The following is a 56,013-nucleotide window of genomic DNA, read 5'->3' on the forward strand; positions in this document are numbered from 1 at the left end:
GCCGGCCCGTCTCCCCCCAGGGGCCACGCCGCCCCGCGGTGCTGCCCGGACGCCGCGCCGGCGCCCGCGCGCGGCTCCGGTGGACCGCCGAAAGGGCAGCTCAGAATGTCTGCAGCGTGACCAGGGTGATCCGCAGGCCCACGCCCTCGCCGTCCGTCTCGATGCGGACCCGCTGACCGGGCCGCAGCAGCCGCAGGCCGCCCGCGTCGAACGCGGGGGCCTCGAAGGGCACCGGGGTGCCGTCGTCCAGCAGCACGCTGCCGCTGCGGGTCCGGGAGTCGTACGTGTACGCGGTCGCCTGCATACCGGCACTGTATCGGGCGGTGTGCGGCCCGACGCCGAGCGTGAGGGCGGTCCGCAGATCGGCCGCCGTGTCCACGTCCCGGCGCACGCTGTCCACCCCCGCCAGCGCGATTTCCACCGCCCCCGAGGCCGAATGGCGGGCCCGCGACGGACCGCCGAAGGAAGGCGACAATTCCACGTCCGGCCCAGCGGAAAGCAAGGTCGTCCCGATTCCGGCGGCATCGGCCAGAAATGCCCGGGGAAATACCGAAGCGTTATCGAGCACGCGTAGCAATTCGGACGGCCGCAGCGCGGGGAGATCGGCGTTGAGCGCGGCCACCGGCATCCCGGGCCGCACCGACCGGACCGCCCGCGCCCCGTGCGCCAGGGCCGCGTTGAGCCCGGCGCCCGGCGCGTCCGGGACGATCCGGGCCCCCAGCCTGGCCAGTTCCGCCCCGGCGGCGCGGTCGTCCGTGACGACCACCACATCGGCGACCGCGGCGCAGGCCAGGGCCCCTGCCACGGTGTCCTGGGCGAAGGCCAGCGCCAGCCCGGGGCGGGATGCCCCCACAGCCGCCGCGAGACGGCTCTTCGCCACCGCCAGGGGCTTCAGCGGGACGACCAGGCTCCAGACGGCGTTCGTGGCCGGCCCCTTCCCCCCGGTGCCCTCCGGCACGGTCGTAGGCCATGGTCAGGTCATGGCCGGGTCATGTGTCGGCCCATTGTCGCCTTCGCCCGGGCGGCCCGGGGGACCGGTGGCGTGAGCGGGGCGTACGGTGTTCTCGACAGAGACCGGGGCAAGGGCGAAACTCTCCCTTCGACGACGAGGCGCCCGAGCCGCGCGCCGGTCCTAGAGGAAGGTGTCCGAGTGCCCCCCCGCAGAATCGGCTTCTGGTACCGCCTGGCGGCGGTCATCGCGAAACCGCCGCTGGTAGTGCTCTTCAAGCGGGACTGGCGGGGAATGGAGCACATTCCGGCTGAGGGCGGTTTTATCACCGCCGTCAATCACAACTCGTATCTGGACCCGCTGTCCTACGCGCACTTCCAGTACAACACCGGGCGCGTCCCCCGATTGCTCGCGAAGGCCGCTCTCTTCAAGGTCCCCATTGTCGGCGCGATCCTGCACGGCTCCGGTCAGATCCCGGTCTACCGGGAGAGCACCAACGCCCTGGACGCATTCCGGGCCGCGGTGGAAGCGATCGAGCGCGGCGAATGCGTGGCCTTTTACCCCGAGGGCACCCTCACCCGCGACCCCGACATGTGGCCCATGGCCGGCAAGACCGGCGCCGCCCGCGTGGCCCTGGTCACCCGGGCCCCCGTCATCCCGGTGGCCCAGTGGGGCGCCAACCTCGCGATGCCGCCGTACGCGAAGGAGAACAGGCTCCGGCTGTTCCCGCGCAAGACCCTCCAGGTGCTCGCAGGGCCGCCCGTGGACCTCTCCGCGTTCTACGACAGGGAACAGGGCCCGGAAGTCCTCAAGGAGGCCACCGAGACCATCATGGCGGCCATCACGGAGCTCCTGGAGGAGGTGCGGGGCGAGACCGCGCCCGCGCAGCCGTACGACCACCGCAAGGCAAGGGCACAGCAGCGGCGCAACGCCGCAGGGGAGGGCAAGAAGTGACACGTCCCGTGAAGGCCGCCGTCTACGGAACCGGCTCCTGGGGCACCGCCTTCGGCATGGTGCTCGCCGACGCCGGCTGCGAGGTGACCCTGTGGGGCCGCCGCCGGGAGCCCGTCGACGCCATCAACACCGGGCGGACCAACCCGGACTACCTGTCCGGCGTCGAACTCCCGGAGAACCTCCGCGCCACCACCGACCCGGCCGAGGCCGCGGCCGGCGCCGACTTCACCGTCCTCGCCGTCCCCTCCCAGACCCTGCGCGGCAACCTCGCCGCCTGGGCGCCGCTGCTCGCACCCGACACCGTGCTCGTCTCCCTGATGAAGGGCGTCGAACTCGGCACCGCCAAGCGGATGAGCGAGGTCATCGAGGAGGTCGCCAAGGTCCCCGCCGACCGGATCGCCGTCGTCACCGGCCCCAACCTGGCCCGCGAGATCGCCGCCCGGCAGCCCGCCGCGTCGGTCGTCGCCTGCGTGGACGAGGCCGTCGCCCAGCGGCTCCAGGCCGCCTGCCACACCCCGTACTTCCGCCCGTACACCAGCACCGACATCATCGGCTGCGAGCTCGGCGGCGCCGTGAAGAACGTCATCGGCCTCGCCGTCGGCATCGCGGACGGCATGGGCCTGGGCGACAACACCAAGGGGTCCCTCATCACCCGGGGGCTCGCCGAAGCCACCCGGCTGGGCGTGGCGATGGGCGCCGACCCGCTGACCTTCTCCGGCCTCGCCGGCCTGGGCGACCTGGTCGCCACCTGCTCCTCGCCGCTCTCCCGGAACCACACCTTCGGCACCAACCTCGGTCGCGGGATGACCCTGGAGGAGACCATCGCGGTCACCCGGCAGACCGCCGAAGGCGTCAAGTCCTGCCAGTCGGTGGCCGATCTGGCCCGCCGCCACGGGGTGGACATGCCGATCACCGACACGGTCGTCGACATCGTCCACCACGGCAAGCCGACCCTGGTCGCGCTCAAGGAGCTGATGGGACGCAGCGCCAAACCGGAACGGCACTGACTCCTTTCCGGACGCCCGAGCGGGTACCCTCGTGGCGATATGAGCAGCGAGAACCTCCCCCAGACCCCTGAGCAGCAGGGCCGCAAGCCCCGTGTGGCCGTCGTGTTCGGCGGCCGCAGCTCGGAACACGCCATCTCGGTCGTCACGGCGGGCGCGGTACTGCGCTCCATCGACCGCTCCAAGTACGAGGTGCTGCCCATCGGCATCACCACGGACGGCCGGTGGGCGCTGACCGCCGACGAGCCCGAGCGGATGGCCATCGCCGACCGCACGCTTCCGAACGTCGCGGACCTGGCCGACTCCGAGGACGGCGCCGTCGTGCTCTCGGTCGACCCCGCCAATCGCGAGGTCGTCTACACCGAGCCGGGCGCCGTCCCCAAGGCACTGGGCGAGGTCGACGTCGTCTTCCCCGTACTCCACGGCCCCTACGGCGAGGACGGCACCCTGCAGGGCCTCCTCGAACTGTCGGGCATCCCGTACGTCGGCTCGGGCGTGCTCGCCTCGGCCGTCGGCCAGGACAAGGACTACATGAAGCGGGTGTTCACGTCCTTCGGGCTGAGCGTCGGCCCGTACGTGACCGTCCGGCCCCGCGAGTGGGCGGACGACCGGGACGCGGCGCGCGCCCGCATCCTGGACTTCGCCGGCGAGCACGGCTGGCCGCTCTTCGTGAAGCCCGCCCGCGCCGGCTCCTCCATCGGCATCACCAAGGTCGACGACGCCGCGGGCCTGGACGCCGCGATCACCGAGGCCCGCCGCCACGACCCGAAGATCATCGTGGAGGCGCTGCTGCGCGGCCGCGAGATCGAGTGCGGCGTCCTGGAGTTCGAGGACGGCCCGCGCGCCAGCGTGCCCGCCGAGATCCCGCCGGTCTCCAGCCACGACTTCTACGACTTCGAGGCGAAGTACATCGACTCCGCCTCGGGGATCGTGCCCGCCCCGCTGACCCCGGAGCAGACCGCCGAGGTGCAGCAACTCGCGGTCGAGGCCTTCGACGCCGCGTCCTGCGAGGGTCTCGTGCGCGCCGACTTCTTCCTGACGGAGGACGGCGAGTTCGTCATCAACGAGATCAACACCATGCCGGGATTCACCCCGATCTCCATGTACCCGCGGATGTGGCAGGAGTCGGGCATCGAGTACCCGGAGCTGGTGGACCGCCTGATCCAGGCGGCCCTGCGCCGCTCCACCGGACTGCGCTAGCGACAGCCGTACGGCGACCGCCCGCCGGCCCGCCCCTCGGGGCCGGGCCGGCGGGCGGCGGTGTGACCGGGCGCGGGCGCGCGGGCGGCGCGACCGGCGCGATCAGTACGAGGAGATGCCCTCCGGCACCGTCCTGGAGACGGCGGTGGACAGCCCGACCAGCATCCCGGCGTCCGTGGCGTGCTCCTTGTCGACCAGCACCTCCGTGTAGGCCAGGCGCATGCCGGTGACGAACCGGAAGCCGGCGCCGTCGGGAAGCTCCTCCAGCAGCCAGGCCACCCCGTTCACGTGGACGCCCTCCTGCGCCGGATCCGCCATCTCGGGGGGCTTGGGGATCCCGCACCGCAGTACGATCGCCGAGCCGCCCCACGAGGCGGTCAGATCCGACACCGGTTCGGTGCCGGTCCGGGCCAGGCCGGCCACCTCTTCGGGGAGTTCCTCGTGCAGTGCTGCACAGAAACCCGCGACGTCGGCGGGCGGCGTGGCCGGCGGCTCCACCCTGGCCTCGGAACCGCCCGGGGAACAGGCCGCGAGGAGCAGTGCGGACAGTGCGGCGGGCAGGGCCAGGACGCGGAGGGGCCGGCGGTGGAGGGACATCACCGGCCCAGAGTAGACGGGGGCTACAGATGGACCACCGGGCAGGTCAAGGTGCGGGTGATCCCCTCCACCTGCTGGACCTTGGCGACGACCATGCGACCGAGGTCGTCCACGGTGTCGGCCTGGGCGCGCACGATGACGTCGTACGGACCCGTCACGTCCTCGGCCTGGATCACCCCCGGGATCTGGCCGATGGACTCGGCGACGTACGACGCCTTGCCCACTTCGGTCTGGATGAGGATGTACGCCTGTACCACGGAACCTCCAGGGCGGCCACGAGGATCATTTCCCCTAACCTTCGGGTGGGCCCCACACGATCGAAGGGGCCGGGGGAAGAAGGGACGCCACGGTACCGCGTCGCCGAGCGCCGCGGGGAGACCTGCGGACCCGGCGCCGCGCACGGCGGGGCGTACGGAGAGCAGAAGTTGACGTATCTGTTGACGGTACCCAGAGCTGTGACGGCTCGCGACCGCAAGCGGACTGGGCAAGAAGGGGCACAGCGATGAAGGGCACTGTGGGCGAGCTGGGGGAGTTCGGGCTCATCAGGGAACTCACCTCACGGCTCACCACCACCCCGGCGGTCCGGCTCGGGCCGGGCGACGACGCCGCGGTCGTGTCGGCCCCCGACCGGCGGGTCGTGGCGAGCACCGACATCCTGCTGGAGGGCAGGCACTTCCGGCGCGACTGGTCCACGGCCTACGACGTCGGCCGCAAGGCGGCCGCGCAGAACCTCGCGGACATCGCCGCAATGGGCGCGGTGCCGACCGCCCTGCTGCTCGGCCTCGTCGTCCCGGCGGAGCTGCCGGTCACCTGGCCCACCGAGCTGATGGACGGCATCCGCGACGAGTGCCAGGTCGCCGGCGCCGCCGTGGTCGGCGGGGACGTGGTCCGGGGCGACACCATCACCGTCGCGATCACCGCCCTCGGCGACCTGCGCAACCACGAGCCCGTACTGCGCTCCGGCGCCCAGCCCGGCGACGTCGTGGCCGTCACCGGCTGGCTGGGCTGGTCCGCGGCCGGATTCGCGGTCCTCTCCCGCGGCTTCCGCTCCCCGCGGGCCTTCGTCGAGGCCCACCGGCGCCCCGAGCCGCCCTACCACGCGGGCCCCGCCGCCGCCGGACTCGGCGCCACCGCCATGACCGACGTCAGCGACGGGCTGATCGCCGACCTCGGGCACATCGCCGAGGCCAGCAAGGTACGGATCGACCTGCGCTCCTCCGCCGTCGACATCCCGAGCCAGATGCACGACATCGGCCAGGCGGTCGGCGTGGACCCGCTCCAGTGGGTGCTCACCGGCGGGGAGGACCACGCCATCGTGGCGACCTTCCCGCCCGACGTGAAGCTGCCGGCCCGCTGGAAGGTCATCGGCGGGGTGTTGAACCGCTCCGCGCTGCCCCAGGTGACCGTCGACGGCGCACCCTGGACCAGCACCGGGGGCTGGGACCACTTCGGCGCCGACCCGGCCCCCGAGGACGGGCCGCAGTGAGCACCGCCGCCGAACCGGCGGGCACCGCCCCGCCGCTGTGCCTGACCGTCGCCGGATCCGATTCCGGCGGCGGCGCGGGCATCCAGGCCGACCTCAAGACCATGCTCGCGCTCGGCGTCCACGGCATGAGCGTGGTGACCGCCGTCACGGCGCAGAACTCGCTCGGGGTGCGCGGAGTCTGGGAGCTCCCCGCCGAAGCCGTCACGGCCCAGTACCGCGCCGTCGTGGACGACATCGGCGTACAGGCGGTAAAGACCGGCATGCTCTCCTCGGCCGCGCTGGTGGAGGCCGTGGCCGAGCTGCTGGCCGGCACCCGGGCCCCGGCCGTCGTCGACCCCGTCGGCGTCTCCAAGCACGGGGACGCGCTGCTCGCGGCCTCCGCGCTGGACGCCGTACGCGGAGAGCTGCTGCCGCGGGCCACCGTGGCCACGCCGAACCTGGACGAGGTGGCCCAGCTGACGGGCGTGGTGGTGGAGAGCGAGGACGACATGCGCCGGGCCGCCGGAGCGGTCCTCGGCCACGGGCCGCGCTGGGCGCTGATCAAGGGCGGCCACCTCGCGGCGCGGGGACACGAGGCGGTGGACCTGCTCACCGACGGCGCGGAGGAGCACTGGCTGCGGGCGCCCCGCCACGACAACCGGCACACCCACGGCACGGGGTGCACCCTCGCCAGCGCGATCGCGGCGGGCCTCGCCAAGGGCCTGGCCGTCCCCGAGGCGGTCACCGCGGCCAAGGAGTACGTGACCGGGGCCATCGCCGCGGGCTTCGCGCTCGGCGCGGGCATCGGCCCGGTGGACCACGCCTGGCGCTGGCGCTGAAGCCCGGCGGGAGCACCGGACTCACCCGGCGGGGCGGCCCGCGCCGCCGGGCCCGGGAAAGGCAAAAGGCCGGTCCACCAGAGGTGGACCGGCCTTCTTGGCAACCGGAAAGGGCTGCGCTACGACGGGAGGCGTCAGCGCGAGACCTTGCCGGCCTTGATGCACGAGGTGCAGGCGTTGAGGCGCTTCGGCGTCCCATTGACCACGGCACGCACGCGCTGGATGTTCGGGTTCCAGCGACGCGAGGTACGGCGGTGCGAGTGGGAGATGCTGTTGCCGAAGCTCGGCCCCTTGGCGCAAACGTCGCAGTTGGCAGCCACAGGTCACTCCAAAACTTCAGGTGCAATTACAGTGAAACCGGCGCACCGGATTCAGGAATCTGAAGTGGCTTGCCGGGGGAATGGCCCGACTCTCATCGGGCAACCGGAGCAGCATACAACGACTGCGTCGGTCCAAGAAAACTACCATGGCGCCCGCCGCCCCCGCCCCGCGGTCGGGACGCCCCGGCAGTGCTTGGCTACCCTGCGGTGAACCCTGGCCCGCACAAGGAGGAACGCCCGGTGCCGCACGAGCCTCAGCCGCACGCCCTCGACGCCGAAGCGGTGCGCACCTGGAGCTCGCTGGCCGTGGCCGCACTGGGCCGGGCCCGCGAGGACATCGACGCGATCAACGTCTACCCCGTCGCCGACGCGGACACCGGGACCAACCTCTACCTCACCGCCGAATCGGCCGACCGCGCCCTCGGCGGGGCCTTCGGCGAGGTGACCGAAGGCACACCGCGGACCTCGCTCGCCCACGCCGTGCGCACCTACGCGCACGGCGCGCTCACCGGGGCCCGGGGGAACTCCGGGACGATCCTGGCGCAGCTGCTGCGCGGGGTCGCCGACGTACTCGCCGACGAGCCCGGGGGGCGTCCGCCCGCCCGGCTGCTGGCCCAGGCGCTGACCCGGGCCGCGGACTCCGCGTACGAGGCCGTCGCGCACCCCGTCGAGGGCACCATGCTCACCGTGGCCCGCGCCGCCGCCCGGGCCGGGGAGGCCGCGGAGTCCGCCGCCGGGACGGCCGCGGACGTGGCCCGCGCCGCCTACGACGGAGCCCGTACCGCCCTGGCCGAGACCCCCGGGCAGCTGGCCGTGCTGGGCCGGGCCGGCGTCGTCGACGCGGGGGGCTGCGGGGTGGTCGCCGTACTGGGGGCCCTGTGGCAGGCGCTGTCGGGCCGGGAGCCGGCGGCCGAGCCGGCCCGGGGCCGGGCCGTGCCCGTACCGCAGCCCCCGGAGCCCTGCGCGAACGGGCAGGAGGGGCCGGCGTACGAGGTGGTCTACCTGCTGGAGGCCTCCGACGCGGCGGTCGGGGAGCTGCGCGCCCGGCTCGACGGGCTCGGCGAGTCCCTGGTGGTGGTCGGCGGGGACGGGCTGTGGAACGTCCACGTGCACGTCGACGACCCCGGCGCGGCCGTCGAGGCCGGGGTCGTCGCCGGGCGGCCGTACCGGATACGGATCACGCACTTCGGCGACGAGCAGCGCCGGGGCCGGGCGGAGCGCACCCAGCGGGCCGTGGTCGCCGTGGTCCCGGGCGAAGGGCTCGCGGCACTGTGCGGGGAGGCCGGCGCCACCGCCGTGCACGCCCGGCCCGGCGAGGTGCCGGAGGCGGCCGAGCTGATCGCCGCCATCCGCCGCGCACACGCCCGTGAAGTGGTCCTCCTGCCGGGCGGCGCCGAACTGCGCGCGGTCGCGGCCGCCGCCGCCGAACAGGCCCGCGCCGACGGGGTGCGCGTGGCCGTGGTCCCCACCCGGTCCGCCGTCCAGGTCCTGGCCGCGCTCGCCGTGCACGACCCGGACGGCAGCTTCGACGAGGACGTGGTCGCCATGACCGCGGCGGCCGGCGCCACCCGCTACGGCGAACTGGCCGTCGCCGAACGGCAGTCCTTCACCTCCGCGGGCATCTGCCAGGCCGGCGACGTGCTCGGGCTCATCGACGGCGACGTCGCCGTCATCGGCGCGAGCCTGCCCGAGACCGCCGAGGCGGTACTGGAGCGGATGCTCGGCTCGGGCGGCGAGCTGGTCACCCTCGTCCTGGGCCCGGACGTGCCGGACGCGCTCGCGGAGCGCCTGGAGGCGTACGTCCAGCACGGCCACCTCGCGGTGGACACCGTCACCTACCGGGGCGGGCGGTACTCCGCGCCGCTCCTCATCGGGGTCGAATAACCGGCTTGTCGGCGCCATGGTGTGCAATGGAACACGTGCCCGCGCTCGACGAAGACCTCAAGAAGACCCTCGGCCCCGCCACCGCCAAGGTGCTGGCCGAGCAGCTCGGCCTGCACACGGCCCTGGACCTGCTCCACCACTATCCGCGGCGGTACGCGGAGCGCGGCGAGCTGACCCCGCTGGCCGAGCTCGCCGACCAGATCGACGAGCACGTGACGGTCGTCGCCCAGGTGGCCGACGCCCGGATCCTGACCTTCAACGGCGGTCGCGGCAGACGCCTGGAGGTCACCATCACGGACGGGAGCGGGCGGCTCCAGCTCGTCTTCTTCGGCGCCGGCGTCCACAAGCCCCACAAGGACCTGCTGCCCGGCACCCGCGCGATGTTCGCGGGCAAGGTCGGCTCGTTCAACCGCAAGCTCCAGCTCTCCCACCCCGCCTACGAGCTGCTGAGCGCCGACGCCTCGGACCAGGACGCGGCCACCGCGTTCGCCGGCCGGCTCATCCCGATCTACCCGGCCTGCGCCAAGCTGGAGTCCTGGAAGGTCGCCAAGTGCGTGGACGCGGTGCTGCCCGGCGTGCGGGAGGCCGTGGACCCGCTGCCGCCCGCGCTGCGCGACGGCCGCGGCCTGGTCCCGCTCACCGAGGCCCTGCTCAAGGTCCACCGGCCCGCGACCAAGGCCGACATCGAGGATGCCCGCCGGCGCCTGAAGTGGGACGAGGCCTTCGTCCTCCAGGTCGCGCTCGCCCGCCGCCGCCACGCCGACTCCCAACTCCCGGCCGTCCCGCGCCGCCCAGCCCCCGGCGGCCTGCTCGACTCCTTCGACGCCAAGCTGCCCTTCACCCTCACCGAAGGCCAGGAGACCGTCTCCAGGGAGATCTTCGACGACCTGGCCACCAGCCACCCCATGCACCGCCTCCTCCAGGGCGAAGTGGGCTCCGGCAAGACGATGGTGGCGCTGCGCGCGATGCTCGCCGTCGTCGACTCCGGCGGGCAGGCCGCGATGCTCGCGCCCACCGAGGTGCTGGCGCAGCAGCACCACCGGTCCATCACCGAGATGATGGGCGAGCTCGCCGAGGGCGGCATGCTCGGCGGCTCCGACCGGGGCACGAAGGTGGCGCTGCTCACCGGCTCGATGGGGACGCCCGCGCGCCGGCAGGCCCTGCTCGACCTGGTCACCGGCGAGGCCGGGATCGTCATCGGCACCCACGCGCTGATCGAGGACAAGGTGCAGTTCCACGACCTGGGGCTGGTCGTGGTGGACGAGCAGCACCGCTTCGGTGTGGAGCAGCGCGACGCGCTGCGCTCCAAGGGCAGGCAGCCCCCGCACCTGCTGGTGATGACCGCGACCCCGATCCCGCGGACCGTCGCCATGACCGTCTTCGGCGACCTGGAGACCTCCGTACTGGACCAGCTGCCCGCCGGGCGCTCGCCGATCGCCACCCACGTGGTCCCCGCCAAGGACAAGCCGCACTTCCTGTCGCGCGCCTGGGAGCGCGTCCGCGAGGAGGTGGAGAACGGCCACCAGGCGTACGTGGTCTGTCCTCGGATCGGAGACGGCGAGGACGAGCCCAAGAAGAAGAAGGCCGCGGAGGAGGACGGGGACAAGCGGCCGCCGCTGGCGGTCCTGGAGATCGCCGAACAGCTGGTGGGGGGACCGCTGTCCGGGCTGGCGGTCGAGGTGCTGCACGGGCGGATGGACCCGGCCGACAAGGACGACGTCATGCGGCGTTTCGCCGCGGGCGAGGTCAAGGTGCTCGTCGCCACCACCGTCATCGAGGTCGGGGTGGACGTCCCCAACTCGACCGTCATGGTGATCATGGACGCGGACCGGTTCGGGGTCTCGCAGCTCCACCAGCTGCGCGGCCGCGTCGGCCGGGGCTCCGCCCCGGGCCTGTGCCTGCTGGTGAGCGAGATGCACGAGGCGAGTCCCGCCCGGGCCCGGCTCGCCGCCGTCGCCGCCACCCTCGACGGGTTCGAGCTCTCCCGGATCGACCTGGAGCAGCGCCGCGAGGGCGACGTCCTCGGCCAGGCCCAGTCGGGCGTGCGCTCCTCGCTGCGGATGCTGGCCGTCATCGAGGACGAGGAGGTCATCGCCGAGGCACGGGAGGAGGCCGCCCGCGTCGTCGCCGCCGATCCCGAACTGGAGCGGCTGCCCGGCCTGCGGACCGCCCTGGACGCCCTGCTGGACACCGAGCGCGAGCAGTACCTGGAGAAGGGCTGACCGGCGCGGACCGGCCGGTACGACCTATCGTGGGGGCCGTGCACCCCCTGACCGCCGTACGGAGGAACCCCAGATGACCCGCGTGATCGCCGGCAGCGCCGGCGGGCGACGGCTGGCCGTGCCCCCCGGCACGGGCACCCGGCCGACCTCGGACCGGATGCGCGAAGGGCTCTTCTCCACCTGGGAGTCGCTGCACGGCGTCGAGGGGGCCCGGGTGCTCGACCTGTACGCGGGCTCGGGCGCCGTGGGACTGGAGGCGCTCTCCCGCGGAGCGGACCACGCGCTGCTCGTCGAGCCCGACGCCAAGGCCGCCAGGGCGATCCGGGACAACATCGCGTCGGTGGGCCTGCCCGGAGCGGAGTTCCGCGCGGGCAGGGCCGAACAGATCGCCGCGGCCCGGGCCGGCGGGGACCCGTACGACATCGTCTTCCTGGACCCCCCGTACGCCGTCGGCCACGACGATCTCCGGGAGATCCTCCTCACACTCCGGTCCAATGGCTGGCTCACCGGCGACGCGCTCGTCACCGTGGAGCGCAGCACCAGGAGCGGCGCCTTCCCGTGGCCCGACGGCTTCGAGCCGCTCCGGTCGCGGAAATACGGCGAGGGCACCCTTTGGTACGGTCGCGCCGCCTTCACCAGCGAAGATTCATGATGCCCGCCCCGGAGAGCGAGGGACTTCAGTTGCGCCGCGCCGTCTGTCCCGGGTCATTCGACCCCATCACCAACGGACACCTCGACATCATCGGACGGGCCTCCCGGCTCTACGACGTGGTCCACGTCGCCGTGATGATCAACCAGTCGAAGCAGGGTCTGTTCACCGTCGAGGAGCGGATCGAGCTGATCCGCGAGGCGACCGCCGACTACGGGAACATCGAGGTCGAGTCCTTCCACGGACTGCTGGTTGACTTCTGCAAGCAGCGGGACATCCCGGCGATCGTCAAGGGCCTGCGCGCCGTCAGCGACTTCGACTACGAGCTGCAGATGGCCCAGATGAACATGGGGCTGTCGGGCGTCGAGACCCTCTTCGTGCCGACCAACCCCACCTACAGCTTCCTGTCGTCCTCCCTGGTCAAGGAGGTCGCGGCCTGGGGCGGCGACGTGGCCCACCTGCTGCCCGCGCACGTGCACGCGGCGCTGCTGGAGCGGCTGCGCGGGAAGTAGGGATCTGACGGCCCGTCAGTCAGTGTCGGGGCCCGCCCCGGTGGCCCTACAGTCGACCCGTCCGACTCGGGAACCGCCCGAGGCCGAGAGAGTGCGAGCCCCCATGGACGTGCAGAAGAAGCTCGACGAGATCGTCGCGGCCGTCGGCGGCGCCCGGTCCATGCCCATGTCGGCCTCCTGCGTGATCAACCGCGCCGAGCTGCTCGCCCGGCTCGAAGAGGTCCGCCAGGCGCTCCCCGGCTTGCTCGCACAGGCGCAGGAGCTCATCGGCGACCGGGCCCAGATGGTCGAGGAGGCCCGCCGCGAGGCGGAGCGGATCATCGCGTCCGCGCACAGCCAGCGCGGTTCGCTGATCTCCGACACCGAGGTCGCCCGGCGCTCCCAGGGCGAGGCGGACCGAATCCTGGAGGAAGCCCGCCGCGAGGCCGAGGAGATCAGGGCCGAGGCCGACGACTACGTCGACAGCAAGCTGGCGAACTTCGAGGTGGTCCTCAGCAAGACCATCGGCTCGGTGGACCGCGGCCGGGAGAAGCTGCTCGGCCGCGGTCCGGGCCTCGACGAGCACGGCCGCCCCGACGCGGACGCCCCGGAGCGCAGCCACGACCCCGGGACGCAGCGCCTCCAGGCGGACGCGTACGTGGACGCCAAGCTCGCCACCTTCGAGGCGGTGCTCTCCAAGACCCTGGAGGCCGTCGGCAAGGGCCGCCAGAAGCTCCTGGGCCGGGTGCCCACGGACGACCTCGGCGCGCACATGGCCGCCCAGGACGCGGCGGGCTCCCTGCAGTCCCGCTCGGCGAGCGACGCGGACTTCCTCGCGGGCCTCGCGGAGCCGGAGGCGCCGCCGGTTCCGGCGCAGGCCCGGCCCGAGCCCGCCTATGACGCGTACGCCTACCAGCAGCCCGCCGCCCGGCAGCAGGACGCGTACTCCGGCACCGACGGGGCCGGCTACGCGGCGCCCCACGCCGAGGCCTACGGCGCCTACGCCGACCCCTACGCCGGCGCGGAGGCCGCAGCCGCGGGACCGGGCTACGCCCTGCCCTACGACACCCGGCAGCCCGACCCCTACGCCGGATACGGGCAGCCCGACCCGTACGCGGCCTACCAGCAGCCCCAGGCGCAGCAGCAGCCCGCGCTCGACGAGACCAGCCTCTTCGACACGAGCATGATCAATCTCGACCAGCTGCGCCAGTACGAGCAGGGGCGTTAGGTACCCTCCGGGCCGGATTGGGCTCAGAGCGAAGCGCCGGGTATCCTGGCACTTCGGTCGCGCGTATGCACCGCGATCCATGCTGCCCTACAGCAGCGGAACTTTCGATCTTGAGCAATCCGTGAAAGCAGGAACAGCCCTGAATACCCGCCTCGACCACCGCAACCCCCTCGTGTTCGACACGCACGAGCTGGGTCGGCGTCCTGGTGCCATGCAGAAGCTGTTCCGTGAGATCGCGGCACCGGCGGACCTCGGCCTCGCCGGGGTCATCGGAGTGCCGGAAGGCACCCCGCTCAAGCTCAAGCTCCGCCTGGAGGCGGTCATGGAAGGGGTGCTTGTCACAGGCACCGCCCGTGCATCGGCCGTAGGGGAGTGCGTAAGGTGTCTGGAGGCCGTCGAGCGCGAGCTCAAGGCGGACTTCCAGGAGATGTTCTCGTACCCTGACGCCGACGACCGGACCCGCTCCAAGGCGGAGCCGGCCGACGACGCCGAGGACGACGAGGACACGCTCTTCCTCGAGGACGGCTTGTTCGACCTCGAACCCGTGCTGCGCGACGTGGTGGTGCTCGCACTGCCGCTGCAGCCGGTGTGCCGGGAGGACTGTCTGGGACTGTGCCCCGATTGCGGGCTCAGCCTGAACGACGACCCGGACCACCACCATGATGCCGTCGACATTCGCTGGGCGGCATTGCAGGAACTCGTCGTGACCGATCAGGGCGACGAGAAGGACAACATGAGCGGCACTGCATCTGACGGAGTTCAGAGCGCCGCCGAGAAGCAGGAGAAGTAGCCGTGGCTGTTCCGAAGCGGAAGATGTCGCGCAGCAACACGCGCCACCGCCGGTCGCAGTGGAAGGCTGCGGTCCCCACCCTGGTTTCGTGCGAGCGTTGCCAGGAGCCGAAGCTTCAGCACATTGCGTGCCCGAGCTGCGGCACCTACAACAAGCGCCAGGTCCTCGAGGTCTGAGCGGCTGGTGAGAGGCGCAATGTCTGAGCTGTCCAACGCTGAGAAGCAGGCAGACAGTAAGAACGCGGCCTCGTCCCACACGCTTCTGGAAGGGCGGCTCGGGTATCAACTCGAGACCGCCCTTCTGGTGCGTGCGCTGACCCACCGCTCGTACGCGTACGAGAACGGCGGTCTGCCCACCAACGAACGGCTGGAGTTCCTCGGGGACTCCGTGCTGGGCCTGGTGGTCACGGACACGCTGTACACGACCCACCCGGATCTCCCCGAAGGCCAGCTGGCCAAGCTTCGGGCCGCGGTGGTCAACTCGCGCGCACTGGCGGAGGTCGGGCGCGGCCTCGAACTCGGCTCCTTCATCCGGCTCGGCCGGGGCGAAGAGGGCACGGGTGGCCGGGACAAGGCGTCCATCCTCGCCGACACCCTTGAAGCGGTGATCGGCGCGGTCTACCTCGACCAGGGCCTCGACGCGGCCTCGGAGCTGGTTCACCGGCTCTTCGACCCGCTCATCGAGAAGTCCTCGAACCTCGGGGCCGGCCTGGACTGGAAGACCAGCCTCCAGGAGCTCACGGCCGCGGAAGGTCTTGGTGTTCCGGAGTACCTGGTCACCGAGACCGGTCCGGACCACGAGAAGACCTTCACTGCTGCCGCTCGCGTCGGTGGTGTCTCGTACGGCACCGGCACCGGCCGCAGCAAGAAGGAAGCGGAACAGCAGGCGGCGGAGTCCGCCTGGCGCGGTATCCGCGCCAAGGCGGACGAGCGGATCGCGGCACAAGCCGCGGCCGCCCAGGCCGCCGTGGTGGTGGTGAAGGCTCCGGCCGACGCCGCGGCCGAGGAGGGCGGGGCGCCGACGCCCGCCGACCCCGCGCCGACCGCCTGACCCCTTCCTTCGGCTCTGCCCCGCCCCGCCACCTGTCCGCAGGTGGCGGGGCGGACCCGTTTCCGGGGCCCGGGGCGGGGGCCGGTAGGCTCGGCGGCACCGCCCAGACCGCGTTGACCCGGAGGAGGATCCGTGCCCGAGCTGCCCGAGGTCGAAGTGGTGCGGCGGGGGCTGGAGCGCTGGGTCGCCGGGCGGACCGTGGGGTCCGTCGAGGTCCTGCACCCGCGCGCGGTGCGCCGGCATCCCGGCGGCGGGGCCGACTTCGCGGCGCGGCTCCGGGGACGGACGATCGAGGTGCCGCAGCGGCGCGGCAAGTACCTCTGGCTGCCCCTCGACGGGCGGGACCTGTCCGTGCTCGGGCACCTCGGCATGAGCGGGCAGCTGCTCGTGCAGCCGCAGGGGTCCCCCGACGAGAAGCACCTGCGCGTCCGCGTCCGGTTCGAGGACGACCGGGGCACCGAGCTGCGCTTCGTCGACCAGCGGACCTTCGGCGGACTCTCCCTGCACGAGAACACGCCCGACGGGCTGCCCGACGTCATCGCGCACATCGCCCGGGACCCGCTGGACCCGCTGTTCGACGAGGCCGCCTACCACCTCGCGCTGCGCGCGAGGCGGACCACCCTCAAGCGGGCGCTGCTGGACCAGTCCCTGATCAGCGGCGTCGGCAACATCTACGCGGACGAGGCGCTGTGGCGCGCCCGGCTGCACTACGAGCGCCCCACCGCCACCCTCACGCGCCCCCGCAGCGCGGAGCTCCTCGGCCATGTCCGGGACGTCATGAACGCGGCGCTCGCCGTCGGCGGCACCAGCTTCGACAGCCTGTACGTCAACGTCAACGGGGAGTCGGGCTACTTCGACCGTTCGCTCGACGCCTACGGCCGCGAGGACGAGCCGTGCCGCCGCTGCGGCACCCCGATGCGGCGCAGGCCCTGGATGAACCGGTCGAGCTACTTCTGCCCGCGCTGTCAGCGGCCGGCGCGCGCCGCGTCGTAGGTCCCCCGGGCGGCCAGCACCTCTGGCATGCTCCCCTCCAGGAAGTGGATGAGGCCGAGCAGCCGGTCCGCGACCCCGATGCCGAGCGGAGTCAGCTCGTAATCGACGCGAGGCGGGTTCGTCGGCTGCGCCTCGCGGTGGACGAGGCCGTCGCGCTCCAGCGCGTGCAGGGTCTGCGAGAGCATCTTCTCGCTCACGCCCTCCACCCGCCGGCGCAGCTCGTTGAAGCGGCACGGGCCTTCGCGCAGCGCGCCCACGGTCAGGCTGCCCCAGCGTCCGGTGACGTGCTCCAGGGTCTCCCGGGACGGGCACGCGCGCGCGAAGACATCGAACGGGCATTCGGATGTGGATGCGGATTCGGCGGCTTCGGTGCAGGCGGCTGGTGTGTCCATGAGGTAAGCGTACCTCCGCGCAGCGCTAACTGATGGGTTGCGCTTTCGAAAAGTAAGTGCTTCTCTTTTCCTTGTCGCAGCACACCCGTGAGGCGGCGCAACGCCTTCCCCGAGGGAGATCCACGTGTCCGCCATCGCCCCCACCCCCGTCGTCGCCATCGCCTACCACTCCGGCTACGGCCACACCGCCGTCGTCGCGGAGGCCGTTCGCGACGGCGCCGCCCGGGCCGGAGCCACCGTCCACCTGATCACGGTGGACGGGATCGACGACGCGCAGTGGGAGCTGCTCGACGCCTCTGACGCGATCGTCTTCGGCTCCCCGACCTACATGGGAACCGCCTCCGGCGCCTTCCACGTCTTCGCCGAGGCCACCTCGAAGCGCTGGTTCGGCGACGCCTGGCAGGACAAGGTGGCGGCCGGCTTCACCAACTCCGGGTCCAAGAGCGGCGACAAGCTGCACACCCTGCAGTACTTCCAGACGCTGGCCGCGCAGCACGGCATGAGCTGGGTGAACCTGGGCCTGAAGCCCGGCTGGAACTCCACCGCGGGCTCCGAGCACGACCTCAACCGCCTGGGCTTCTTCTCCGGCGCGGCCGCCCAGACCAACTCCGACGAAGGCCCGGAAGGCGTCCACGCGGCCGACATCGCCACCGCGGAGCACCTGGGCCGTCGCGTCGCCGAGCAGACCCGGATCATCCTCGCGGGCCGTGCGGCCCTGGTCGACGCGGAGCTCGTCTCGGTCTGACGGGCGGGTCCGGGCCGGCCCCGGGGCCGGCCGGGCCGGGGGCGGTCAGAAGCCGAAGTCCTGGGTCCACCAGGGGCCGCCGGCGGCGACGTGGGCGCCGACGCCGAGCGTGCGGAACTCGCAGTTGAGGATGTTCGCCTTGTGGCCCGGGCTGTTCATCCAGGACTTCATCACGGAAGCGGCGTCACCCTGGCCGCGGGCTATGTTCTCGCCGCCGAGGCCCGACAGGCCGGCCTGGGCGGCGCGGTCCCACGGGGTGTTCCCGTCCGGGTCGGTGTGGTCGAAGAAGCCGCGGACGGCCATGTCCTTGCTGAAGGCTCCGGCGAGCGCGGCCAGCGGCGGATTGGAGCGGACCGGACCGCACCCGGCCCGGGCGCGCTCCTGGTTCACCAGCGCCAGCACGGCCGCCTCCTCGGCGGAGTGGCCGTCGCCGGGCTCGGGGGCCGGCGGTGCGGGGGCGGTCGGCTTCGCCGGAACCGGAACCGGAGCCGGGACCGGAGTGGGAGCGCTGCTCTTGCGCGGTGCCTTCGCGGAGGGGGCCGGGGCGGCGGGGGTGCCCGGGGCCACGGGGGCGGGCGGCCGGGGCGGCACGGAGGCGGGCGCCGGGGCCGACGGGGGCGCCGGGGCCGAGGGGGGTGCCGGGGCCGAGGGGGAGGCGGAGGCCGACGGGCTCGGCGGGGCGGAAGGCGAGGGGGAGGTCGACGGGCTGGCTGAGGCCGACGGGGTGGGGGAGGCCGACGGGGTGGGGGAGGGGCTGGCGGAAACACCCCCGGAGGGGGTCCGGCCGGACAGGTTGGCGAGCCCTCCCTGCCGCTGCGGGGAGCCGTCCGGAGTCGGCGGCGACGCGGCGCCGGCCTCGGCCCTGTCCTCGGAGGGCGCGGCGTCGACGCCCACGTAGGGGAAGGAGCTGCCGACCGGGACCATGCCCGTGGTGACGGCCGCGGCGCCGAGGGCCACGGCCACCGAGGCGCCCAGCAGGCCGGTGCGCAGGGCGGTTCCGCGCTTGCCCGCGCGGCGCGGGGCGGCGTCCAGTCGGTGGCGTCCCATCGGCGTCGTGCCCTTTCCTGAAAAGACCAAGATCATCCTTTACTCACCCAAATGGGTGAGTTCATTGCTGCGCGACTGTACGCCATGGGGTCAGGGGGCGATGTGCTCCGAAAGTCTTTGCCCGGTTAGCGTTCACGCATGAATGAAGACGTCCGCCTGACCGCCTGGGTGCGCGGTCGAGTGCAGGGAGTGGGCTTCCGCTGGTTCACCAGGGCCAATGCCCTCGAGATCGGCGGGGTGATCGGCTTCGCGCTGAACCTGGACGACGGCCGGGTGCAGGTGGTGGCCGAGGGTCAACGTGAGAATTGCCACCGGCTGCTCGACTGGCTGCGCTCGGCCGACACGCCCGGCCGGGTGGACGGCGTGACGGAGATCTGGAGCACACCGCGGGGCGGCTACGACGGCTTCGCGATCCGCTGAGCGATCGACTGATCATGTACTGATCACATCCGTCCGGCGTCCGTACCCGGTCGGAACTGCGCATTCTTCGTCGGCGCGTTGCCGAAGCGCACGATCCGTGGAAGGCTCGTAAGTGAGGATGATCTCCACTCTCCTTGCGAGAGCCGGGCTGCCCGCCGATACAGGGCGTGATCGTGTTGACCGTCAAACTTTTTGGTGAGACGCTGGAAGCCCCGCGCACCTGAGCTGTTTGGCAGTGTTGGCAGTAGTAAGCGCAGTGACTGTCAGTTGCTGCCGGACACCGCGGGTGCGATTCCCTCACGACCCACACCGCTCCGGTCGGTCACTCAGTGTGGAGGACCATCCATCATGGCAAAGGCGCTTCTCGGTTACGTCGGCGGTTCCGATCCGCGACTCCTCGCCGAGATGCGACGGCTTCAGCAGCGCGTCCAGGACCTCGAGTCCGAGCTCGTTCGGATTCAGTCCGAAAATGACGCGCTGAACGCGGCCGCCGCTCAGCACGACGGAGACTCGCTGCTTGACGGCATCGACATCGGCGTACCCCAGGCCGAGCCTGCGCTCACCTGATCCGAGCTCACCCGGTAGTACCGAGCTCGTTCGTCGTTGACTCCAGCCCCGTCTGATCTGCAAGGGACGCTTCGGCGTCCCTTCTTTCTTGGCACCCCGTCCGGACCGAGCCGTTCCCGGCGGTCGAACCCCGTACCTTCACGGGCGAAACCGACCGGAAAAGGTAGAGTCCGGCGGCGTGCACCTCAAGTCCCTGACCCTGCGCGGCTTCAAATCCTTTGCTTCCGCCACCACCCTGCGCTTCGAACCCGGCATCACCTGTGTCGTGGGTCCGAACGGCTCGGGCAAGTCCAACGTGGTGGACGCGCTCTCCTGGGTCATGGGTGAGCAGGGCGCCAAAACGCTGCGCGGCGGGAAGATGGAAGACGTCATCTTCGCCGGGACCACCGGACGCCCGCCGCTCGGCCGCGCCGAGGTGTCGCTGACGATCGACAACTGCGACGGCGCGCTGCCCATCGAGTACGCCGAGGTCACCATCACGCGGATCATGTTCCGCGGCGGCAGCAGCGAGTACCAGATCAACGGCGACACCTGCCGCCTCCTCGACATCCAGGAGCTGCTCTCCGACTCCGGCATCGGCCGGGAGATGCACGTCATCGTCGGCCAGGGCCAGCTGGACTCCGTCCTGCACGCCGATCCCATGGGCCGCCGCGCCTTCATCGAGGAGGCGGCGGGCGTACTGAAGCACCGCAAGCGCAAGGAGAAGGCGCTGCGGAAGCTGGACGCGATGCAGGCCAACCTCGCGCGCGTGCAGGACCTGGGCGACGAGCTGCGCCGCCAGCTGAAGCCCCTGGGGCGGCAGGCGGCGGTGGCCCGGCGGGCGGCCGTCATCCAGGCGGACCTGCGGGACGCGCGGCTGCGGCTGCTCGCCGACGACCTGGTGGCCCTGCGGCGGGCCCTCGACGCGGAGGTCGCGGACGAGGCGGCGCTGAAGGACCGCAAGGAGGCCGCCGAGGCGCGGCTCGCGGCCGCGCTGCGGCGCGAGGCGGAGCTGGAGGAGGACGTACGGGAGCTGGCTCCGCGCCTCATCCGGGCGCAGCAGACCTGGTACGAGCTGTCGCAGCTCGCCGAACGGGTGCGGGGGACAGCCTCCCTGGCGGACGCGCGGGTCAGGAGCGCGACGGCCCCGGCGGAGGAGGAGCGCCGGGGCCGCGATCCCGAGGAGATGGAGCAGGAGGCCGCGCGCATCCGCGAGCAGGAGGCCGAACTGACGGCCGCCCTCGAGGCCTCCTCGCGCGCGCTGGAGGACACCGTCGAGCACCGGGCGGGGCTGGAGCGGGCGCTGGCGGAGGAGGAGCGGCGGCTGCGGGACGCGGCGCGGGCCGTCGCCGACCGGCGCGAGGGACTGGCCCGGCTGACCGGGCGGCTCGGTGCGGCCCGCTCGCGGGCGGGCGCCGCACAGGCCGAGATCGACCGGTTGGTCGCCGCGCGGGACGACGCGCAGAGCCGGGCACAGACGGCGCAGGAGGAGTACGAGGCGCTGGCGGAGGAGGTAGGCGCCCTCGACGACCCGTCCGGGGAGGGGGAGTACGAGGCCGCGCGGGCCGAGCTGGCGGCGGCGGAGGCGGGGCTGGCCGCGGCCCGGGACGCGGTGACGGCAGCGGAGCGCTCGCGCGCGGCGGTCTCGGCGCGCCGGGACGCGCTGGCGCTCGGGCTGCGGCGCAAGGACGGTACGGGTGCGCTGCTGGCGGCGCGGGAACGGCTGGCCGGGCTGCTGGGGCCGGCGGCGGAGCGGCTGTCGGTGGCGCCGGGCTACGAGGTCGCGGTGGCGGCGGCACTGGGCGCGGCGGCTGACGCGGTGGCCGTGGCCACCCCCGCGGCGGCCGCCGCGGCCATCCGTCACCTCCGGCACACGGACGCGGGCCGGGCCGCCCTGCTGATCGCCCCGGAGCCCACGGGTACCCCGCCGACTGCGCGAACCGCGGCGGTCCCGGGGGCGCCGGAACACACGGGTGCCCCGGCGGTTCCGGGTGCCCCGGCGGTACCGGCGCAGACCATGGCGGCACCGGCGGTCACGGCAGTCCCGGGGACCCCGGCGGGCACGGCTGCTCCGGGGGTTCCGGGGACCCCGGCAGGCACGGCAGGCACGGCTGTCCCCCTGGGTGCCCCGGGTGCCCCGGGGGCCCCGGAGGTCACGGCGATTCCGGGGACCCCGGCGGGCACGGCTGCCCCGGGAATTCCGGCGACCCCGGGTGCCCCGGTGCAGACCGCGGAGGTTCTCGCGGGTACGGCGGTTCCGGGGGTTCCGGCGCTCCCCGAGGTTGCCGGTGCCCCGGCGGTCCCGGTGCAGGCCGCGCCGGTACCGGGGGTCACGGCGGTTGCGGGTGCCCCGGGGGTCACGGCGGTTCCAGGCCCCCCGGCGGTCCCGTTCCAGGCTGTGGAGGCTCCGGGGACGTCGGAGGTCCCCGGGCAGGCCGTGGGGGCGGTCGGCGGCGGGCGGAGGGTCGAGGGCGCGCAGGCCGCGGGGGCGGCCGGGCACGGGCAGGGGTCGGAGGGTGTGCTTCCCGGCGCGGCCGGCGGCGGTGGGGTCGGCTCCGGGGGCGCACTCCCGGTCGGCCGGGCCGCGGGTGCGGGCGCCCTCGGGGTCGCCCATCCGGGGCGGCCCGCGGAGGTCGCCGACGCGGCCGGGCGCGTGCTCCCGCGTCCCGCAACGGGCCCCGCCGCAGCAGTCGGGTTCGTGCACGGGGACGGCGCGGCGCTGCGGGCCGTGGCCTGGGTCCTGCGGGACCACTTCGTGGTCGCGAGCCTCGCCGAGGCCGAGGCGCTCGTCGCGGAGCGGCCCGACGCCGTGGCCGTGACCGTCGAGGGTGACGTACTCGGGTCGCACCTGGCACACGGCGGATCCGCCGGGGCTCCCAGCCTCATCGAGGTCCAGGCCGCCGTCGACGAGGCGGTGGCGGAGCTGGCCCGCCTGGACGGACGGTGCCGGGAGCTCGCCGGAGCGCAGGAGGCCGCCCGCACCCGGCACCGCGAGGCCGCCGCGCTCGCCGAGGAGCTGGCCGAGCGGCGCCGCGCCGGCGAGCGGGCCCGGGCCGGGGTCGCCCAGCAGCTGGGAAGGCTCGCCGGGCAGGCGAAGGGGGCCGCGGGCGAGGCCGAGCGCAGCGCGGCCGCGGCGACCAAGGCCCAGGACGCCCTGGAGCAGGCGCTGTTCGAGGTGGAGGAGTGCGCGGAGCGGCTGGCGACGGCCGAGGAGATGCCGGCGGAGGAGGAGCCGGACAGCTCCCGCCGGGACCGGCTGGCCGCCGACGGCGCCCGTGCGCGGCAGACGGAGATGGAGGCGAGGCTCCAGCTCAGGACGCACGAGGAGCGGGTCAAGGGGCTGGCCGGCCGGGCGGACTCGCTCGACCGGGGAGCCCGCGCGGAACGGGAGGCCCGCGCCCGGGCCGAGCTCCGCCGGGACCGGCGGCGCCGCGAGGCCGAGGTGGCCGGGGCGGTGGCGGACGGAGCCCGGCAGCTCCTCGCCCACGTGGACGTGTCGCTGCGCCGCGCCGAGGAGGAGCGGGCCGCCGCGGAGTACGCCAAGGGACTGCGCGAGCGGGAGCTCGCCGAGGCCAGGAGCGCCGGCCGGGAGGTGAAGGGCGAACTCGACAAGCTCACCGACTCCGTCCACCGGGGCGAGGTGCTCGGAGCCGAGAAGCGGCTGCGCATCGAGCAGGTGGAGGCCCGGGCGCTGGAGGAGTTCGGCGTGGACGCCGCGGGCCTCGTGGCCGAGTACGGGCCCGACCAGCCGGTCCCGCCGTCCCCGGCCGCGGACGGCGAGGAGCTCCCCGACGACCCGGAACACCCCCGCAACCGGCCGGGCCCCTTCGTCCGCGACCGGCAGGAGAAGCGGCTCAAGGCGGCAGAGCGCGCCTACCAGCAGCTCGGCAAGGTCAACCCGCTGGCACTGGAGGAGTTCGCGGCGCTGGAGGAGCGCCACCGGTTCCTCAGCGAGCAGCTGGAGGACCTCCGCAAGACGCGCGCCGACCTGCTCCAGGTGGTGAAGGAGGTCGACCAGCGCGTCGAGCAGGTCTTCACCGAGGCCTACCGGGACACGGCGCGCCAGTTCGAGGGGGTCTTCGCGCGGCTGTTCCCCGGCGGCGAGGGCAGGCTCGTCCTGACCGATCCCGACAACATGCTCACCACCGGCGTCGACGTCGAGGCCCGTCCGCCGGGCAAGAAGGTCAAGCGGCTGTCGCTGCTGTCCGGCGGCGAGCGCTCGCTGACCGCCGTGGCGCTGCTGGTCGCCATCTTCAAGGCGCGGCCCAGCCCGTTCTACGTGATGGACGAGGTGGAGGCCGCGCTCGACGACACCAACCTGCAGCGGCTGATCCGGATCATGGAGGAGCTCCAGGAGAGCTCACAGCTGATCGTGATCACGCATCAGAAGCGCACGATGGAGGTCGCCGATGCCCTGTACGGCGTCTCCATGCAGGGCGATGGAGTGTCCAAGGTGATCAGTCAGCGGCTCCGCTAGACCCCCCGCTTGTTCAAGCTTTGAATGATCCACACTTCCACGATGCGGGTCGACCCCATCCGAATCGGACGGATGGGTTTCTCGCGGGCTCTTGACTTCAAGAAGTGAACTCATAAGCTCTCCTCTGTCGCCCGGACGTTCAGGTGGTGGTGTGCCGTTTGTTGTGCCCCACTGGTGGAACACGATCAGGCGACGACCCGCACACCAGTACCAACCCCCACGCTGCCCGCCGTCGGCGCCGGGCCCAGGAGCGCACCTTGACCAGCACAGCGAACGCACCCGCGGCAGGCGGTGGAAGCGCGTCCCAGCCCGAGCACCTCGGGCACGTCATCTTCATCACCGCCGCCGCGGCCATGGGCGGATTCCTCTTCGGCTACGACAGCTCCGTCATCAACGGCGCCGTCGAGGCCGTCCGCGACCGCTTCGACGTCGGCTCGGCCGCCCTCGCCCAGGTGATCGCCGCCGCACTCATCGGCTGCGCCTTCGGCGCGGCCACCGCGGGACGCATCGCCGACCGGATCGGCCGCATCCGCTGCATGCAGATCGCGGCCGTCCTGTTCACCGCGAGCGCGATCGGCTCCGCCCTGCCGTTCGCCCTGTGGGACCTCGCGATGTGGCGCATCATCGGCGGCTTCGGCATCGGCATGGCCTCCGTCATCGGCCCCGCCTACATCGCCGAGGTCTCCCCGCCCGCCTACCGCGGCCGGCTCGCCTCCTTCCAGCAGGCCGCCATCGTCATCGGCATCGCCGTGTCGCAGCTGGTCAACTGGGGCATCCTCAACCTCGCCGACGGCGACCAGCGCGGCGAGCTCGGCGGCCTCGAGGCCTGGCAGTGGATGCTCGGCGTCATGGTCGTCCCGGCCGTGCTCTACGGGCTGCTGTCCTTCGCCATCCCCGAGTCCCCGCGCTTCCTCGTCTCGGTCGGCCGCATGGACAAGGCCAAGACGGTCCTGCGCGAGGTCGAGGGCGAGCACATCGACGCCGACGCCCGGGTCCGCGAGATCGACGCCGCCATCCACTCGGAGCAGAAGTCGACCTTCAAGGACCTGCTCGGCGGCCGCATGGGCTTCCTGCCGATCGTCTGGATCGGCATCGGCCTCTCGGTCTTCCAGCAGCTCGTCGGCATCAACGTGATCTTCTACTACAGCTCCTCGCTGTGGCAGTCGGTCGGCGTCGACCCGAGCTCCTCGTTCCTGTACTCCTTCGAGACCTCCGTCGTGAACATCATCGGTACGGTGATCGCGATGCTCCTCGTGGACCGGATCGGCCGCAAGCCCCTCGCCCTCATCGGCTCCGTCGGCATGACGATCTCCCTCGCGCTGGCCGCCTGGGCCTTCTCCTACCGGTCCGGCACCGGCGCGGACGTCACCCTCCCGGAGACCCAGGGGCTCGTGGCCATCATCGCGGCCAACTGCTTCGTCCTCTTCTTCGCCCTGTCCTGGGGCGTGGTGGTCTGGGTGCTGCTCGGCGAGATGTTCCCGGGCCGCATCCGCGCCGCCGCCCTCGGCGTGGCGGCCGCCGCCCAGTGGATCGCCAACTGGGTCATCACCGTCAGCTTCCCGACGCTGTCGGACTGGAACCTGTCCGGCGCGTACGTCATCTACGCGGTCTTCGCCCTGCTCTCGATCCCCTTCATCCTCAAATGGGTGCCGGAGACCAAGGGCAAGGCGCTGGAGGAGATGGGGTAGCCATCCCCGCCACCACCCCTCTCCTCGATACTGCCCCGGCTCAGTCCTTGAGCCGGGGCAGTACCTGTTCGCACAGCAGGTGCAGGCTCCGCCAGCCCTCGTCCAGCGGCATCCCGCCGCACAGCGGGTGCAGGACCAGGTTCCCCGCCTCGCCCGCGCCCTCGGCGTACGCGACCGCCTCGTCCGGGGTGAGGATCCGGTACACGCCCTCCTCGCGCAGCTCCGCCACCGAGCGCGCGCCGGACCGTACGGCGCTGCGGATGTCCTCGGACTGCCAGGACGCGTACGCGCGCGCCTCGTGCAGGAAGCGCTCGCCGTGCTCCGCCCAGGTGCGGTCCGGGTCCTCGGCGATGTGCAGCAGCGGAGTCCGGGCGGCCGGCATCATGCAGAAGCCCTCCGTGCCGTACTCGGCGAGCCTCGCCCGGTAGTACGCCTCCAGCTCCGGCAGGTGCGCGCTCGGGAAGAACGGCAGCCCCAGTCGGGCCGCGCGCCGGGCCGCCGCCTCGGAGCTCCCGCCGACCAGCAGGAGCGGATGCGGCCGGGTGAAGGGCCGCGGGGTGACCCGTACGGTCCGGCCGCGGAACTCGAAGGGCTCGCCCGTCCACGCCGCGAGAAGGGTCTCCAGCAGTTCGTCCTGCAGCCTCCCGCGCCGGCGCCACTCCACGCCCTGCTGCTCGTACTCCTCGGGCCGGTAGCCGATACCCGCGACGGTCACCAGGCGGCCGCCGCTCAGCAGGTCGAGCACCGCGATGTCCTCGGCCGCCCTCAGGGGGTCGTACAGCGGGCCGATGATCGCCGAGACGGTGACCGCGATCCGGCGGGTGGCGCCGAAGACCGCGCCCGCGAAGGCGAAGGGGGAGGGCAGCCAGTTGTTGCCGGTGCCGTGGTGCTCCTCGGTCTGGATGGTGTCGATCCCGCGGTCGTCCGCGTAGCGGGCCATCTCCAGCGCCGCCCGGTAGCGGGCGGAGAGGGACTCGGGGGTGCCGTCGGGGTCGACGAGATTGAACCGGGCCACGGTGACGGGCATGGAGGGGTCCCCCTTCGCCGGATGCGGGTGGGCGCGCGAAGGGGGACGTTAGCTGACGCAGCGTCAGTTGGACAGGCTTCCGGTGAGTTCCCGCTCCCCGGCCGGGCCCTCGGCGCGCTCCGCCCCGGCCGTGCGCGGCAGGACCGCGTAGAGCACGGCGGAGGTGGCGATGCCCGCCACCCAGCCGAGGCCGTTCCGCCCGATCCACGTGGAGGCGAGCGGTCCGCTGAACCAGTCCACCGAGGTGAACAGCACTCCCACGACCAGGGCGACGGCCCACGCGGTCATCGCCTGCCAGGCGAACCCGCCCTTGTACCAGTAGGCACTCGTCCGGGTGGTGTCCAGCAGCGCCCGGCCGTCGTAGGCCTCCCGGCGCAGCATGTCCACGCCGAAGACCCCGATCCAGGCGGAGAAGGCCACCGCCAGCAGGGTCAGGAAGGAGATGAACGAGCCGAAGAAGCTGGTCGCGACGACCATCAGCAGGAAGCCGAAGACCAGGCTGATGCCGGCGTTGACGCTGACCGCGGCGGCGCGCGGGACCTTGATGCCGAGGGTCTGCGCGGTGAAGCCCGCCGAGTACATGGACATCGAGTTGATCAGCAGCATGCCGACGAGCGCGACGAGCAGGTACGGGACCGCGATCCACGTCGGCAGCAGCTCGCCGATGAAGGAGACCGGGTCCTGGGCGGTGGCCAGGTCCGGGGTGCCGACGGCCATGACCGCCCCCATCAGCACCATGGGCAGGACGACCACGCCTGCGCCGCCGATCGTCGCGCCGACCATGCCCCGGGACGAGGCGGTGCGCGGCAGGTAGCGGGTGAAGTCCGGGCCGGAGGGCACCCAGCTGATGCCGCCCGCGGCGATGGTGCCGATGCCCGCGATCATCATCGCGGTGGAGCCGGCCGGCTTGCCGAAGACGGCGGACCAGTCGGTGGTGAAGGCCAGGTAGCCGAGGACCAGGACGCTGAAGGCGCCGAAGAGGTACGTGGACCACGTGGAGCAGGTGCGCAGCGCCTTGATGCCGAGTCCGGAGACCGCGAAGGTGCAGCCCACGAAGAAGAGCAGGGTGACCACGATCAGGGCGGTGTTGCTCCGCACCCCGAAGAGCAGGTCCAGCACGGTCAGCACGGCGTAGGCGCCGCTGACCGCGTTGATGGTCTCCCAGCCCCAGCGGGCCACCCAGATCAGCGCACCCGGGAAGAGGTTGCCGCGCTGCCCGAACACCGCGCGCGACAGCGCCATGCCCGGGGCTCCGCCGCGCTTGCCGGCGATGGAGATGAGCCCGACGATCCCGTACGAGACGACCGGCGCGGCCACCGCGACGACGAGCACCTGCCAGATGTTGAGCTTGTTGGAGATCACCAGGCCGGCGCCCATGGTGAGCAGCAGCACGCTGATGTTGGCGGCGACCCAGGTGGGCACGAGATCGCGGACCCGGCCGGTGCGCTCGCCGTCCGGGACGGGCTCCAGGCCGCGGGTCTCGATCCCGGTCTCTACGGCGCCGTCGGCGGGCTCGGCAGGCATGGGTGCTCCGTGGGGGAGGGGAAACGGGGGAGTCGCTCATCATCGTAGATGTGCCGGTAAAACGACAAATAGAGCCTTCGGTCCCGAGGGGAAGCCCCGACGTCCCCGGTCCCGGGCCCCCGTGGCCGATACTGGGGTGGTTATGGAAATCCTCATCCTTGCCGTAGTCATCGCCCTGGTCGCGGTCGGCGCGATCAGCGGGCTCGTGGTCAGCAGCCGCCAGAAGAAGCAGCTGCCGCCCTCGGCACCGTCGAGCACGCCGACCATCACTGCCCCGCCCGCCGAACCGCGGGTGGGGGAGGACGCCGCACCGACGGCGGAAGAGCCGCGCCGCACGATCGAGGAGGTCACCCTCCCCGACACGACGGCCGCCGCCGAATCACCCGTCGCCGTCGAGGACCCGGTCGTCGAGGCCCCGGCCGCACCCGAGATCGAGGTGCCCGAGCCCACCGCGGGCCGCCTGGTCCGGCTGCGCGCCCGCCTCGCCCGGTCGCAGAACTCGCTGGGCAAGGGGCTGCTCACGCTGCTCTCCCGCGAGCACCTCGACGAGGACACCTGGGAGGAGATCGAGGAGACGCTCCTCATCGCCGACGTGGGTGTCGTACCGACCCAGGAGCTGGTCGAGCGGCTCCGCGAGCGGGTCAAGGTGCTCGGCACCCGCACCCCCGCGGACCTGCGCACCCTGCTGAAGGAGGAGCTGCTGACCCTGGTCGGCACCGGTTTCGACCGTGCCGTGAAGACCGAGAGCGGCGTCGACACCCCCGCCGTGGTGATGGTCGTCGGAGTGAACGGCACCGGCAAGACCACCACCACCGGCAAGCTCGCCCGCGTCCTGGTGGCCGACGGCCGCAGCGTGGTGCTCGGCGCCGCCGACACCTTCCGCGCCGCGGCCGCCGACCAGCTCCAGACCTGGGGCGACCGGGTCGGAGCCCGCACCGTGCGCGGTCCCGAAGGCGGCGACCCGGCCTCGATCGCCTTCGACGCGGTCAAGGAGGGCATCGCCGAGGGCGCCGACGTGGTGCTCATCGACACCGCCGGCCGCCTGCACACCAAGACCGGCCTGATGGACGAGCTCGGCAAGGTCAAGCGCGTCGTGGAGAAGCACGGCCCGCTGGACGAGGTCCTGCTGGTCCTGGACGCCACCACCGGCCAGAACGGCCTGACCCAGGCCCGCGTCTTCGCCGAGGTCGTGGACATCACCGGCATCGTGCTGACGAAGCTCGACGGCACTGCCAAGGGCGGCATCGTCGTGGCCGTCCAGCGCGAGCTGGGGGTCCCCGTCAAGCTCATCGGCCTGGGTGAGGGCCCGGACGACCTGGCCCCCTTCGAGCCGGAGGCGTTCGTGGACGCGCTGATCGGCGACTGAACCGGGCCCGTACGGACACCCGTGCCCCCGCGCTCCGACCGGAACGCGGGGGCACGGGTGCGTGCGGGGGCGGGCCGGGGCTACCTGCGGAAGCGGTGGCAGATGTAGGCCAGCGTCCCCAGCAGCAGCCGCGCCTGCGGCGGGTTCCCGGCGGAGTCGAGCGCCGGGGGCCGCAGCCACCCGACCGGGCCCAGCCCGCCCCGGTCGGAGGGCGGGGCGGTCACGAACGCCCCCTGGCCCAGCGCCCGCAGGTCGAGGTCCGCGTCGTCCCAGCCCATCCGGTACAGCAGCTGCGGCAGCTCGGCCGCCGCGCCCGGGGCCACGAAGAACTGGGCCCGGCCGTCCGGGGTCGCGGTCACCGGGCCGAGGGGCAGGCCCATCCGCTCCAGCCGGACCAGGGCGCGCCGCCCGGCCTCCTCCGAGACCTCGATGACGTCGAAGGAGCGGCCCACGGGGAGCATCAGCGCCGCTCCCGGGTACTGGCCCCAGGACCGGGTGACCTCGTCGAGGGTGGCCCCGGCCGGCACGGTGGGGGCGAAGGCCAGGGGGTGCGCTCCGGGCGCCGCGCAGCGGGCGTCCCCGCAGGAGCAGTCCCGGGCGGGTGCCGCGGCACGTGCCCCGGGGACCGCGTCCCAGCCCCACAGCCCGGTGTACTCCGCCACCGCGGTGCACTCCGAGGTCCGGCCGCGGCGCCGGACGCCGGAGCGGAATTCCCTGGTGCTTCGGCTGCCGCCGATCGTGAAGCCCATGCCCATGCCCCCTCCAACGGGTCGGACGCGCCGGTGGTTACGACGTCGGCGGGACCTGCTGCCGGCGGTGCGCCGCGGGGTGGCCGTCCGGTGCCGCCCGGCGCACTCCACGCCGCGCGCGCCCCTGGCGCACTCCAGTCCAACCGATCCGTTTCGCCTCGGTGTCAAGTGAATCGCGCCTGGCCGATGGCGAGTTCATTCGAAGGGGTGGCGAATGGTGGCGTTTCCGGAATCGACCTCGCGGAGGGGGTGATCGTAGGATTACTTTCGGTGCACGAACCCCGACGGCGGGCCCATCCGTGGGTATGCCGGAGGCAACGTGTGAAGGACCCGTGAAGGTCCGTGGGCGCGACCGCCGTCCCGGCCAGGGTTTCGTGTGGAAGAGGCGTGAGCGGATGGGAGCGTTCCAGTGAGCGGCAACAGCGCAAGCGGAACGATCGAGGAGTCTGCTGCGCGCAACGAACAGCTGACCTCCTGGTTCGTCCGCAGCGGTTGGTCCAAGGGCGAGCTCGCCCGCCAGGTCAACCGCCGGGCCCGCCAGATGGGCGCCCACCACATCAGCACGGACACCTCGCGGGTGCGCCGCTGGCTCGACGGCGAACAGCCCCGCGAGCCCGTCCCGCGCATCCTGTCCGAGCTGTTCTCCGAGCGCTTCGGCACCGTCGTCGCCATCGAGCAGCTCGGGCTGCGCACCGCCCACCAGACCCCCTCCGTCTCCGGCGTCGACCTGCCCTGGGCCGGAGCGCAGACCGTCGAGCTCCTCGGCGAGTTCTCCCGGAGCGACCTGATGCTGGCCCGCCGCGGCTTCCTCGGGACCTCGCTCGCCCTCTCCGCCGGACCGGCCCTCATCGAGCCCATGCAGCGCTGGCTCGTCCCGGTGCCGGCGGCCGATCCGGGAACCCGCGAGGGGGGGCCCGCGGCCGCTCCCGGCGGTCGCCGGCCCCGGCTGTCCGAGCCCGAGCTCGACCTGCTCGACGCGACCACCGTGATGTTCCGCCAGTGGGACGCCCAGTGCGGGGGCGGGTTGCGGCGCAAGGCCGTCGTCGGCCAGCTCCACGAGGTCACCGACCTGCTCCAGGAGAACCACCCGGCCCCGATCATGAAACGGCTCTTCAAGGTGGCCGCGGAGCTCGCCGAGCTGGCCGGCTGGATGAGCTACGACATCGGCCTGCACCCCACGGCGCAGAAGTACTTCGTCCTCGCGCTCCACGCCTCCAAGGAGGCCGGCGACAAGGCGCTGGGCTCCTACATCCTCTCCGGCATGAGCCGCCAGATGATCCACCTGGGCCGCCCCGAGGACGCCCTGGAGCTCATCCACCTCGCCCAGTACGGCAGCCGCGACTGCGCCGGCCCCCGGACCCAGGCCATGCTGTATGCGATGGAGGCCCGCGCCTACGCCAACATGGGACAGCCCAGCCGCTGCAAGCGCGCCGTTCGGATGGCCGAGGACACCTTCTCCGACGTCGCCTTCGGCGGGGAGCCCGAGCCCGACTGGATCCGCTTCTTCTCCGAGGCCGAGCTGAACGGCGAGAACTCCCACTCCTACCGGGATCTGGCCTACGTCGCCGGGCGCAGCCCCACCTACGCCTCCCTCGCCGAGCCCGTCATGGCCCGCGCCGTCGAGCTCTTCGCGAAGGACGACGAGCACCAGCGCTCCTACGCCCTCAACCTGGTCGGCATGGCCACCGTCCACCTGCTCCGGCGCGAGCCGGAGCAGGCCGCCGTCCTCGTCGGCCAGGCCCTGGACGTGGCGGGAAAGGTGCGGTCCGAACGCGTGAACACCCGCCTGCGCAAGACCGTCGACACCGCCGCCCGTGAGTACGGCGACGTCGCGGACGTGGTCCGGCTGACCGACCACCTCGCCTCCCGGCTCCCCGAGGCCGCAGAGGCCGTCTGACGGCCCCGCGGCCGCTCCCCGAGGCCCCGGCCGCGGCAGTCACCCCGTGAAGCCCGATCAGGCTCCCCCAGCCAGGACGTCCGGGTACCGCCGCGGCCGGTTTCCACGAACCGCCCGTTCATGGGCGCGTAACACGCACGACCTCTTCGTCACGGGCCCGAAACACCCAGCGGCGCCGCCGGAAACCGGCCTGCGTGAATCTCAGGGCAATAACCGGCCAGCCCCTCACCGGGCCGGCCCATCAACGCCGCTCAGGTTCTGGTTTTCCACGATCGCCCGCACGCGAACGTACCGACGACGAGGAGACGCCGATGGCATCAGCCATCACGACCCTCGCGGCAGACGCCCCGACGCTGTCTGCCGCGAACACCGGGTTCATGCTCATCTGCTCCGCCCTGGTCATGCTGATGACCCCGGGACTCGCCTTCTTCTACGGAGGCATGGTCCGCGTCAAGAGCAGCCTCAACATGCTGATGATGAGCTTCATCAGCCTCGGGATCGTCACGATCCTGTGGGTCCTCTACGGCTTCAGCCTCGCTTTCGGCACCGACTCCGGCTCCCTCATCGGCTGGAACTCCGACTACGTCGGCCTCAGCGGCATCGGCATCACCGAGCTGTGGGACGGCTACACCATCCCGGTCTACGTCTTCGCCGTCTTCCAGCTGATGTTCGCCGTGATCACCCCGGCCCTGATCAGCGGCGCCCTCGCGGACCGCGTCAAGTTCAGCGCCTGGGCCCTGTTCACCGCGCTGTGGGTCACCGTCGTCTACTTCCCCGTCGCCCACTGGGTGTGGGGCGCCGGCGGCTGGCTCTTCGAGCTCGGCGTCATCGACTTCGCCGGCGGCACCGCCGTCCACATCAACGCGGGCGCCGCGGCGCTCGGCGTGATCCTGGTCATCGGCAAGCGCGTCGGCTTCAAGAAGGACCCGATGCGCCCGCACAGCCTCCCGCTCGTGATGCTCGGCGCCGGCCTCCTGTGGTTCGGCTGGTTCGGCTTCAACGCGGGCTCCTGGCTCGGCAACGACGACGGCGTCGGCGCGGTCATGTTCGTCAACACCCAGGTCGCCACCGCCGCCGCCATGCTCGCCTGGCTCGCCTACGAGAAGCTGCGCCACGGCTCCTTCACCACCCTGGGCGCCGCCTCCGGCGCGGTCGCCGGCCTCGTCGCCATCACCCCCTCCGGCGGTGCGGTCAGCCCGCTCGGCGCGATCGCCGTCGGCGCGATCTCCGGCGTGCTGTGCGCCATGGCGGTCGGCCTCAAGTACAAGTTCGGCTACGACGACTCCCTCGACGTGATCGGCGTCCACCTCGTCGGCGGTGTCGCCGGCTCCCTGCTGGTGGGCCTCTTCGCCACCGGCGGCGTCCAGTCCGACGTGGCCGGCCTCTTCTACGGCGGCGGTCTGGAGCAGCTCGGCAAGCAGGCCATCGGGGTCTTCGCCGTGCTCGCCTACTCCCTCGTCGTGTCCGCGGTCCTCGCCCTCCTCCTCGACAAGACGATCGGGATGCGGGTCACCGAGGACGTGGAGGTCTCCGGCATCGACCAGGTCGAGCACGCCGAGACCGCCTACGACTTCAGCGGAGCCGGCGGCGGCGTCGCCCCGCGGAACTCCGCAGCCCCCGCCCCCGCCGCGAGCAAGAAGGTTGACGCATGAAGCTGATCACCGCGATCGTCAAGCCGCACAAGCTGGACGAGATCAAGGAAGCCCTCCAGGCCTTCGGGGTCCAGGGGCTCACGGTCACCGAGGCCAGCGGCTACGGCCGTCAGCGCGGCCACACCGAGGTCTACCGCGGCGCCGAGTACCAGGTCGACCTGGTACCCAAGATCCGCATCGAGGTACTGGTCGACGACGCCGAGGCCGAGGAACTGATCGACCTCATCGTGCGCGTCGCCGCCACCGGCAAGATCGGTGACGGCAAGGTGTGGAGCGTCTCCGTGGACTCGGTCGTCCGGGTCCGCACGGGCGAGCGCGGCGCTGACGCGCTCTAGGTGACGGGAGCTCCTGGGTGACGAGCGTCGAAGACACCACCGACCACACGGCCGACCCGGGACCCAGCGGATACGCCGCGGCCCGGCTGCGGCTCCTCCAGGAGGAGTCGCGGTCCGGGCCGTCCAGGCGTTCCGCCCTCGCCGGACTGACCGACGACTGGCTGCACGGGCTGTTCAAGACCGCCCTGCGCGAGACGGGCGTCCGGGGCGCCGCCCTGGTGGCCGTCGGCGGCTACGGCAGGGGCGAACTCTCCCCGCGCAGCGACCTCGACCTGGTGCTGCTGCACGACGGCAAGGCCGAGCCGCAGGCCCTGAGCGCGCTCGCCGACCGGATCTGGTACCCGGTGTGGGACCTCGGGCTCGCCCTCGACCACTCGGTACGGACGCCGGGCGAGGCCCGCAAGACCGCCGCCGAGGACCTGAAGGTGCACCTCGGACTGCTCGACGCCCGGCCCGTCGCCGGGGACGCCGGGCTGCTGGCCGGCCTGCGGACCTCGGTCCTGGCCGACTGGCGCAACCAGGCCGCCAAGCGGCTCCCGCAACTGCACTCCCTGTGCCGTGAGCGGGCCGAGCGGGCAGGGGAGCTCCGCTTCCTGCTCGAACCCGACCTCAAGGAGGCCCGCGGCGGCCTCCGGGACGTCACCGCGCTCCGGGCGGTGGCCGCCTCCTGGCTGGCCGACGCCCCGCGCGAGGGCCTGGCCGAGGCCCGGCGGCGCCTGCTGGACGCGCGCGACGCCCTGCACCTGGTGACCGGCCGGGCCACCGACCGGCTCTCCCTCCAGGAGCAGGACCAGGTCGCGGCGCAGCTCGGCCTGCTCGACGCCGACGCGCTGCTCCGCGAGGTCTACGAGGCCGCGCGCGTCGTCTCGTACGCCGGTGACGTCACCTGGCGGGAGGTCGGGCGGGTGCTGCGGGCCCGCGCCGCCAAACCGCGGCTGCGCGGTCTGCTCGGCACCCGCTCGCCCGCGGTCGAGCGGGCCCCGCTCGCCGAGGGGGTCGTGGAGTCCGACGGCGAGGCCGTGCTGGCCCTGGCCGCCCGCCCCGACCGGGACCCGGTGCTGCCGCTGCGCTTCGCCGCGGCCGCCGCGCAGGCGGGCCTGCCCGTCTCCCTGCACTCCGTACGCCGCCTCGCGGCGCAGTCGAAACCGCTGCCGGTGCCCTGGCCGGCCGAGGCCCGCGAACAGCTCCTGACCCTGCTCGGCGCCGGCGAGCCCATGGTCGGCGTGTGGGAGGCGCTCGAGGCGGAGGGGCTGATCACGCGGCTGCTGCCCGACTGGGAGCGGGTGCGCTGCCGGCCGCAGCGCAACCCCGTCCACACCTGGACGGTGGACCGCCACCTGATCGAGACGGCCGTCCGGGCCTCGGCGCTCACCCGCCGGGTCGGCCGCCCGGACCTGCTGCTGACGGCCGCCCTCCTGCACGACATCGGCAAGGGCTGGCCCGGAGACCACTCGGTGGCCGGGGAGACCATCGCGCGCGACGTGGCCGCACGCATCGGCTTCGGCCCCGAGGACGTCGCCGTCCTGGGCACGCTCGTACGCCACCACCTGCTGCTGATCGACACCGCGACCCGGCGGGACCTGGACGACCCGGCGACGGTCCGCGCGGTCGCCGAGGCCGTGGGGTCCGGCTCCACGCTGGAGATCCTGCACGCCCTGACCGAGGCGGACGCGCTGGCCACCGGGCCCGCCGCCTGGAGCACCTGGCGCGCCTCGCTGGTCGCGGACCTCGCCGCGCGGGCAGCCGCCGTCCTGCGGGGCGCCGCCCCGGCGGTACGGGAGCTGGAGATCCCCACCACGGAGCAGGAGCGCCTCGCCGTGGAGGCCCTGCGCACCGGGGAGCCCGTCCTGGCCCTGCACGCCCGCCAGGAGGAGGACGACGCCGTCGGGGTGGAGCTGGTCGTGGCCGTTCCGGACCAGCCGGGGGTCCTCCCGGCGGTGGCCGGGGTGCTGGCCCTGCACCGCCTCACCGTCCGGGCGGCCGACCTGCGCTCCCTGGAGCTGCCCGGCCGGCTGGGAGAGGTCCTGGTGCTGCGCTGGCGGGTGGCCGCGCAGTACGGCTCGCTGCCGGAGTCGGCCCGGCTCCGCACCGACCTGGTCCGGGCCCTGGACGGCTCGCTGGACGTCCCCGCGAGACTGGCCGACCGCGAGGCGGCCTACCCGCGACGGCGCGGCGTGGTGCCGCCGCCGCCCCGGGTCACCGTGGTCCCGGACGTCTCCTCCCTGGCCACGGTCCTGGAGGTGCGTGCTCCGGACGCGGTCGGACTGCTGCACCGCATCGGCCGCGCCCTGGAGTCGGCGGGCGTCCGGGTGCGCAGCGCGCACGTCTCGACGCCGGGCGCGGACGCGGTGGACACGCTGTACGTGACCGCCCGGGACGGCAAACCCCTGGACGCCGCCGCGGCGGCCGCCCTGGCGGGCTCCGTCCAGTCGGCCCTGGCCTAGGCCCTGGCGTCAAAGTCCCGCCTGGCCCGGCGCTACTTTGACGACAGGACCCAGTGCGGTGACCGGAAGGGTTCACCGGCCGCGGCCTCCCCTGCGGCCCCGTCCCGTTTCCTCGGGCCGGAGGGGAAAGCCGCCCGCAGGGGTCAGGCCGGCGGCGCGGCCCGATACCCTGGGGGACGACCACACCGCCCCCGACCCGAGGAATCGCGACCACCGTGTTCGATACGCTCTCCGACCGCTTGGCGAATACCTTCAAGGGCCTGCGCGGCAAAGGCCGGCTGTCCGAGGCTGACATCGACGCAGCGGCCCGGGAAATCCGTATCGCGCTCCTCGAGGCCGACGTCGCCCTCCCCGTCGTCCGCTCCTTCATCGCGAACGTCAAGGAACGCGCGCGCGGCGAAGAGGTCAGCAAGGCCCTCAACCCGGGGCAGCAGGTCCTCAAGATCGTCAACGACGAGCTCGTCACGATCCTCGGCGGCGAGACCCGCCGGCTCCGGTTCGCGAAGACCGCTCCCACCGTGATCATGCTGGCCGGTCTCCAGGGTGCCGGTAAGACCACCCTCGCCGGAAAGCTCGGCCTGTGGCTGAAGGGGCAGGGCCACGCCCCGCTCCTCGTGGCGTGCGACCTCCAGCGCCCCAACGCCGTCAACCAGCTCTCCGTCGTCGCCGAGCGCGCGGGCGTCGCGGTCTACGCGCCCCAGCCCGGCAACGGCGTCGGCGACCCGGTCCAGGTCGCCAAGGACTCCATCGAGTACGCGCGCACCAAGCAGTACGACGTCGTCGTCGTCGACACCGCCGGCCGCCTCGGCATCGACGCCGAGCTGATGCAGCAGGCAGCCGACATCCGCGACGCGGTCAGCCCCGACGAGATCCTCTTCGTCGTCGACGCGATGATCGGCCAGGACGCGGTCAACACCGCCGAGGCCTTCCGCGACGGCGTCGGCTTCGACGGCGTGGTGCTCTCCAAGCTCGACGGCGACGCCCGCGGCGGCGCCGCGCTCTCCATCGCGCACGTCACCGGCAAGCAGATCATGTTCGCCTCGAACGGCGAGAAGCTCGACGAGTTCGACGCCTTCCACCCCGACCGCATGGCGGGCCGGATCCTCGACATGGGTGACATGCTCACCCTCATCGAGCAGGCCGAGAAGACCTTCTCGCAGGCCGAGGCCGAGAAGATGGCGGCCAAGCTCGCCAAGGGCCCCAAGGAGTTCACGCTCGACGACTTCCTGGCCCAGATGGAACAGGTCCGCAAGATGGGCTCCATCTCCAAGCTGCTCGGCATGCTGCCGGGCATGGGCCAGATCAAGGACCAGATCGCCAACATCGACGAGCGCGACGTGGACCGCACCGCCGCGATCATCAAGTCGATGACCCCGGCGGAGCGCCAGGACCCGACGATCATCAACGGCTCGCGCCGCGCCCGTATCGCCAAGGGCTCCGGCACCGAGGTCAGCACCGTCAAGTCGCTCGTCGAGCGCTTCTTCGACGCCCGCAAGATGATGTCCCGCATGGCCCAGGGCGGCGGGATGCCCGGCATGCCCGGCATCCCGGGGATGGGCGGCGGCCCCGGCCGCCAGAAGAAGCAGGTCAAGCAGGCCAAGGGCAAGCGCAAGAGCGGCAACCCGATGAAGCGCAGGGAAGAGGAGGCCGCCGCCGCAGCCCGCCGTGAGCAGGGGCCGCAGGCGATCGAGCCCCCCGCGCCCGGCGGCAACCCCTTCGGGCTTCCGGCGGGCGGCCAGGACGGCGGGGACTTCGACCTCCCCGACGAGTTCAAGAAGTTCATGAAGTAGCGCGCTCCGCAGGCGCTCGCCGCAGGGCCCCGGCCGGGAGGACTCCCGGCCGGGGCCCTGCGGCATCCGCCCGGGCGGAGGTCCGCCCCGCGCGCACGGCCGCCCGGGCGGCCGTCCGAGGCGGCCGGTTACGCCACCCGGGCGATCACGTACCGGAAGATGTTCGGCAGCCAGACGGCGCCGTCGGTCCGCTCGTACGGGTGAAGGGCCTCCGTCAGCTCCTTCTCCGCCAGCGCCGGATCGGCCGCCTGGCACGGCGCCGCTCCGGCGGAGCAGCCCCCCGCGACCGGGTACAGCCCTGTCGACAGCAGCCCGCGCACCGCGCTGTCCACGTCCGCGTACCCGAACGGGCAGAACACCCGGCCCGAACCGTCCGGCCGCAGCCCGGCCCGCTCCACCAGCGCGTCCAGGTCCCGCGGCGCGGGACCCCCGCCCAGCACCGACGGCACCGTACAGCGCTCCGCCGGGCCCCAGTCGGCCAGCACCACCGCCCCGCCGCGCCGGACGGCCGGCAGGGCCGCCGCCAGGGCCTCCGGGTCCGGCGAGAAGGCGAGCAGCGCGTCGTACGGGCGAGCCGGGTCCGGCGTGCCCTCCAGCACATCCAGCAGCCGTTCGCGGGCCAGGGCCCGCCGTGCCGGGTCCGCCTCCACACCCGTGGCCGCGGCTCCCCGCCCGGCCGCCAGCAGCAGGGGCAGCCCGGCCCCGCAGTCGAGGTCGAGCAGCCGGTCGCCCGGCCCGACCTCCAGCCGGTCGTAGACCGCCTCGTACAGCGGTACCAGCATCCGTTCCTGGATCTCCGCCCAGTCCCGGGCGACGAGCGTCGGCGTCGGTGTCATCGAAAGAGCGCTCCTGATTCCGTGTCGCCCCCATGCCCCCGTTGCCAGGGAACTCCCCATTCGCCCCCGCGTCCAGAGGAGGGAGCCACCCGATTCACGCTCGGCGCGCCGGGCGCCGTACCATTCGCGCCATGGCAAAGGCACCCGTTCTCACCCCGCAGGCGGAGGATTTCCCCCGCTGGTACCAGGATCTGATCAACAAGGCCGAGCTGGCCGACAACGGTCCGGTCCGCGGCACCATGGTCATCCGGCCGTACGGCTACGGCCTGTGGGAGCGGATGCAGCAGGAGATGGACGCGCGCATCAAGGACGCGGGCGCCCAGAACGCGTACTTCCCGCTGTTCATCCCGCAGTCGTACCTGACGAGGGAAGCGGAGCACGTCGAGGGCTTCGCCCCCGAGCTCGCGGTCGTCACGCACGGCGGCGGCAAGGAGCTGGAGGAGCCGGTCGTGGTGCGGCCCACCTCCGAGACGATCATCAACGACTACTTCTCCAAGTGGGTCCAGAGCTACCGCGACCTGCCGCTGCTGATCAACCAGTGGGCCAACGTGGTCCGCTGGGAGATGCGTCCGCGCGTGTTCCTCCGTACGAGCGAGTTCCTCTGGCAGGAGGGCCACACCGCCCACGTCACGTACGAGGAGGCCCGCGAGTACGCCTCGCGGATCCACCGCGACGTCTACGGCGACTTCATGACGAACGTGCTCGGCATCGACGTCGTGCTCGGCCGCAAGACCGCCAAGGAGCGCTTCGCCGGCGCGATCAACACCCTCACCCTCGAGGGCATGATGGGCGACGGCAAGGCCCTCCAGCTGGGCACCAGCCACGAGCTCGGCACCAACTTCGCCAAGGCCTTCAACACGCAGTACCTGTCGAAGGAAGGCAAGCAGGAGCTGGTCTGGCAGACCTCGTGGGGCGTGTCGACCCGTATGGTCGGCGGCCTGATCATGTCGCACGGCGACGACAACGGCCTGCGCGTCCCGCCGCGCCTCGCGCACGTCCAGGTCGTCGTCATGGCGATCAAGGGCGACGAGGCCGTGGCCGAGGTGCGCGAGCTGGGCGCCCGGCTCAAGGCCGCCGGCCTGCGCGTGCACGTCGACGACCGCGTCGACACCCCCTTCGGCCGCCGCGCCGTGGACTGGGAGCTCAAGGGGGTACCGGTCCGCATCGAGATCGGCCCCCGCGACCTGGAGGCCGGCACCGCGATGCTGGCCCGCCGCATCCCGGGCGGGAAGACCCCGGTGCAGATCGACGCGCTCGCCGACCTGCTGCCCAAGGTGCTGGAGGAGGACCAGGCGCAGCTGCTGCGGGAGTCCCGTGAGCGCCGCGAGGCCCGCACCTCCGACGTCTCGACCATCGAGGAGGCGGCCGAGGCCGCCGTCGCCGGCGGCTGGGCGCGCATCCCGTGGGCCGACCTCGGCCCGGAGGGCGAGGCGAAGCTGGCCGAGCAGGCCGTCTCCGTGCGCTGCCTGATCGCCGCCGACGGGTCCGTCCCCGAGTCGGACGACGCCCCCGGCACCCTCGCGATCGTCGCGCGCTCGTACTGATCCGGCGGCACGCCCCCGGTGCGCGGCGCGAGCCGCACGCCGGGGGCGCGCCCGTCGCCGGGCCTCGTTACGTACCGACTCCTCCTGAGATCGGCGCACCCGTCCTCGTCAGCACGCATGAGTGTGAACTGACTGGTACGTGCAAAAAATTTGGAATGGCCCGGAATCGGAACACCGGGGCACCCCGGCTCGTTGTCACGACGTGAGCACGACACCACCTGTTCTCGCCGCAGAGCTGGCGCAGGCGTGGGCCGATATCCAGCGGTACCACCCCGAGCTGCCTGACCTTGCCGCGCCCGAGTCCCTGATCGGAGAGTCCTCGTCCGCATGCGGCGCCGAGCTCTCCTTCGAGCGACTGCTGCACGAGGCAGTCCATGGCATCGCCGCCGCCCGCGGAGTCCGCGACACCTCGCGCGCCGGCCGGTACCACAACCGCAGATTCCTCGCGATCGCCGAGGAGATGGGGCTTGACCACTCCGACGAGCCGCATGCCAGCAGCGGCTTCTCCCTGGTCACGCTCAACCCCGAGGCGAAGAGGCGCTACCGCCCCACCATGGAGCGGCTCCAGCGCGCACTGAAGGCCCACACGGTCGCGACGGCCGCCGACACCAAGCGCAGCTTCCGCGGACCGGCCGCCCGGCACGGGTCCTCCGGCGGCGGAGTGCGCGTCAAGGCGGTCTGCGACTGCGGGCGCAACGTGCGCGTCGTCCCCTCGGTACTGGCCCAGGCGCCGATCGTGTGCGGGGGCTGCATGAAGCCCTTCCGCATCCCCGAGGTCGCCGTCGCGGCGGCCTCCTGACCGCGCGTGGCGCCGCCTCGGGCGTATGGCACAATGGACAGCTGTACTCGACAGTCGCATAGGACCCCTCTCTCCTCCGGCTGACGCGTCCATCGGGCATCCGAGTACCGCAACCCCACGTGGCATCTCATGTGCCCAACCACGTCAAGTTCAGGAGACACCACTCCAGTGGCAGTCAAGATCAAGCTCAAGCGCCTCGGCAAGATTCGCCAGCCGCACTACCGCATCGTCGTCGCCGACGCCCGCACCCGCCGTGACGGTCGCGCGATCGAAGAGATCGGTATCTACCACCCGACGTACAACCCGTCGCGCATCGAGGTCAACGCCGAGCGTGCGCAGTACTGGCTGTCCGTCGGCGCCCAGCCCACCGAGGCTGTGCTCGCCATCCTGAAGCTGACGGGTGACTGGCAGGCGCACAAGGGCCTTCCGGCCCCCGCGCCGCTGCTGCAGCCGGAGACCAAGGAGAGCAAGCGCCGCACCTTCGACGAGTTCGCCAAGGCCCTCGAGGGCATCGGCGAGGGCAAGGGCGACGCCATCACCCAGAAGGCGAAGAAGGCCGACAAGAAGGCGGACGAGGCTGAGGCCACCGCCGAGTCGACCGAGGCCTGAGCATGCTCGAGGAGGCTCTTGAGCACCTCGTGAAGGGCATTGTGGACAACCCCGACGACGTGCAGGTCGCCTCGCGCAACCTGCGTCGCGGACAGGTGCTCGAGGTCCGGGTCCACCCGGACGACCTCGGGAAGGTGATCGGCCGCAACGGCCGCACCGCACGTGCTCTGCGTACCGTCGTGGGCGCCATCGGCGGCCGGGGCATCCGCGTCGACCTCGTCGACGTGGACCAGGTCCGCTGAGCAGTTGGATCACCGGCACGGGCCGGGGAGGGCATACGTGCCCGCCCCGGCCCGTCGTCGTCTGAACAGGAGAGACACACAGTGCAGCTGGTAGTCGCGCGGATCGGCCGCGCCCACGGCATCAAGGGTGAGGTCACCGTCGAGGTACGGACCGACGAGCCCGAGCAGCGGCTCGGCCCCGGCGCCGTGCTCCAGACCGAACCGGCGTCGGCGGGACCGCTGACCATCGAGACGGGCCGGGTGCACAGCGGACGGCTCCTGCTCCGCTTCGAAGGGGTCAAGGACCGCACCGGCGCCGAGGCGCTGCGCAACATCCTGCTCATCGCCGAGGTCGACCCGACGGAGCTGCCGGAGGAGGAGGACGAGTACTACGACCACCAGCTGATGGACCTGGACGTGGTACTGGCGGACGGCACCGAGATCGGCCGGATCACCGAGATCTCCCACCTGCCCTCGCAGGACCTCTTCATCGTCGAGCGGCCGGACGGCTCCGAGGTGATGATCCCCTTCGTCGAGGAGATCGTCGCCGAGATCGACCTGGAGGAGCAGCGGTGCGTCATCACCCCGCCGCCCGGGCTGATCGACGAGCGCGAGGCGGTCATCGACTCGACCCGTGACGAGGACTCCGGGGACACCGCCTGATGCGTCTCGACGTCGTCACGATCTTCCCCGAGTACCTGGAGCCGCTGAACGTCTCCCTCGTCGGCAAGGCCCGTGCCCGCGGGCAGCTCGACGTACACGTCCACGACCTGCGGGACTGGACGTACGACCGGCACAACACGGTCGACGACACCCCGTACGGCGGCGGTCCCGGGATGGTCATGAAGACCGAGCCGTGGGGCGAGGCCCTGGACGCGGCGCTGGCCGACGGCTACGAGGCGGGCGCGCACGGACCCGCCCTGGTCGTCCCGACGCCCAGCGGCCGGCCCTTCACCCAGGAACTGGCCGTCGAGCTCTCCGAGCGACCCTGGCTGGTCTTCACCCCGGCCCGATACGAGGGCATCGACCGCCGGGTCGTGGACGAGTACGCCACCCGGATGCCGGTCTACGAGGTCTCCATCGGCGACTACGTGCTGGCGGGCGGCGAGGCGGCCGTCCTGGTGGTCACCGAGGCCGTGGCCCGGCTGCTCCCCGGAGTCCTGGGCAACGCCGAATCGCACCGGGACGACTCCTTCGCCCCGGGCGGGATGGCCAACCTGCTGGAGGGGCCCGTCTACACCAAGCCCCCGCAGTGGCGCGGCCGGGGCATCCCCGAGGTGCTGCTCAGCGGCCACCACGGGAAGATCGCCCGGTGGCGCCGGGACGAGGCCTTCCGCCGGACCGCGCGGAACCGCCCGGACCTGATCGAGCGCTGCGAGGCGGCCGCCTTCGACAAGAAGGACCGCGAGCTCCTCTCCGTCCTGGGCTGGCGGCCCTCCGCCGACGGCCGGTTTTGGCGTAGGCCGCGCGCCGTGGAAGAATAGGCGGCTGCTGTGTGCTCGCGGGCGCCCCTGCCACAGGGGGACCGTCGTCCGCAGGGTGGCACGGCACCCGAATTCTCTCCGGAAACCCGCATCGGCGACCTGTGGCGTCGTGCGAAGAAAGCAGACGAAGAACATGTCTCACCTGCTCGATGGCGTCAACGCCGCCGCGCTCCGCTCGGACGTCCCGGCCTTCCGCCCGGGTGACACCGTCAACGTCCACGTCCGCGTGATCGAGGGCAACCGCTCCCGTATCCAGCAGTTCAAGGGCGTCGTCATCCGTCGCCAGGGCGCCGGTGTCTCCGAGACCTTCACGGTCCGCAAGGTCTCCTTCAGCGTCGGCGTGGAGCGCACCTTCCCGGTCCACTCCCCGATCTTCGAGAAGATCGAGCTCGTCACCCGCGGTGACGTGCGCCGCGCGAAGCTGTACTACCTCCGTGAGCTCCGCGGCAAGGCCGCGAAGATCAAGGAGAAGCGCGACAACTGAGGTCCCCTCCGGGGTCCGGGCGCGGGCGGATAGGCTCGCACCCGATGGACACCGAAACACCTCACACGCAGCGCGGCCACTCTTCCCCCGGCGAGGGGGCGGAGCGGCCGCGTTGTGCGTTCTCCCGGGTCGGCCGGCAGCTGTCGTGGCGGCGGGCCGGGGCCCTCGGTGTCGTCTGCGCCGTGTTCCTGCTGCTGTTCGGCAACTTCGTGGTGCAGCCCTTCCTGATCCCGAGCCGCTCGATGGAGCCGACCTTCGGGGTCGGGGACCGGGTGCTGGTGAACAAGCTGGCGTACCGTTTCGGCGAACAGCCGCGCCGCGGGGACCTCGTGGTGTTCGACGGCACGGGGTCCTTCGTGCGGGAGCGCCCGGCGGGACATCCGATCGGCGGGGTCCTGCACGGCGCGGCCTCCGCGCTCGGACTCGCGGAGCCGCCGGACACCGACTTCGTCAAGCGGGTCGTGGGCGTCGGCGGTGACGACGTCGTGTGCTGCGACGCGGGAGGGAGGGTCGAGGTGAACGGCGTGCCCCTGGACGAGTCCTACCTGTACCCCGGCGACGCCCCCTCGCGGGTGCCGTTCCGGATCGTCGTGCCGCTGGGGACCCTCTGGGTCATGGGGGACCACCGGTCCCAGTCCCGGGACTCCCGGGATCACCTGGGTGAGCCGGGCGGGGGGATGGTGCCGGTGGAGAAGGTGATCGGACGGGCCGACTGGATCGGCTGGCCGGTGTCGCGCTGGGGCTCCGCGGACGGCGGCCGTGGGTAGCCGGGGGCGGCAGCGGGGCGGGCGCAGGCCCGAGCCGGAACCGGAGCCCGAACCCGTCGCGCCGACGGCCGAGGGAGGCCGCGCCGAGCGGCGCCGGCTGGCCCGCCGCGTGCGCCGCCGCCGCCGGACCCGCCGGGTGGGCGAGCTGCCGCTGCTGGTGGTGGTGGCCCTGTGCATAGCGCTCGTGCTCAAGACCTTCCTGGTACAGGCCTTCTTCATCCCGTCCGGCTCCATGGAGCAGACCATCCGCATCGGCGACCGGGTGCTGGTGGACAAGCTCACCCCGTGGTTCGGCTCCAAGGCCGAGCGCGGGGACGTCGTCGTCTTCAAGGACCCGGGCGGCTGGCTCCAGGGCGAGGCGGTCCGGCCGGCCTCGGACCCGGTCGGGGTCAAGCAGGCGAAGCAGGCCCTGACCTTCATCGGCCTGCTGCCCTCGGCCGACGAGCAGGACCTGATCAAGCGGGTCATCGGCGTCGGCGGCGACACCGTGGCGTGCTGCGACGGCCGGGGCCGCGTCACCGTCAACGGCTCGCCGCTGGATGAGCCTTACGTGAACCCGGGCAACGCCCCGTCCGAGATCCGCTTCGAGGTGCAGGTGCCCGAGGGGCGGCTGTTCGTCATGGGCGACCACCGGGCCAACTCGGCCGACTCGCGCTTCCACCTCGACGAGGGGTTCCAGGGCACCATCGACGAGGACGGGGTCGTCGGCGAGGCCGTGGTGATCGCCTGGCCCTTCGGCCACTGGGGCAGGCTCGAACAGCCCGCCACCTTCCGCATGGTGCCGGACCCGGCGCGGCGCGGGGGGCGCGGCCGCCGCGGGCGCCGAGGGGGCATTCCGGTCGCATAGTGTGTCCTCGATCTCCCGCGCCTTAGGGAACTCCCGCTCGTTAAGGGAGGGGAGGCCCGTGTCGGCCATCGGCGCGGGCGCTGATCGCGAGTGAGGAGTGGATGTGGGGGATGTGGCGGTAGGCGCACGATCCGGACGCGATGAGGGCGAGGAGCGGCCGGACGACGCCGTCGAGAGCGAGGCCGAGACCAAGGACGGCGAAGCCGCGGGGCACCCGCAGCACCGCTCGTTCTGGAAGGAGCTCCCGCTCCTCATCGGTATCGCCCTGCTGCTGGCCCTGCTGATCAAGACGTTCCTGGTGCAGGCGTTCTCGATCCCTTCCGACTCCATGCAGAACACCCTGCAGCGGGGCGACCGGGTGCTGGTGGACAAGCTGACCCCGTGGTTCGGGTCCGAGCCGGAGCGCGGCGAGGTCGTGGTGTTCCACGACCCGGCGGACTGGCTGGAGGGGGAGCCGACCCCGGAGCCGAACATCGCGCAGAAGGTGCTCAGCTGGATCGGCCTGATGCCGTCCGTCGAGGAGAAGGACCTCATCAAGCGGACCATCGCCATCGGCGGGGACACGGTCGAGTGCAAGAAGGGGGGACCGGTCGTCGTCAACGGCAAGGAGCTCGACGAGCCCTACATCTTCCCCGGGAACACCCCGTGCGACGACGCGCCGTTCGGTCCGATCACCGTGCCCGAGGGCAAGATCTGGGTCATGGGCGACCACCGGCAGAACTCCCGGGACTCCCGCTTCCACATGCAGGACTCCACCAAGGGCTTCGTGCCGGTCGACAAGGTCGTCGGGCGGGCCGTCGTGGTCGCGTGGCCGATCAACCGCTGGGCCACCCTGCCGATCCCGGACACCTTCGACCAGCCGGGCATCGGCAACCAGGCCGCGGCCGCCGCGCTCGGTCTCGGGGTCTCCGGGCCGGCACCGGTCGGGCTCGGCCCGGCGGCGCTGGGGCTCACGGGCGCGGTGCCGCTCGTCATGTGGCGCCGACGGAGGCTGACCAGCGGGCGTACCGCCCGGTAGGGTGCCGCCCAGGTCACGATCTCCGAGGTGTGGGGGCGCTGCAATGGGCGGGAAGCAAGCAACAGGCAGTCGTGGACACGGCCGCGGCGGGCTCGGCAACGTGTTGTCGGGGATCGCCGTGGCCGTCGGTTTCGTGGTTTTCCTCGGCGGGTTCGTCTGGGGGGCCCTCGTCTACCAGCCCTACACGGTGCCGACCGACTCGATGATGCCCACCGTGCTCCCCGGGGACCGGGTGCTGGCGCAGCGCATCGACGGCGGCGAGGTGCGCCGCGGGGACGTGGTGGTCTTCACCGACGAGCAGTGGAGCGACACGCCCATGGTCAAGCGGGTCGTCGGCATCGGCGGCGACACCGTGAAGTGCTGCGACGCGGCCGGCGGGCTGACCGTGAACGGCACGGCCCTGGACGAGCCGTACATCGACGCCACCGAGCCGGACTCCGGGCTGGCCATGCCCCCCGGAGAGCCCCCGGCCCCCGGCACCCCCTTCGAGGTCACGGTGCCCGAGGGGAACCTCTTCCTGCTGGGCGACCGGCGGGCCGCCTCGCTGGACTCCCGGGCGCACCTCCAGGAGGCCGGGCAGGGGACCGTGCCGCGGTCGGCGGTCAGCGCCCGTGTGGACGCCCGGGCCTGGCCCTCCGCGAGCATGCTGGAGCGGCCCCGGACGTACGAGGCGCTGCCCGGCGGGGTGTCGCGCCCCGGGCCGCTCCGGCTCCAGGTGGCCGCGGTGATCGGCGGAGCCCTGCTGGTGGTGCTGGGCGCCGCGTACGGGCCCCTGGTACGCGTCACGGGGCGCGGGCGGCGCCGCGAGCGGGCCGATGTCCGCTGACCCGGCCGCCGGGCCCGAGGTGCGCAAGGTGTCGCGGGTCATCCTGCTGGACCCGGCGGACCGGATTTTGCTGCTGCACGGCTTCGAGCCGGCGGACCCGGCCGACCGCTGGTGGTTCACCCCCGGCGGGGGCCTGGAGGGGGCCGAGACCCGCGAGGAGGCCGCGCTGCGCGAGCTCGCGGAGGAGACGGGGATCACAGAGGTGGAACTGGGGCCGGTGCTGTGGCACCGGTACTGCTCGTTCCCCTTCGACGGGCGCCGCTGGGAGCAGGACGAGTGGTACTTCCTGGCCCGTACCGACCGGACGGCGACCGAGATGGGCGGGCTCACGGAACTCGAGCGGCGCAGCGTCGCCGGAGCCAGGTGGTGGACCTCCGAGGAACTTCTGGCGGCCCGTGAGACGGTGTACCCGACCAGACTCGCCGAGCTGCTCCGTACGCTGCTCGTCGACGGTCCTCCGGGTGCCCCGGTGGTCCTGGCCCCGGAAATCGTTCAGGGGCCCGGGGGCCTGGCGCACAATGGGGGGACGCACGGCTGAAGGGGAACATGCCATGAGTGCCGAGGACCTCGAAAAGTACGAGACCGAGATGGAGCTGAAGCTCTATCGGGAGTACCGCGACGTCGTCGGGCTGTTCAAGTACGTGATCGAGACCGAACGCCGTTTCTATCTCACCAACGACTACGAGATGCAGGTGCACTCGGTCCAGGGGGAGGTCTTCTTCGAGGTCTCGATGGCCGACGCGTGGGTCTGGGACATGTACCGGCCGGCCCGTTTCGTCAAGCAGGTGCGGGTGCTGACCTTCAAGGACGTGAACATCGAGGAGCTCAACAAGAGCGACCTCGAACTGCCGGGCAGCTGAGGCCCCTTCCGGCGTCCCGGGCCCCGTCCTCCGGCCCCACCGAGACCCTCCGGCCCCTCCGGCCTCTCCGGCCCGCCCCTCCGGTCCGTCGTTTTCCACCCGTGTGGGTGAGCGGGTTGTCCACAACGCCGACGTTGTCCACCAAGATCCACGGGGTGGGCGGGGGTGCGGGACCGTCGGTGCCGGAGGTGGTGCCGAATGGACACCAAGGGCGTGGCACGGCAGGCGTTGGGGCGGTACGGCGAGCAGCTGGCGGCACGGCGGCTGACCGAGGCCGGGATGACCGTGATCGCACGGAACTGGCGGTGCCGCGGCGGAGAGATCGACATCGTCGCGCGGGACGGGGACGCCCTCGTCGTGTGCGAGGTCAAGACCCGCCGGACGGGGGAGTTCGAACACCCCATGGCAGCGGTGCGGCCCGGCAAGACCGAGCGGCTGCGCCGTCTTGCCGGGCGCTGGCTCGCGGACCACGGCGGACCGCCCCCGGGCGGGGTGCGGATCGACCTCGTGGGGGTCGTCCTGCCGCGGCGCGGGGCCCCCGTGGTGGAGCACGTCCGGGGGGTGGGGTGATGGGGTTCGCGCGCGCGTGCTCCGTGGCCCTGGTCGGCGTCGACGGCGTGGTGGTGGAGGTCCAGGCCGATCTGGAGCCCGGCGTCGCGGCCTTCACCCTGGTGGGGCTGCCCGACAAGACGCTGGTCGAGAGCCGGGACCGGGTGCGGGCCGCCCTGGTCAACTCGGGGGCGCCCTGGCCGCAGAAGAAGCTCACCGTCGGGCTCAGCCCGGCCTCCGTGCCGAAATCGGGGGCCGGATTCGACCTGGCCGTCGCCGCGGCCGTGCTCGGCGCCGCCGAGGTGCTCGACCCGGGGGCCATCGCCGATCTGGTCCTGATCGGGGAGCTCGGCCTCGACGGCCGGGTCCGCCCGGTGAGGGGGATCCTGCCCGCCGTCCTCGCGGCGGCGGAGGCGGGCTACCGGCAGGTGGTCGTCCCGCAGCAGTGCGCCGCGGAGGCGGCGCTCGTGCCGGACGTCTCCGTGCTCGGCGTACGCAGTCTGCGCCAGCTGATCGCGGTCCTGACCGGCGGGGAGGTCCCGGAGGAGGAACACCTCGGACCGCCGGGGCGGCCGGATCCGATGCTGGCCGGGCTGGTCCTTCCGGGAGCGGGGCTGGGCACGGGCATCGCCCCCGGCCGCGCCGGCCCGGGGGAGGGCGAGGTCCCCGACCTCGGCGACGTGGCCGGGCAGCACGGTGCGCGCCGGGCGCTGGAGGTGGCTGCGGCCGGCGGCCACCACCTCTTCCTCAGCGGGCCCCCCGGGGCCGGTAAGACGATGCTGGCCGAGCGGCTGCCGTGGATCCTGCCGCCGCTCACCCGGCAGGAGTCCGTGGAGGTCACGGCCGTCCACTCGGTCGCGGGAATCCTGCCGCCGGGCGAACCGCTGGTCGCCCGGCCGCCCTACTGCGCACCGCACCACTCGGCGACCATGCAGTCCCTGGTGGGCGGCGGCAACGGCGTGCCGAGGCCGGGGGCGGTCTCGCTGGCCCACCGCGGAGTGCTCTTCCTGGACGAGGCCCCGGAGTTCCACGGCCGGGCGCTCGACGCCCTGCGCCAGCCCCTGGAATCGGGCCACGTGGTCATCGCCCGCGCCGCCGGGGTCGTGCGGCTGCCCGCCCGGTTCCTCATGGTGCTCGCCGCCAATCCCTGCCCGTGCGGGCGCCACACCCTCAACGGGCAGGGGTGCGAGTGCCCGCCCTCGGTGGTCCGCCGCTACCAGGCCCGGCTCTCCGGGCCGCTGCTCGACCGGGTGGACCTGCGGGTGGTGGTGGAACCGGTCAGCCGGTGCGACCTGCTGCGCCGGGGCGGGCGCGGAGAGGGCACCGCCCCCGTCGCCGAGCGGGTCCGGGAGGCCAGGGAGCGGGCCGCCGTCCGGTTCGCCGGAACCCCGTGGCGGCTCAACTGCGAGGTCCCCGGACAGGAACTGCGGACCCGGTGGCAGGTGGGTCCGGGAGCGCTGGCCCAGGCCGAGCGGGAGCTGGAGCGGGGACTGCTCACCGCGCGGGGGCTGGACCGGGTGCTGCGGGTCGCCTGGACCGCGGCCGACCTGCGGGGGCGGGACCGGCCGGAGCCCGCGGACGTGGCCCTCGCGCTGGAACTGCGGACCGGGATCGCCCGCGGGGCGCCGCTGGCGGCAGGGGCGGCGTCATGACCGGGGCCGGGCCGCCGTCGTGGGCGGACGGACCGGAGGCGGAGCTGTCGGCGCGGGCGGCCCTGACCCGGGTGCTGGAGCCGGGGGACGAGCACGGGGGCCGCTGGCTGCGGGAGCACGGCGCCGCGGGGCTGATACGGCTGCTGACCGGCCCCGCGCCGGAGCCGGGCAGGCCGGCCGGGGCCAGCCCGGAGCGGCTCGCCGGGTACCGCAGACGGGCGGCGCTGGCCGACCCGCGGCGGGACCTGGCCCTGGCGGCCGAGTCGGGGGGCCGGTTCGTGTACCCCGGCTCGGCGGAGTGGCCGACCCAGCTCGACGACCTCGGCGACGCCCGGCCCGTCGGACTGTGGCTCCGGGGCCGGCCGAACCTGCGGACGTGGGCGCTGCGCTCGGTTGCCGTGGTCGGGGCCCGGGCCTGTACCCCGTACGGCGCGCACATGGCCCAGACCCTGGCCGCGGGGCTCGCCGAGCGGGGCTGGGTCGTGGTCTCGGGCGCGGCCTACGGCATCGACGGCGCGGCCCACCGCGGGGCGCTCGCCTCCGGCGGCGCCACCGCGGCGGTGCTCGCCTGCGGGGTGGACGTCGCCTACCCCCGCGGCCACGCCGGGCTCCTGGGCCGGATCGCCGGCCAGGGGCTGGTCCTCGGGGAGCTGCCGCCGGGCAGCCACCCCACACCCAGCCGCTTCGTGCTGCGCAACCGGGTCATCGCCGCCCTGACCCGGGGCACCGTCGTCGTGGAGGCCGCGCACCGCAGCGGCTCCCTGGTGACCGCCCGGCGGGCCCAGGCGCTCGGGCGGATCACCATGGGCGTCCCCGGCCCCGCCACCAGCGGACTCTCCGCGGGTGTGCACGAGTTGCTGCGGGGCGAGGCCGCGCTCGTCACCGACGCGGCGGAGGTCGCCGAACTGGTCGGCTCCATCGGCGAGCTGGCCCCCGAGCGGCGCGGCCCGGTGCTCGCGCGGGACCTGCTGGACCGGGACACCGTGCGGGTCCTGGAGGCACTGCCGGCGGGGCGGCCCGCCGAGGTGGACGAGCTGGCACTTGCCTCCGGCACCGGCGCCGATGAAGTCATCGGCAGACTGTACGAACTTCACTCTCTGGGGTTCGTCGAACGGCAGGGCGACGGCTGGCAGTTGGCCAGGGGGACGCCTGGAGGAGCCATACAAACCGGGGCCGCCCGGCGAGGCGGTCGTTGACCTGGGGCGTTCCGGTGAAAGAGTGAAACCGATGAGAGACGCGGTCTTCCCGGTGGCGGTCGTCGGGACCGTGCGCCAGGCGCCGGTCCCGGGTCGCCCGTGTGAGTCCGGGCGCCCCGGGGCCCCTGCGCGATCCCGTACTCTTCGCGCACCGCGACACTTCCGTCACGCTACGCTCCCAAGGAATCCGGCTCCGGCAAAGGCGAAGCATGCCCCAGCACACCTCAGGGTCCGACCGCGCTGCGGTGCCCCCCGCTGCCCGCGGCGGCGGGCGGTCCACCGCGCCCTCGTCCCTGGAGGTGCTGTGGCGCTCGTACAAGGACTCGGGTGACGAGCGGCTGCGGGAGCAGCTGATCCTCCACTACTCGCCCCTGGTGAAGTACGTGGCCGGCCGGGTCAGCGTGGGCCTGCCGCCCAATGTGGAACAGGCCGACTTCGTCTCCTCCGGCGTCTTCGGGCTGATCGACGCCATCGAGAAGTTCGACATCGACCGGTCGATCAAGTTCGAGACGTACGCGATCACCCGGATCCGCGGCGCGATGATCGACGAGCTGCGGGCGCTGGACTGGATCCCCCGCTCGGTCCGCCAGAAGGCCCGCGCCGTCGAGCGGGCCTACGCCACGCTGGAGGCCCAGCTGCGGCGTACCCCGACGGAGAGCGAGGTCGCCGGCGAGATGGGGATCGGGGTGGAGGACCTCCACGCCGTCTTCAGCCAGCTCTCCCTGGCCAACGTGGTCGCGCTGGAGGAGCTCCTGCACGCCGGCGGGGAGGGCGGCGACCGCCTCTCGCTGATGGACACCCTGGAGGACCACACCGCCGACAATCCGGTGGCGGTGGCGGAGGACCGCGAGCTGCGGCGCCTCCTGGCCCGGGCCATCAACACCCTGCCCGAGCGGGAGAAGACGGTGGTCACCCTCTATTACTACGAGGGCCTCACCCTGGCCGAGATCGGGAACGTGCTCGGGGTCACCGAGAGCCGGGTCAGCCAGATCCACACCAAGTCGGTGCTCCAGCTCCGGGCCAAGCTGGCCGATGTGGGGCGCTGAGCGGGCCGCACCTCCGTAGAGTGGACGGGTGCCCAGGATTCGAGCGGCCTCCGTGGCCGAGCACCGGTCGATGCAGCGCGGCGCCCTCTTGGACGCCGCGCGTTCCCTGTTGTCCGAAGGCGGGACGGAGGCGCTGACCTTCCCCGCCCTCGCGGAGCGGACCGGGCTCGCCCGGTCCTCCGTGTACGAGTACTTCCGCTCCCGGGCCGCCGTGGTCGAAGAGCTGTGCGCGGTCGACTTCCCCGTCTGGGCCGCGGAGATCGAGACGGCGATGGAGCAGGCCGATACGCCCGAGGCGAAGATCGAGGCCTACGTGCGGAGCCAGCTGGTGCTGGTGGACGACCGCCGCCACCGGGCCGTGGTGGCCATCTCCGCCGGCGAACTGGACGCGGGGGCGCGGGAGAAGATCCGCGCCGCGCACGGCGGGCTGGTCGCGATGATCGTCGAGGCCCTCGCCGCCCTGAGGCAGGCGGAGCCCCGCCTCGCGGCGATGCTCCTGCAGGGAGTCGTGGACGCGGCGGTCCGCCGCATCGAGCTCGGCGCGGCCGAGGACCCCGCCGTCGTGACGGAGGCGGCCGTCGCCATGGCCCTGCGGGGTGTCCGGGGCTGAGGCCCGCAGCCCCCGGGTGTCAGGGGCCGGCGCTGCCGGAGGGCAGCAGCCGCGGGGTCGGACGGGGCAGGAGCGTCAGCGGGTCGAGGTAGGCCTCGCCCGCCAGCAGGCCCCAGTGCAGGCACGGGGCCGGACAGTGGGAGCCCTCGGTGAGGACCGCCACCACCTGCCCCGCCGCCACCGGCTCGCCCTCGGAGACCAGCGCGCGGACCGGCTCGTAGGTGGTGCGCAGCCCGTTCGGCAGGGTGAGGGAGAGGACCCCGCGCCCGCCCACCGGCCCCGCGAAGTGCACCCGGCCGGCGCCGACCGCCCGGAGCTCGGCCCCCACCGGGGCGGACAGGTCCACGCCGCGGTGGCCGGCCGCGTAGGGGGTCGGCGGCGGGTCCCACCAGCGGGCCACCGCCAGGGGCGGGGGCAACGGCCGGACTCCGGGGGCGGTCGCCTGGGCCAGGACCAGGAGCAGGGTGAGCAGCAGGGTCGTCATGGCTCCAGCGTCCCGCGCACCCTGGGGGCGCCGTCCGCGCCTGTGGACGGGCGGGACGTTGTGGACAACGGCGTCACCCGGCACACCGCCGGGTCCCGTACACTTCTTGTGGCGATCCGGGTCACCGGGTCGACTTCGCACGCCCCAGCATCAGCGCCGAAAAGGCCTGGTGCCAGCGTCTCTCGGTCCCTCTGCGGGGCAGGGCGCGAGCGGGGCGTCAGGAACCAAACCGAGAAACAAGGAGATGGCCATGGCCGTCGTAACGATGCGGGAGCTGCTGGAAAGCGGCGTCCACTTCGGTCACCAGACCCGTCGCTGGAACCCGAAGATGAAGCGCTTCATCTTCACCGAGCGCAACGGCATCTACATCATCGACCTGCTCCAGTCGCTGTCGTACATCGACCGCGCCTACGAGTTCGTGAAGGAGACCGTCGCGCACGGCGGCTCCATCATGTTCGTCGGTACGAAGAAGCAGGCCCAGGAGGCCATCGCCGAGCAGGCGACGCGCGTCGGGATGCCGTACGTCAACCAGCGGTGGCTGGGTGGCATGCTCACCAACTTCTCCACCGTCTACAAGCGCCTCCAGCGTCTGAAGGAGCTTGAGGCGATCGACTTCGAGGACGTCGCCGCCTCGGGTCTCACCAAGAAGGAGCTCCTGGTCCTCTCCCGCGAGAAGATCAAGCTGGAGAAGACCCTCGGTGGTATCCGCGAGATGTCGAAGGTCCCCAGCGCGGTCTGGATCGTCGACACCAAGAAGGAGCACATCGCCGTCGGTGAGGCGCGCAAGCTCCACATCCCGGTCGTCGCGATCCTCGACACCAACTGCGACCCCGACGAGGTCGACTACAAGATCCCGGGCAACGACGACGCGATCCGCTCCGTCACCCTGCTCACCCGCGTGATCGCCGACGCCGTCGCCGAGGGCCTCATCGCCCGCTCCGGCGCTGCGACCGGCGACTCGAAGCCGGGCGAGAAGGCCGCCGCCGAGCCGCTCGCCGAGTGGGAGCGCGACCTGCTCGAGGGCGACAAGAAGGCCGACGACGCCGAGGCCGCTCCGGCCGAGGCCGCTGCCGAGGCCCCCGCCGCCGAGGCCGAGGCCGAGGTCGTCGAGGCTCCGGCCGCCGACGCCCCGGCTGCCGACGCCGAGGCTGCTCCGGCCGCCGACGCCGACGCCGAGCAGGCCTGACCCACTGAGAGCGCCCGGTGTTCACGCACCGGGCACTCCCAGCACGGACGATGACGGCGGGGGAGCCGCGCCCTGGGCGCGGCGCCTCCGCCGTTCACCCGTAGATCTACGACTTCGAGAGAGAATCACAGACTCATGGCGAACTACACCGCCGCTGACGTCAAGAAGCTCCGCGAGCTCACCGGCGCCGGCATGATGGACTGCAAGAACGCTCTGGTGGACTCCGACGGCGACGTCGACAAGGCCATGGAAGCGCTCCGC

54 protein-coding genes and 2 pseudogenes (1 of these 56 only partly in view) are annotated in these 56,013 nt (G+C 72.9%); 45 read left to right on the plus strand and 11 right to left on the minus strand.

Features of this window, described 5'->3' with window-relative positions; genetic code table 11:
* Positions 1–301: 301 nt before the first annotated feature.
* Positions 302–958, minus strand: a pseudogene (gene cofC / locus ACFWU6_RS05780) (2-phospho-L-lactate guanylyltransferase); the annotation flags it as partial.
* 192 nt (positions 959–1,150) lie between these two features.
* Between cofC and ACFWU6_RS05785 the strand changes: the two are divergent.
* Genes ACFWU6_RS05785 through ACFWU6_RS05795 form a run of 3 tightly spaced genes read left to right on the plus strand, consistent with a single transcriptional unit; the run spans position 1,151 to position 4,107 of the window.
* Positions 1,151–1,903: a lysophospholipid acyltransferase family protein gene (locus ACFWU6_RS05785; protein ID WP_383813190.1), complete on the plus strand. Its 753-nt coding sequence runs from the start codon at positions 1,151–1,153 to the stop codon at positions 1,901–1,903.
* Positions 1,900–2,910 (plus strand): NAD(P)H-dependent glycerol-3-phosphate dehydrogenase, encoded by a 1,011-nt coding sequence (locus tag ACFWU6_RS05790; protein ID WP_383813188.1) that lies wholly within the window; start codon positions 1,900–1,902, stop codon positions 2,908–2,910. The genes ACFWU6_RS05785 and ACFWU6_RS05790 overlap by 4 nt, the downstream gene beginning before the upstream one ends.
* A gap of 39 nt (positions 2,911–2,949) precedes the next feature.
* A complete protein-coding gene (locus tag ACFWU6_RS05795; RefSeq protein WP_383813187.1) occupies positions 2,950–4,107 on the plus strand; it encodes a D-alanine--D-alanine ligase family protein in 1,158 nt (385 codons plus the stop codon).
* A 102-nt stretch (positions 4,108–4,209) separates the two neighbouring features.
* On the opposite strand, the gene ACFWU6_RS05800 is transcribed toward ACFWU6_RS05795, so the two are convergent.
* Both ACFWU6_RS05800 and ACFWU6_RS05805 read right to left on the minus strand, forming a co-directional pair.
* On the minus strand, positions 4,210–4,704 hold the full coding sequence (locus ACFWU6_RS05800; RefSeq protein WP_383808471.1) for a DUF3515 family protein: 495 nt from the start codon (positions 4,702–4,704) through the stop codon (positions 4,210–4,212).
* 23 nt (positions 4,705–4,727) lie between these two features.
* Positions 4,728–4,961 carry an Lrp/AsnC family transcriptional regulator gene (locus tag ACFWU6_RS05805; RefSeq protein ID WP_383808465.1) on the minus strand — a complete coding sequence of 78 codons (234 nt, stop codon included), beginning with the start codon at positions 4,959–4,961 and terminating at the stop codon, positions 4,728–4,730.
* A gap of 245 nt (positions 4,962–5,206) precedes the next feature.
* Here ACFWU6_RS05805 and ACFWU6_RS05810 point away from each other — a divergent pair, with 245 nt between their 5' ends.
* Together ACFWU6_RS05810 and thiD are read left to right on the plus strand one after the other, a co-directional pair.
* The gene (locus tag ACFWU6_RS05810; protein ID WP_383808461.1) at positions 5,207–6,190 is read left to right on the plus strand and encodes a thiamine-phosphate kinase; all 984 of its coding nucleotides are present in this window, start codon (positions 5,207–5,209) and stop codon (positions 6,188–6,190) included.
* Positions 6,187–7,008 (plus strand): bifunctional hydroxymethylpyrimidine kinase/phosphomethylpyrimidine kinase, encoded by an 822-nt coding sequence (gene thiD / locus ACFWU6_RS05815; protein WP_383808458.1) that lies wholly within the window; start codon positions 6,187–6,189, stop codon positions 7,006–7,008. The genes ACFWU6_RS05810 and thiD overlap by 4 nt, the downstream gene beginning before the upstream one ends.
* Before the next feature lie 134 nt (positions 7,009–7,142).
* On the opposite strand, the gene rpmB is transcribed toward thiD, so the two are convergent.
* Positions 7,143–7,328 carry a 50S ribosomal protein L28 gene (gene rpmB / locus ACFWU6_RS05820; RefSeq protein WP_073911113.1) on the minus strand — a complete coding sequence of 62 codons (186 nt, stop codon included), beginning with the start codon at positions 7,326–7,328 and terminating at the stop codon, positions 7,143–7,145.
* 240 nt (positions 7,329–7,568) lie between these two features.
* Between rpmB and ACFWU6_RS05825 the strand changes: the two genes are divergently transcribed.
* The 9 genes from ACFWU6_RS05825 to mutM all read left to right on the plus strand — a co-directional run bounded on the left by ACFWU6_RS05825 (position 7,569) and on the right by mutM (position 16,635).
* Positions 7,569–9,212 (plus strand): DAK2 domain-containing protein, encoded by a 1,644-nt coding sequence (locus ACFWU6_RS05825; RefSeq protein ID WP_383978743.1) that lies wholly within the window; start codon positions 7,569–7,571, stop codon positions 9,210–9,212.
* A gap of 26 nt (positions 9,213–9,238) precedes the next feature.
* Positions 9,239–11,434 carry an ATP-dependent DNA helicase RecG gene (recG, locus tag ACFWU6_RS05830; protein ID WP_383978746.1) on the plus strand — a complete coding sequence of 732 codons (2,196 nt, stop codon included), beginning with the start codon at positions 9,239–9,241 and terminating at the stop codon, positions 11,432–11,434.
* A 73-nt stretch (positions 11,435–11,507) separates the two neighbouring features.
* Complete coding sequence (gene rsmD, locus ACFWU6_RS05835; RefSeq protein WP_383808449.1) at positions 11,508–12,086, plus strand: 16S rRNA (guanine(966)-N(2))-methyltransferase RsmD; 579 nt, start codon at positions 11,508–11,510, stop codon at positions 12,084–12,086.
* Positions 12,087–12,115: 29 nt separating this feature from the next.
* Positions 12,116–12,595, plus strand: coding sequence for a pantetheine-phosphate adenylyltransferase (gene coaD / locus ACFWU6_RS05840; protein ID WP_383808468.1), 480 nt, complete (start codon positions 12,116–12,118; stop codon positions 12,593–12,595).
* Positions 12,596–12,698: 103 nt separating this feature from the next.
* The gene (locus ACFWU6_RS05845) at positions 12,699–13,802 is read left to right on the plus strand and encodes a cell division initiation protein (protein WP_383978749.1); all 1,104 of its coding nucleotides are present in this window, start codon (positions 12,699–12,701) and stop codon (positions 13,800–13,802) included.
* Positions 13,803–13,881: 79 nt separating this feature from the next.
* Entirely contained in the window at positions 13,882–14,592 is a 711-nt protein-coding gene (locus ACFWU6_RS05850) for a YceD family protein (protein WP_383808444.1), read from the plus strand.
* Between the two features lie 2 nt (positions 14,593–14,594).
* Complete coding sequence (rpmF, locus tag ACFWU6_RS05855; protein WP_003965982.1) at positions 14,595–14,768, plus strand: 50S ribosomal protein L32; 174 nt, start codon at positions 14,595–14,597, stop codon at positions 14,766–14,768.
* A gap of 19 nt (positions 14,769–14,787) precedes the next feature.
* Entirely contained in the window at positions 14,788–15,642 is an 855-nt protein-coding gene (gene rnc / locus ACFWU6_RS05860) for a ribonuclease III (RefSeq protein ID WP_383808441.1), read from the plus strand.
* 132 nt (positions 15,643–15,774) lie between these two features.
* The gene (mutM, locus tag ACFWU6_RS05865; protein ID WP_383808438.1) at positions 15,775–16,635 is read left to right on the plus strand and encodes a bifunctional DNA-formamidopyrimidine glycosylase/DNA-(apurinic or apyrimidinic site) lyase; all 861 of its coding nucleotides are present in this window, start codon (positions 15,775–15,777) and stop codon (positions 16,633–16,635) included.
* Here the strand turns inward: mutM and ACFWU6_RS05870 are convergent.
* Entirely contained in the window at positions 16,608–17,027 is a 420-nt protein-coding gene (locus ACFWU6_RS05870; RefSeq protein WP_383808435.1) for a winged helix-turn-helix transcriptional regulator, read from the minus strand. The two genes, mutM and ACFWU6_RS05870, sit on opposite strands and share 28 nt — an antisense overlap.
* Positions 17,028–17,151: 124 nt before the next feature.
* Between ACFWU6_RS05870 and ACFWU6_RS05875 the strand changes: the two genes are divergently transcribed.
* The gene (locus ACFWU6_RS05875; RefSeq protein ID WP_383808432.1) at positions 17,152–17,772 is read left to right on the plus strand and encodes a flavodoxin family protein; all 621 of its coding nucleotides are present in this window, start codon (positions 17,152–17,154) and stop codon (positions 17,770–17,772) included.
* Positions 17,773–17,817: 45 nt separating this feature from the next.
* Here ACFWU6_RS05875 and ACFWU6_RS05880 read toward each other — a convergent pair whose 3' ends face one another.
* A complete protein-coding gene (locus ACFWU6_RS05880; protein WP_383978752.1) occupies positions 17,818–18,819 on the minus strand; it encodes a CAP domain-containing protein in 1,002 nt (333 codons plus the stop codon).
* Between the two features lie 138 nt (positions 18,820–18,957).
* Here ACFWU6_RS05880 and ACFWU6_RS05885 point away from each other — a divergent pair, with 138 nt between their 5' ends.
* The 4 genes from ACFWU6_RS05885 (at position 18,958) to ACFWU6_RS05900 (ending at position 25,950) form a co-directional block, all read left to right on the plus strand.
* Positions 18,958–19,239, plus strand: coding sequence for an acylphosphatase (locus tag ACFWU6_RS05885; protein ID WP_383808427.1), 282 nt, complete (start codon positions 18,958–18,960; stop codon positions 19,237–19,239).
* A gap of 348 nt (positions 19,240–19,587) precedes the next feature.
* Entirely contained in the window at positions 19,588–19,806 is a 219-nt protein-coding gene (locus tag ACFWU6_RS05890) for a hypothetical protein (protein WP_383808424.1), read from the plus strand.
* A gap of 178 nt (positions 19,807–19,984) precedes the next feature.
* On the plus strand, positions 19,985–24,262 hold the full coding sequence (locus tag ACFWU6_RS05895; RefSeq protein ID WP_383978755.1) for an AAA family ATPase: 4,278 nt from the start codon (positions 19,985–19,987) through the stop codon (positions 24,260–24,262).
* 257 nt (positions 24,263–24,519) lie between these two features.
* The gene (locus ACFWU6_RS05900) at positions 24,520–25,950 is read left to right on the plus strand and encodes a sugar porter family MFS transporter (protein WP_383808418.1); all 1,431 of its coding nucleotides are present in this window, start codon (positions 24,520–24,522) and stop codon (positions 25,948–25,950) included.
* A 40-nt stretch (positions 25,951–25,990) separates the two neighbouring features.
* Here ACFWU6_RS05900 and ACFWU6_RS05905 read toward each other — a convergent pair whose 3' ends face one another.
* Both ACFWU6_RS05905 and ACFWU6_RS05910 read right to left on the minus strand, forming a co-directional pair.
* Positions 25,991–26,977: an LLM class flavin-dependent oxidoreductase gene (locus ACFWU6_RS05905; RefSeq protein WP_383808415.1), complete on the minus strand. Its 987-nt coding sequence runs from the start codon at positions 26,975–26,977 to the stop codon at positions 25,991–25,993.
* Between the two features lie 63 nt (positions 26,978–27,040).
* Positions 27,041–28,501 carry a purine-cytosine permease family protein gene (locus ACFWU6_RS05910; RefSeq protein ID WP_383808412.1) on the minus strand — a complete coding sequence of 487 codons (1,461 nt, stop codon included), beginning with the start codon at positions 28,499–28,501 and terminating at the stop codon, positions 27,041–27,043.
* A 142-nt stretch (positions 28,502–28,643) separates the two neighbouring features.
* On the opposite strand from ACFWU6_RS05910, the gene ftsY reads away from it, so the two are divergent.
* Positions 28,644–29,867, plus strand: coding sequence for a signal recognition particle-docking protein FtsY (gene ftsY, locus ACFWU6_RS05915; RefSeq protein ID WP_383978758.1), 1,224 nt, complete (start codon positions 28,644–28,646; stop codon positions 29,865–29,867).
* Positions 29,868–29,947: 80 nt separating this feature from the next.
* Here the strand turns inward: ftsY and ACFWU6_RS05920 are convergent, their stop codons facing one another.
* Positions 29,948–30,616 (minus strand): bifunctional DNA primase/polymerase, encoded by a 669-nt coding sequence (locus ACFWU6_RS05920; protein WP_383808409.1) that lies wholly within the window; start codon positions 30,614–30,616, stop codon positions 29,948–29,950.
* A 409-nt stretch (positions 30,617–31,025) separates the two neighbouring features.
* Here ACFWU6_RS05920 and ACFWU6_RS05925 point away from each other — a divergent pair, with 409 nt between their 5' ends.
* The 5 genes from ACFWU6_RS05925 to ffh all read left to right on the plus strand — a co-directional run bounded on the left by ACFWU6_RS05925 (position 31,026) and on the right by ffh (position 38,734).
* The gene (locus tag ACFWU6_RS05925; protein ID WP_383808407.1) at positions 31,026–32,513 is read left to right on the plus strand and encodes a hypothetical protein; all 1,488 of its coding nucleotides are present in this window, start codon (positions 31,026–31,028) and stop codon (positions 32,511–32,513) included.
* A 311-nt stretch (positions 32,514–32,824) separates the two neighbouring features.
* Complete coding sequence (locus ACFWU6_RS05930; RefSeq protein WP_383978761.1) at positions 32,825–34,165, plus strand: ammonium transporter; 1,341 nt, start codon at positions 32,825–32,827, stop codon at positions 34,163–34,165.
* Entirely contained in the window at positions 34,162–34,500 is a 339-nt protein-coding gene (locus ACFWU6_RS05935; protein ID WP_383808401.1) for a P-II family nitrogen regulator, read from the plus strand. Before ACFWU6_RS05930 ends, ACFWU6_RS05935 begins: the two co-directional genes overlap by 4 nt.
* Positions 34,501–34,517: 17 nt before the next feature.
* Positions 34,518–36,944: a [protein-PII] uridylyltransferase gene (locus tag ACFWU6_RS05940; protein WP_383978764.1), complete on the plus strand. Its 2,427-nt coding sequence runs from the start codon at positions 34,518–34,520 to the stop codon at positions 36,942–36,944.
* Positions 36,945–37,159: 215 nt separating this feature from the next.
* Positions 37,160–38,734 carry a signal recognition particle protein gene (gene ffh, locus ACFWU6_RS05945; RefSeq protein ID WP_383808395.1) on the plus strand — a complete coding sequence of 525 codons (1,575 nt, stop codon included), beginning with the start codon at positions 37,160–37,162 and terminating at the stop codon, positions 38,732–38,734.
* Between the two features lie 128 nt (positions 38,735–38,862).
* Here ffh and ACFWU6_RS05950 read toward each other — a convergent pair whose 3' ends face one another.
* Positions 38,863–39,570 carry a methyltransferase type 11 gene (locus ACFWU6_RS05950; protein WP_383978767.1) on the minus strand — a complete coding sequence of 236 codons (708 nt, stop codon included), beginning with the start codon at positions 39,568–39,570 and terminating at the stop codon, positions 38,863–38,865.
* A 131-nt stretch (positions 39,571–39,701) separates the two neighbouring features.
* On the opposite strand from ACFWU6_RS05950, the gene proS reads away from it, so the two are divergent.
* The 18 genes and pseudogenes from proS to ACFWU6_RS06040 all read left to right on the plus strand — a co-directional run bounded on the left by proS (position 39,702) and on the right by ACFWU6_RS06040 (position 54,082).
* Positions 39,702–41,114: a proline--tRNA ligase gene (gene proS, locus ACFWU6_RS05955; RefSeq protein WP_383978770.1), complete on the plus strand. Its 1,413-nt coding sequence runs from the start codon at positions 39,702–39,704 to the stop codon at positions 41,112–41,114.
* A 202-nt stretch (positions 41,115–41,316) separates the two neighbouring features.
* Positions 41,317–41,913 (plus strand): hypothetical protein, encoded by a 597-nt coding sequence (locus ACFWU6_RS05960; RefSeq protein WP_383978772.1) that lies wholly within the window; start codon positions 41,317–41,319, stop codon positions 41,911–41,913.
* Between the two features lie 168 nt (positions 41,914–42,081).
* A complete protein-coding gene (rpsP, locus tag ACFWU6_RS05965; RefSeq protein ID WP_267717590.1) occupies positions 42,082–42,522 on the plus strand; it encodes a 30S ribosomal protein S16 in 441 nt (146 codons plus the stop codon).
* A gap of 2 nt (positions 42,523–42,524) precedes the next feature.
* Complete coding sequence (locus ACFWU6_RS05970) at positions 42,525–42,764, plus strand: RNA-binding protein (RefSeq protein WP_007266827.1); 240 nt, start codon at positions 42,525–42,527, stop codon at positions 42,762–42,764.
* An 81-nt stretch (positions 42,765–42,845) separates the two neighbouring features.
* Entirely contained in the window at positions 42,846–43,406 is a 561-nt protein-coding gene (gene rimM / locus ACFWU6_RS05975) for a ribosome maturation factor RimM (RefSeq protein WP_383800833.1), read from the plus strand.
* Complete coding sequence (gene trmD, locus ACFWU6_RS05980; protein ID WP_383800836.1) at positions 43,406–44,227, plus strand: tRNA (guanosine(37)-N1)-methyltransferase TrmD; 822 nt, start codon at positions 43,406–43,408, stop codon at positions 44,225–44,227. The genes rimM and trmD overlap by 1 nt, the downstream gene beginning before the upstream one ends.
* A gap of 133 nt (positions 44,228–44,360) precedes the next feature.
* Positions 44,361–44,711 carry a 50S ribosomal protein L19 gene (gene rplS / locus ACFWU6_RS05985; protein WP_031144161.1) on the plus strand — a complete coding sequence of 117 codons (351 nt, stop codon included), beginning with the start codon at positions 44,361–44,363 and terminating at the stop codon, positions 44,709–44,711.
* 44 nt (positions 44,712–44,755) lie between these two features.
* Entirely contained in the window at positions 44,756–45,478 is a 723-nt protein-coding gene (lepB, locus tag ACFWU6_RS05990) for a signal peptidase I (protein WP_383978775.1), read from the plus strand.
* A pseudogene (gene lepB / locus ACFWU6_RS05995) lies at positions 45,471–46,466 on the plus strand (signal peptidase I); the annotation flags it as partial. The gene lepB (ACFWU6_RS05990) and the pseudogene lepB (ACFWU6_RS05995), both read left to right, overlap by 8 nt.
* Positions 46,438–47,343, plus strand: coding sequence for a signal peptidase I (lepB, locus tag ACFWU6_RS06000; protein ID WP_383800843.1), 906 nt, complete (start codon positions 46,438–46,440; stop codon positions 47,341–47,343). The pseudogene lepB (ACFWU6_RS05995) and the gene lepB (ACFWU6_RS06000), both read left to right, overlap by 29 nt.
* A gap of 43 nt (positions 47,344–47,386) precedes the next feature.
* The gene (gene lepB, locus ACFWU6_RS06005) at positions 47,387–48,169 is read left to right on the plus strand and encodes a signal peptidase I (protein ID WP_383978778.1); all 783 of its coding nucleotides are present in this window, start codon (positions 47,387–47,389) and stop codon (positions 48,167–48,169) included.
* Positions 48,159–48,707, plus strand: a complete 549-nt coding sequence (locus ACFWU6_RS06010; RefSeq protein WP_383800849.1) for an NUDIX hydrolase — start codon at positions 48,159–48,161, stop codon at positions 48,705–48,707. Before lepB (ACFWU6_RS06005) ends, ACFWU6_RS06010 begins: the two co-directional genes overlap by 11 nt.
* Before the next feature lie 13 nt (positions 48,708–48,720).
* Positions 48,721–49,029, plus strand: a complete 309-nt coding sequence (locus ACFWU6_RS06015; RefSeq protein WP_005311352.1) for a DUF2469 domain-containing protein — start codon at positions 48,721–48,723, stop codon at positions 49,027–49,029.
* Between the two features lie 198 nt (positions 49,030–49,227).
* On the plus strand, positions 49,228–49,599 hold the full coding sequence (locus tag ACFWU6_RS06020; protein WP_383800852.1) for a YraN family protein: 372 nt from the start codon (positions 49,228–49,230) through the stop codon (positions 49,597–49,599).
* Positions 49,599–51,230: a YifB family Mg chelatase-like AAA ATPase gene (locus tag ACFWU6_RS06025; protein ID WP_383800854.1), complete on the plus strand. Its 1,632-nt coding sequence runs from the start codon at positions 49,599–49,601 to the stop codon at positions 51,228–51,230. Before ACFWU6_RS06020 ends, ACFWU6_RS06025 begins: the two co-directional genes overlap by 1 nt.
* A complete protein-coding gene (gene dprA / locus ACFWU6_RS06030) occupies positions 51,227–52,426 on the plus strand; it encodes a DNA-processing protein DprA (RefSeq protein WP_383978781.1) in 1,200 nt (399 codons plus the stop codon). The genes ACFWU6_RS06025 and dprA overlap by 4 nt, the downstream gene beginning before the upstream one ends.
* Before the next feature lie 209 nt (positions 52,427–52,635).
* Complete coding sequence (whiG, locus tag ACFWU6_RS06035; RefSeq protein ID WP_383800860.1) at positions 52,636–53,472, plus strand: RNA polymerase sigma factor WhiG; 837 nt, start codon at positions 52,636–52,638, stop codon at positions 53,470–53,472.
* A 70-nt stretch (positions 53,473–53,542) separates the two neighbouring features.
* A complete protein-coding gene (locus tag ACFWU6_RS06040) occupies positions 53,543–54,082 on the plus strand; it encodes a TetR/AcrR family transcriptional regulator (protein ID WP_383978886.1) in 540 nt (179 codons plus the stop codon).
* A 19-nt stretch (positions 54,083–54,101) separates the two neighbouring features.
* Here the strand turns inward: ACFWU6_RS06040 and ACFWU6_RS06045 are convergent, their stop codons facing one another.
* Entirely contained in the window at positions 54,102–54,566 is a 465-nt protein-coding gene (locus ACFWU6_RS06045) for a M23 family metallopeptidase (protein WP_383800863.1), read from the minus strand.
* 250 nt (positions 54,567–54,816) lie between these two features.
* Between ACFWU6_RS06045 and rpsB the strand changes: the two genes are divergently transcribed.
* Positions 54,817–55,752 (plus strand): 30S ribosomal protein S2, encoded by a 936-nt coding sequence (gene rpsB, locus ACFWU6_RS06050; protein WP_383978784.1) that lies wholly within the window; start codon positions 54,817–54,819, stop codon positions 55,750–55,752.
* A gap of 135 nt (positions 55,753–55,887) precedes the next feature.
* Positions 55,888–56,013, plus strand: the 5' portion of a protein-coding gene (gene tsf, locus ACFWU6_RS06055) for a translation elongation factor Ts (RefSeq protein WP_266940845.1). The gene runs 711 nt beyond the window's last position; 126 of the gene's 837 nt are visible here — the first part of the coding sequence; its start codon is at positions 55,888–55,890; the stop codon falls past the right edge of the window.

Source organism: Streptomyces sp. NPDC058674 (genome assembly GCF_042716505.1).
Classification (GTDB): Bacteria; Actinomycetota; Actinomycetes; order Streptomycetales; family Streptomycetaceae; genus Streptomyces.

Bases quoted from the DNA above. Each gene is read 5' to 3' on its own strand.
- ACFWU6_RS05970 (WP_007266827.1), top strand. From the start codon at position 42,525: ATGCTCGAGGAGGCTCTTGAGCACCTCGTGAAGGGCATTGTGGACAAC.
- ACFWU6_RS05935 (WP_383808401.1), top strand. From the start codon at position 34,162: ATGAAGCTGATCACCGCGATCGTCAAGCCGCACAAGCTGGACGAGATC.
- ACFWU6_RS06040 (WP_383978886.1), top strand. From the start codon at position 53,543: ATGCAGCGCGGCGCCCTCTTGGACGCCGCGCGTTCCCTGTTGTCCGAA.
- ACFWU6_RS06025 (WP_383800854.1), top strand. From the start codon at position 49,599: ATGGGGTTCGCGCGCGCGTGCTCCGTGGCCCTGGTCGGCGTCGACGGC.
- ACFWU6_RS06045 (WP_383800863.1), bottom strand. From the start codon at position 54,566: ATGACGACCCTGCTGCTCACCCTGCTCCTGGTCCTGGCCCAGGCGACC.
- ACFWU6_RS05885 (WP_383808427.1), top strand. From the start codon at position 18,958: ATGAATGAAGACGTCCGCCTGACCGCCTGGGTGCGCGGTCGAGTGCAG.
- recG (WP_383978746.1), top strand. From the start codon at position 9,239: ATGGAACACGTGCCCGCGCTCGACGAAGACCTCAAGAAGACCCTCGGC.
- proS (WP_383978770.1), top strand. From the start codon at position 39,702: ATGGCAAAGGCACCCGTTCTCACCCCGCAGGCGGAGGATTTCCCCCGC.
- ACFWU6_RS05905 (WP_383808415.1), bottom strand. From the start codon at position 26,977: ATGCCCGTCACCGTGGCCCGGTTCAATCTCGTCGACCCCGACGGCACC.
- trmD (WP_383800836.1), top strand. From the start codon at position 43,406: ATGCGTCTCGACGTCGTCACGATCTTCCCCGAGTACCTGGAGCCGCTG.
- ACFWU6_RS06015 (WP_005311352.1), top strand. From the start codon at position 48,721: ATGAGTGCCGAGGACCTCGAAAAGTACGAGACCGAGATGGAGCTGAAG.
- lepB (WP_383978778.1), top strand. From the start codon at position 47,387: ATGGGCGGGAAGCAAGCAACAGGCAGTCGTGGACACGGCCGCGGCGGG.
- ACFWU6_RS05950 (WP_383978767.1), bottom strand. From the start codon at position 39,570: ATGACACCGACGCCGACGCTCGTCGCCCGGGACTGGGCGGAGATCCAG.
- ACFWU6_RS05910 (WP_383808412.1), bottom strand. From the start codon at position 28,501: ATGCCTGCCGAGCCCGCCGACGGCGCCGTAGAGACCGGGATCGAGACC.
- rpsB (WP_383978784.1), top strand. From the start codon at position 54,817: ATGGCCGTCGTAACGATGCGGGAGCTGCTGGAAAGCGGCGTCCACTTC.
- dprA (WP_383978781.1), top strand. From the start codon at position 51,227: ATGACCGGGGCCGGGCCGCCGTCGTGGGCGGACGGACCGGAGGCGGAG.
- lepB (WP_383978775.1), top strand. From the start codon at position 44,756: ATGGACACCGAAACACCTCACACGCAGCGCGGCCACTCTTCCCCCGGC.
- ACFWU6_RS05880 (WP_383978752.1), bottom strand. From the start codon at position 18,819: ATGGGACGCCACCGACTGGACGCCGCCCCGCGCCGCGCGGGCAAGCGC.
- ftsY (WP_383978758.1), top strand. From the start codon at position 28,644: ATGGAAATCCTCATCCTTGCCGTAGTCATCGCCCTGGTCGCGGTCGGC.
- ACFWU6_RS05810 (WP_383808461.1), top strand. From the start codon at position 5,207: ATGAAGGGCACTGTGGGCGAGCTGGGGGAGTTCGGGCTCATCAGGGAA.
- ACFWU6_RS05845 (WP_383978749.1), top strand. From the start codon at position 12,699: ATGGACGTGCAGAAGAAGCTCGACGAGATCGTCGCGGCCGTCGGCGGC.
- ACFWU6_RS05920 (WP_383808409.1), bottom strand. From the start codon at position 30,616: ATGGGCTTCACGATCGGCGGCAGCCGAAGCACCAGGGAATTCCGCTCC.
- ACFWU6_RS05930 (WP_383978761.1), top strand. From the start codon at position 32,825: ATGGCATCAGCCATCACGACCCTCGCGGCAGACGCCCCGACGCTGTCT.
- ACFWU6_RS05800 (WP_383808471.1), bottom strand. From the start codon at position 4,704: ATGTCCCTCCACCGCCGGCCCCTCCGCGTCCTGGCCCTGCCCGCCGCA.
- ACFWU6_RS05870 (WP_383808435.1), bottom strand. From the start codon at position 17,027: ATGGACACACCAGCCGCCTGCACCGAAGCCGCCGAATCCGCATCCACA.
- ACFWU6_RS06010 (WP_383800849.1), top strand. From the start codon at position 48,159: ATGTCCGCTGACCCGGCCGCCGGGCCCGAGGTGCGCAAGGTGTCGCGG.
- ACFWU6_RS05850 (WP_383808444.1), top strand. From the start codon at position 13,882: ATGCTGCCCTACAGCAGCGGAACTTTCGATCTTGAGCAATCCGTGAAA.
- whiG (WP_383800860.1), top strand. From the start codon at position 52,636: ATGCCCCAGCACACCTCAGGGTCCGACCGCGCTGCGGTGCCCCCCGCT.
- rsmD (WP_383808449.1), top strand. From the start codon at position 11,508: ATGACCCGCGTGATCGCCGGCAGCGCCGGCGGGCGACGGCTGGCCGTG.
- ACFWU6_RS05795 (WP_383813187.1), top strand. From the start codon at position 2,950: ATGAGCAGCGAGAACCTCCCCCAGACCCCTGAGCAGCAGGGCCGCAAG.
- ACFWU6_RS05890 (WP_383808424.1), top strand. From the start codon at position 19,588: ATGGCAAAGGCGCTTCTCGGTTACGTCGGCGGTTCCGATCCGCGACTC.
- rplS (WP_031144161.1), top strand. From the start codon at position 44,361: ATGTCTCACCTGCTCGATGGCGTCAACGCCGCCGCGCTCCGCTCGGAC.
- ACFWU6_RS06020 (WP_383800852.1), top strand. From the start codon at position 49,228: ATGGACACCAAGGGCGTGGCACGGCAGGCGTTGGGGCGGTACGGCGAG.
- rnc (WP_383808441.1), top strand. From the start codon at position 14,788: ATGTCTGAGCTGTCCAACGCTGAGAAGCAGGCAGACAGTAAGAACGCG.